Annotated in this window: 50 protein-coding genes and 1 riboswitch; of the genes, 40 read left to right on the top strand and 10 right to left on the bottom strand. The window is 35.0% G+C overall.

Going from position 1 to position 45,950, the window contains the following annotated elements:
- Positions 1 to 312 precede the first annotated feature (312 nt).
- The 9 genes from ccpN to ACH0B5_RS04975 all read left to right on the top strand — a co-directional run bounded on the left by ccpN (position 313) and on the right by ACH0B5_RS04975 (position 8,804).
- Positions 313 to 951 (top strand): transcriptional regulator CcpN, encoded by a 639-nt coding sequence (gene ccpN / locus ACH0B5_RS04935; protein ID WP_122971414.1) that lies wholly within the window; start codon positions 313 to 315, stop codon positions 949 to 951.
- Positions 952 to 962: 11 nt separating this feature from the next.
- Positions 963 to 1,775: a pyruvate, water dikinase regulatory protein gene (locus ACH0B5_RS04940; RefSeq protein ID WP_122971337.1), complete on the top strand. Its 813-nt coding sequence runs from the start codon at positions 963 to 965 to the stop codon at positions 1,773 to 1,775.
- 297 nt (positions 1,776 to 2,072) lie between these two features.
- Positions 2,073 to 3,896 carry a DNA primase gene (gene dnaG / locus ACH0B5_RS04945; RefSeq protein ID WP_122971336.1) on the top strand — a complete coding sequence of 608 codons (1,824 nt, stop codon included), beginning with the start codon at positions 2,073 to 2,075 and terminating at the stop codon, positions 3,894 to 3,896.
- Between the two features lie 31 nt (positions 3,897 to 3,927).
- Positions 3,928 to 5,055, top strand: a complete 1,128-nt coding sequence (gene rpoD / locus ACH0B5_RS04950; RefSeq protein ID WP_122971335.1) for an RNA polymerase sigma factor RpoD — start codon at positions 3,928 to 3,930, stop codon at positions 5,053 to 5,055.
- Between the two features lie 180 nt (positions 5,056 to 5,235).
- Positions 5,236 to 5,793 (top strand): hypothetical protein, encoded by a 558-nt coding sequence (locus ACH0B5_RS04955; protein ID WP_341362288.1) that lies wholly within the window; start codon positions 5,236 to 5,238, stop codon positions 5,791 to 5,793.
- Positions 5,794 to 6,198: 405 nt separating this feature from the next.
- Positions 6,199 to 6,582 carry a c-type cytochrome gene (locus ACH0B5_RS04960; protein ID WP_122972558.1) on the top strand — a complete coding sequence of 128 codons (384 nt, stop codon included), beginning with the start codon at positions 6,199 to 6,201 and terminating at the stop codon, positions 6,580 to 6,582.
- Positions 6,583 to 6,764: 182 nt separating this feature from the next.
- A complete protein-coding gene (locus ACH0B5_RS04965) occupies positions 6,765 to 7,472 on the top strand; it encodes a tRNA (adenine(22)-N(1))-methyltransferase (RefSeq protein ID WP_122972557.1) in 708 nt (235 codons plus the stop codon).
- Positions 7,459 to 8,580: a Nif3-like dinuclear metal center hexameric protein gene (locus ACH0B5_RS04970; protein ID WP_406927482.1), complete on the top strand. Its 1,122-nt coding sequence runs from the start codon at positions 7,459 to 7,461 to the stop codon at positions 8,578 to 8,580. The genes ACH0B5_RS04965 and ACH0B5_RS04970 overlap by 14 nt, the downstream gene beginning before the upstream one ends.
- A gap of 17 nt (positions 8,581 to 8,597) precedes the next feature.
- On the top strand, positions 8,598 to 8,804 hold the full coding sequence (locus tag ACH0B5_RS04975) for a hypothetical protein (RefSeq protein WP_341362286.1): 207 nt from the start codon (positions 8,598 to 8,600) through the stop codon (positions 8,802 to 8,804).
- Between the two features lie 38 nt (positions 8,805 to 8,842).
- On the opposite strand, the gene ACH0B5_RS04980 is transcribed toward ACH0B5_RS04975, so the two are convergent.
- On the bottom strand, positions 8,843 to 10,099 hold the full coding sequence (locus ACH0B5_RS04980; RefSeq protein ID WP_122972554.1) for a dicarboxylate/amino acid:cation symporter: 1,257 nt from the start codon (positions 10,097 to 10,099) through the stop codon (positions 8,843 to 8,845).
- Between the two features lie 282 nt (positions 10,100 to 10,381).
- Complete coding sequence (locus tag ACH0B5_RS04985) at positions 10,382 to 11,443, bottom strand: DctP family TRAP transporter solute-binding subunit (RefSeq protein WP_406927483.1); 1,062 nt, start codon at positions 11,441 to 11,443, stop codon at positions 10,382 to 10,384.
- A gap of 91 nt (positions 11,444 to 11,534) precedes the next feature.
- Between ACH0B5_RS04985 and ACH0B5_RS04990 the strand changes: the two genes are divergently transcribed.
- The 7 genes from ACH0B5_RS04990 to dacB all read left to right on the top strand — a co-directional run bounded on the left by ACH0B5_RS04990 (position 11,535) and on the right by dacB (position 19,592).
- Positions 11,535 to 13,133: an ATP-binding protein gene (locus ACH0B5_RS04990; protein ID WP_122972553.1), complete on the top strand. Its 1,599-nt coding sequence runs from the start codon at positions 11,535 to 11,537 to the stop codon at positions 13,131 to 13,133.
- A gap of 111 nt (positions 13,134 to 13,244) precedes the next feature.
- Positions 13,245 to 13,943 carry a response regulator gene (locus ACH0B5_RS04995; RefSeq protein ID WP_122972552.1) on the top strand — a complete coding sequence of 233 codons (699 nt, stop codon included), beginning with the start codon at positions 13,245 to 13,247 and terminating at the stop codon, positions 13,941 to 13,943.
- 145 nt (positions 13,944 to 14,088) lie between these two features.
- Positions 14,089 to 14,607 carry a VrrA/YqfQ family protein gene (vrrA, locus tag ACH0B5_RS05000; protein ID WP_158599707.1) on the top strand — a complete coding sequence of 173 codons (519 nt, stop codon included), beginning with the start codon at positions 14,089 to 14,091 and terminating at the stop codon, positions 14,605 to 14,607.
- Between the two features lie 92 nt (positions 14,608 to 14,699).
- Positions 14,700 to 15,668 carry a 4-hydroxy-3-methylbut-2-enyl diphosphate reductase gene (locus tag ACH0B5_RS05005; RefSeq protein WP_122972550.1) on the top strand — a complete coding sequence of 323 codons (969 nt, stop codon included), beginning with the start codon at positions 14,700 to 14,702 and terminating at the stop codon, positions 15,666 to 15,668.
- Positions 15,669 to 15,836: 168 nt separating this feature from the next.
- Positions 15,837 to 17,135, top strand: coding sequence for a DEAD/DEAH box helicase (locus tag ACH0B5_RS05010; RefSeq protein ID WP_122972549.1), 1,299 nt, complete (start codon positions 15,837 to 15,839; stop codon positions 17,133 to 17,135).
- A 16-nt stretch (positions 17,136 to 17,151) separates the two neighbouring features.
- Entirely contained in the window at positions 17,152 to 18,039 is an 888-nt protein-coding gene (locus ACH0B5_RS05015) for a deoxyribonuclease IV (protein ID WP_122972548.1), read from the top strand.
- A 125-nt stretch (positions 18,040 to 18,164) separates the two neighbouring features.
- Positions 18,165 to 19,592: a D-alanyl-D-alanine carboxypeptidase/D-alanyl-D-alanine endopeptidase gene (gene dacB, locus ACH0B5_RS05020; RefSeq protein WP_406927484.1), complete on the top strand. Its 1,428-nt coding sequence runs from the start codon at positions 18,165 to 18,167 to the stop codon at positions 19,590 to 19,592.
- A 30-nt stretch (positions 19,593 to 19,622) separates the two neighbouring features.
- On the opposite strand, the gene ACH0B5_RS05025 is transcribed toward dacB, so the two are convergent.
- Positions 19,623 to 19,865, bottom strand: a complete 243-nt coding sequence (locus ACH0B5_RS05025) for an endonuclease IV (protein ID WP_122972546.1) — start codon at positions 19,863 to 19,865, stop codon at positions 19,623 to 19,625.
- Between the two features lie 148 nt (positions 19,866 to 20,013).
- Between ACH0B5_RS05025 and ACH0B5_RS05030 the strand changes: the two genes are divergently transcribed.
- The 11 genes from ACH0B5_RS05030 (at position 20,014) to ACH0B5_RS05080 (ending at position 27,540) form a co-directional block, all read left to right on the top strand.
- The gene (locus ACH0B5_RS05030) at positions 20,014 to 20,760 is read left to right on the top strand and encodes a metal ABC transporter ATP-binding protein (RefSeq protein WP_122972545.1); all 747 of its coding nucleotides are present in this window, start codon (positions 20,014 to 20,016) and stop codon (positions 20,758 to 20,760) included.
- A 14-nt stretch (positions 20,761 to 20,774) separates the two neighbouring features.
- Positions 20,775 to 21,635, top strand: coding sequence for a metal ABC transporter permease (locus ACH0B5_RS05035; RefSeq protein ID WP_122972544.1), 861 nt, complete (start codon positions 20,775 to 20,777; stop codon positions 21,633 to 21,635).
- Positions 21,632 to 22,054: a Fur family transcriptional regulator gene (locus tag ACH0B5_RS05040; RefSeq protein WP_406927485.1), complete on the top strand. Its 423-nt coding sequence runs from the start codon at positions 21,632 to 21,634 to the stop codon at positions 22,052 to 22,054. Before ACH0B5_RS05035 ends, ACH0B5_RS05040 begins: the two co-directional genes overlap by 4 nt.
- Before the next feature lie 60 nt (positions 22,055 to 22,114).
- A riboswitch (cobalamin riboswitch) is annotated at positions 22,115 to 22,291 on the top strand.
- 149 nt (positions 22,292 to 22,440) lie between these two features.
- Complete coding sequence (locus ACH0B5_RS05045) at positions 22,441 to 22,989, top strand: hypothetical protein (RefSeq protein WP_406927495.1); 549 nt, start codon at positions 22,441 to 22,443, stop codon at positions 22,987 to 22,989.
- Positions 22,990 to 22,991: 2 nt separating this feature from the next.
- Positions 22,992 to 23,945: an ABC transporter substrate-binding protein gene (locus tag ACH0B5_RS05050; RefSeq protein WP_406927486.1), complete on the top strand. Its 954-nt coding sequence runs from the start codon at positions 22,992 to 22,994 to the stop codon at positions 23,943 to 23,945.
- A gap of 132 nt (positions 23,946 to 24,077) precedes the next feature.
- A complete protein-coding gene (locus ACH0B5_RS05055) occupies positions 24,078 to 24,647 on the top strand; it encodes a bifunctional adenosylcobinamide kinase/adenosylcobinamide-phosphate guanylyltransferase (protein ID WP_122972540.1) in 570 nt (189 codons plus the stop codon).
- An 11-nt stretch (positions 24,648 to 24,658) separates the two neighbouring features.
- Positions 24,659 to 25,432 (top strand): adenosylcobinamide-GDP ribazoletransferase, encoded by a 774-nt coding sequence (gene cobS, locus ACH0B5_RS05060; RefSeq protein ID WP_406927487.1) that lies wholly within the window; start codon positions 24,659 to 24,661, stop codon positions 25,430 to 25,432.
- A complete protein-coding gene (locus tag ACH0B5_RS05065) occupies positions 25,405 to 26,016 on the top strand; it encodes a histidine phosphatase family protein (RefSeq protein WP_122972538.1) in 612 nt (203 codons plus the stop codon). Before cobS ends, ACH0B5_RS05065 begins: the two co-directional genes overlap by 28 nt.
- A complete protein-coding gene (locus ACH0B5_RS05070; protein ID WP_122972537.1) occupies positions 25,956 to 26,396 on the top strand; it encodes a bifunctional adenosylcobinamide kinase/adenosylcobinamide-phosphate guanylyltransferase in 441 nt (146 codons plus the stop codon). Before ACH0B5_RS05065 ends, ACH0B5_RS05070 begins: the two co-directional genes overlap by 61 nt.
- The gene (locus ACH0B5_RS05075; RefSeq protein WP_122972536.1) at positions 26,375 to 26,869 is read left to right on the top strand and encodes an ECF transporter S component family protein; all 495 of its coding nucleotides are present in this window, start codon (positions 26,375 to 26,377) and stop codon (positions 26,867 to 26,869) included. The genes ACH0B5_RS05070 and ACH0B5_RS05075 overlap by 22 nt, the downstream gene beginning before the upstream one ends.
- Positions 26,866 to 27,540: a hypothetical protein gene (locus ACH0B5_RS05080; RefSeq protein WP_122972535.1), complete on the top strand. Its 675-nt coding sequence runs from the start codon at positions 26,866 to 26,868 to the stop codon at positions 27,538 to 27,540. The genes ACH0B5_RS05075 and ACH0B5_RS05080 overlap by 4 nt, the downstream gene beginning before the upstream one ends.
- A gap of 46 nt (positions 27,541 to 27,586) precedes the next feature.
- Here the strand turns inward: ACH0B5_RS05080 and ACH0B5_RS05085 are convergent, their stop codons facing one another.
- Positions 27,587 to 28,969: an L-cystine transporter gene (locus ACH0B5_RS05085; protein ID WP_341362281.1), complete on the bottom strand. Its 1,383-nt coding sequence runs from the start codon at positions 28,967 to 28,969 to the stop codon at positions 27,587 to 27,589.
- Between the two features lie 166 nt (positions 28,970 to 29,135).
- Here ACH0B5_RS05085 and ACH0B5_RS05090 point away from each other — a divergent pair, with 166 nt between their 5' ends.
- Complete coding sequence (locus ACH0B5_RS05090) at positions 29,136 to 29,789, top strand: alpha/beta hydrolase (RefSeq protein WP_406927488.1); 654 nt, start codon at positions 29,136 to 29,138, stop codon at positions 29,787 to 29,789.
- A gap of 90 nt (positions 29,790 to 29,879) precedes the next feature.
- On the opposite strand, the gene ACH0B5_RS05095 is transcribed toward ACH0B5_RS05090, so the two are convergent.
- Positions 29,880 to 32,033, bottom strand: coding sequence for a sensor domain-containing phosphodiesterase (locus ACH0B5_RS05095; RefSeq protein WP_406927489.1), 2,154 nt, complete (start codon positions 32,031 to 32,033; stop codon positions 29,880 to 29,882).
- Positions 32,034 to 32,530: 497 nt separating this feature from the next.
- On the opposite strand from ACH0B5_RS05095, the gene ACH0B5_RS05100 reads away from it, so the two are divergent.
- Positions 32,531 to 32,659 carry a hypothetical protein gene (locus ACH0B5_RS05100; RefSeq protein WP_263604292.1) on the top strand — a complete coding sequence of 43 codons (129 nt, stop codon included), beginning with the start codon at positions 32,531 to 32,533 and terminating at the stop codon, positions 32,657 to 32,659.
- Positions 32,660 to 32,745: 86 nt separating this feature from the next.
- Here the strand turns inward: ACH0B5_RS05100 and ACH0B5_RS05105 are convergent, their stop codons facing one another.
- The 4 genes from ACH0B5_RS05105 to ACH0B5_RS05120 form a co-directional block, all read right to left on the bottom strand.
- Positions 32,746 to 33,324 carry a hypothetical protein gene (locus ACH0B5_RS05105; RefSeq protein WP_122972532.1) on the bottom strand — a complete coding sequence of 193 codons (579 nt, stop codon included), beginning with the start codon at positions 33,322 to 33,324 and terminating at the stop codon, positions 32,746 to 32,748.
- Positions 33,325 to 33,333: 9 nt separating this feature from the next.
- Positions 33,334 to 34,446, bottom strand: coding sequence for a flavodoxin-dependent (E)-4-hydroxy-3-methylbut-2-enyl-diphosphate synthase (gene ispG, locus ACH0B5_RS05110; RefSeq protein ID WP_122972531.1), 1,113 nt, complete (start codon positions 34,444 to 34,446; stop codon positions 33,334 to 33,336).
- 104 nt (positions 34,447 to 34,550) lie between these two features.
- Complete coding sequence (locus ACH0B5_RS05115; protein ID WP_122972530.1) at positions 34,551 to 34,889, bottom strand: hypothetical protein; 339 nt, start codon at positions 34,887 to 34,889, stop codon at positions 34,551 to 34,553.
- Between the two features lie 51 nt (positions 34,890 to 34,940).
- Entirely contained in the window at positions 34,941 to 35,450 is a 510-nt protein-coding gene (locus tag ACH0B5_RS05120) for a DUF1189 family protein (RefSeq protein WP_122972529.1), read from the bottom strand.
- A gap of 154 nt (positions 35,451 to 35,604) precedes the next feature.
- Between ACH0B5_RS05120 and ACH0B5_RS05125 the strand changes: the two genes are divergently transcribed.
- The 6 genes from ACH0B5_RS05125 (at position 35,605) to ACH0B5_RS05150 (ending at position 39,335) form a co-directional block, all read left to right on the top strand.
- Positions 35,605 to 36,087, top strand: a complete 483-nt coding sequence (locus ACH0B5_RS05125) for a DUF456 domain-containing protein (protein ID WP_122972528.1) — start codon at positions 35,605 to 35,607, stop codon at positions 36,085 to 36,087.
- 146 nt (positions 36,088 to 36,233) lie between these two features.
- The gene (locus ACH0B5_RS05130; RefSeq protein ID WP_122972527.1) at positions 36,234 to 36,839 is read left to right on the top strand and encodes a superoxide dismutase; all 606 of its coding nucleotides are present in this window, start codon (positions 36,234 to 36,236) and stop codon (positions 36,837 to 36,839) included.
- Positions 36,840 to 36,997: 158 nt separating this feature from the next.
- Positions 36,998 to 37,549, top strand: coding sequence for a hypothetical protein (locus ACH0B5_RS05135; protein ID WP_122972526.1), 552 nt, complete (start codon positions 36,998 to 37,000; stop codon positions 37,547 to 37,549).
- A gap of 88 nt (positions 37,550 to 37,637) precedes the next feature.
- Positions 37,638 to 37,820: a hypothetical protein gene (locus ACH0B5_RS05140; protein ID WP_241559332.1), complete on the top strand. Its 183-nt coding sequence runs from the start codon at positions 37,638 to 37,640 to the stop codon at positions 37,818 to 37,820.
- A gap of 141 nt (positions 37,821 to 37,961) precedes the next feature.
- A complete protein-coding gene (locus ACH0B5_RS05145; RefSeq protein ID WP_406927490.1) occupies positions 37,962 to 38,873 on the top strand; it encodes a patatin-like phospholipase family protein in 912 nt (303 codons plus the stop codon).
- Between the two features lie 42 nt (positions 38,874 to 38,915).
- Positions 38,916 to 39,335: a pyridoxamine 5'-phosphate oxidase family protein gene (locus ACH0B5_RS05150; RefSeq protein WP_406927491.1), complete on the top strand. Its 420-nt coding sequence runs from the start codon at positions 38,916 to 38,918 to the stop codon at positions 39,333 to 39,335.
- An 80-nt stretch (positions 39,336 to 39,415) separates the two neighbouring features.
- Here the strand turns inward: ACH0B5_RS05150 and ACH0B5_RS05155 are convergent, their stop codons facing one another.
- Entirely contained in the window at positions 39,416 to 40,468 is a 1,053-nt protein-coding gene (locus tag ACH0B5_RS05155; RefSeq protein ID WP_122972523.1) for an NAD(P)/FAD-dependent oxidoreductase, read from the bottom strand.
- 128 nt (positions 40,469 to 40,596) lie between these two features.
- On the opposite strand from ACH0B5_RS05155, the gene ACH0B5_RS05160 reads away from it, so the two are divergent.
- The 5 genes from ACH0B5_RS05160 (at position 40,597) to ACH0B5_RS05180 (ending at position 45,790) form a co-directional block, all read left to right on the top strand.
- The gene (locus ACH0B5_RS05160) at positions 40,597 to 41,385 is read left to right on the top strand and encodes an ABC transporter ATP-binding protein (protein WP_122972522.1); all 789 of its coding nucleotides are present in this window, start codon (positions 40,597 to 40,599) and stop codon (positions 41,383 to 41,385) included.
- A gap of 3 nt (positions 41,386 to 41,388) precedes the next feature.
- Positions 41,389 to 42,333, top strand: a complete 945-nt coding sequence (locus ACH0B5_RS05165; RefSeq protein ID WP_406927492.1) for an iron-hydroxamate ABC transporter substrate-binding protein — start codon at positions 41,389 to 41,391, stop codon at positions 42,331 to 42,333.
- Between the two features lie 20 nt (positions 42,334 to 42,353).
- A complete protein-coding gene (locus tag ACH0B5_RS05170) occupies positions 42,354 to 43,355 on the top strand; it encodes a FecCD family ABC transporter permease (protein ID WP_406927493.1) in 1,002 nt (333 codons plus the stop codon).
- Positions 43,348 to 44,355, top strand: coding sequence for a FecCD family ABC transporter permease (locus tag ACH0B5_RS05175; protein WP_341362272.1), 1,008 nt, complete (start codon positions 43,348 to 43,350; stop codon positions 44,353 to 44,355). Before ACH0B5_RS05170 ends, ACH0B5_RS05175 begins: the two co-directional genes overlap by 8 nt.
- A gap of 166 nt (positions 44,356 to 44,521) precedes the next feature.
- Entirely contained in the window at positions 44,522 to 45,790 is a 1,269-nt protein-coding gene (locus ACH0B5_RS05180; protein WP_122972519.1) for a M48 family metallopeptidase, read from the top strand.
- Positions 45,791 to 45,950: the final 160 nt, after the last annotated feature.

Raw genomic sequence — 45,950 nt, forward strand, 5'->3', positions numbered from 1 at the left:
TCAACCTCAATGGTTGGAGTAAAGCGCCCGTAAACGTCGTCATTCGCTTTTACAAAATTGAACAATCCTCTTTTAACTAGTTTGGCTCAAGGGTGCCGTTTCTCTTTTCGCGCAGGCTTTCACCAAACTCCTACTCGCTTTTTTTGAAAAGATACTTATTGTCCTGTCATTGCCTAATATAAAGTTCTATATGATATTCTATGCTACGAACTAGAACTGTGTCAATATTGTAGCATCTTGTATTTTTCTTAACAAATATTCGTCATTATAGTATATAATATTTAAGTAAAAGTATAACACTATTTGAAGCGGGTGAGTCCAATCGAACTCAATAAACGTCAAGACACGATTCTGCAAATCGTTAAAGAGAATGGCCCAATCACTGGTGAGCAAATTGCAGAACGTTTAAATTTGACCCGGGCTACTCTACGACCAGATTTAGCGATTTTAACTATGGCTGGATTTTTAGATGCTAGACCACGTGTTGGTTATTTTTATTCAGGTAAGAAGACGATTACAACAGCATCAGAATCGATGATGAATTTAAAGGTAAAAGACTTTCAATCTTTACCCGTTGTTGTATCGGAAAACATGACTGTATATGATGCGATTGTTCAATTGTTTTTAGAGGATGTTGGTACACTTTTTGTTGTAGATGAACATTCATTTTTACAAGGTGTATTATCAAGAAAAGATTTGTTAAGAACTAGTCTTGGTACTCAAGAGTTAACAAAAATTCCAGTTCATATTATTATGACTAGGATGCCGAATATTGCTTATTGTAAAAAATCAGATTCATTAATCGTGGCTGCAAAAAAGTTAATTGAAAGACAAGTTGACTCACTTCCTGTTGTGAACGAAACGGATAAAGGTTTAGAAATTGTCGGAAGACTAACGAAGACAAATATTACAAAAGCCTTCATCTCTTTAGCAGAAACCCATGATTTATAAGGAGTGCTATTTTGAAACTATTAAAAGTATTCGTTGTTTCTGATTCCGTTGGTGAAACTGGGGAACAAGTTGTAAAGGCGGCCATTACTCAATTCCGTCCAAACTTTGACAATACTCTCATTCGAAAGTTTCCCCATATAGAAGATAACGATCATATTGAAAAAATTGTTGAAATTGCCAAAGAACAAAATGCAATTATTGTATTTACACTTGTAGAAGAAAAGATGAGACAGTTTATGATAAATCTTTGTCATCATGAACAAGTGGAATGTATTGATTTAATTGGTCCTATGATTCATTTATTTGAACAACAAATCGGGGAACAGCCCCTTGAGGAACCTGGATTAGTTCATAAATTAGATGATGATTACTTCAAAAAAATTGAAGCGGTTGAGTTTGCAGTTAAATACGATGATGGCCGCGATCCCCGAGGATTGTTGCTTGCAGATGTTGTTTTAGTCGGTGTTTCTAGAACATCAAAAACACCACTTTCTCAATATTTAGCCCATAAACGATATAAAGTGGCGAATGTTCCCCTTGTACCGGAAGTGAATCCACCTGAAGAATTATTTTTAGTGGATCCGAAAAAATGTTTCGGGTTAGTTATCTCTCCGGAAAAGTTAAATGTCATACGAAAAGAGCGTTTAATTGCTTTAGGACTGAATGATGATGCCATTTATGCAAAACAATCACGCATCGAGCAAGAAATTGAACATTTTTATAATGTTGTAGAACGTATTGGATGTTCAGTAATTGATGTAACGAATAAAGCTGTTGAAGAAACAGCAAATGATATTATCGACAGAATCGAACAAAATAAATAATTATACAAATTTTTAGCCACCTCTTCTATTTTGGAGGAGGTTTTTTTGCGCGATTGTAGTATACATATTAGTTAAAGTATTATCTTTCTGATTTGTCTGCAATCGAAGGATGAATATTTTCGTTTTTTTATAAAAAAAGTGGAAATTTTCATCTATTTGTTTTATAATGAAAAAATTGTGGTAAAAATATTTTTAAACCGAGATTTATTTTGAAAATAAACTATTTTTGTCGTAAAATAGAGGATTTTTTAAATTTATCTCGAATTGTGTTACTTAGCATCTGAAGTTGGTGATAAAATGACCGGGAAAATTCCTGAAGAGATGATTGAACAAATTCGTTCCCAGTCCGATATAGTTGACGTTATAAGTGAGTACATGCAGTTAACGAAAAGAGGACGTAACTGGTTCGGATTATGCCCATTTCATGGTGAAAATACACCTTCGTTTTCAGTGTCTCAAGATAAACAAATATTTCATTGTTTTGGATGTGGTGCTGGCGGTAATGCAATTACTTTTGTTATGGATATTGAAAATATTTCCTTCCCAGATGCCCTCGTTAAGTTAGGAAATCGACTTGGTATTCAATTAGATATCCAAAGCAATAGTATGTCAAAAGAAAGCCAATCTTATTCAAAAAAAGAAGAAAAAATGATTGAGGCCCATGAATTTGCTGCCGATTTTTATCATCATTTGTTGATGAATACTGAAGAAGGGGAGCAAGCGTTAAATTATCTTTTGAAAAGAGGATTTACAAAGGAGCTTATCGAAACGAATGGTATAGGTTGGTCTTTACCAACATGGGATACTCTTTCAGTTTTGTTAAAAAGAAAAGGCTTTTCTTTAGAAGAAATGGCCGAGTGTGGACTCATCATCCAGAAGGAAAGTGACCATACTTACTTTGACCGCTTTAGAGGACGAATCATGTTTCCAATACGTGATGAAAATGGAAAGGTAATCGCATTTTCAGGTCGTATTATCGATTCAGTGGATGAGGCGAAATATTTAAACAGTCCTGAATCACCAATTTTCCATAAAAGTCAAGTGCTTTTTAATTTGGACAAGGCAAGAACAACTATCCGAAAAAAACGTCAAGTTATTTTAATGGAAGGTTTTATGGATGTCCTTGCTGCCAATCAAGCTGGAGTATACAATGCAGTCGCTACAATGGGAACTTCCTTAACCACACAGCACATCACAAAGTTGAAACGCTTAAGTGAGCAAATAATAATTTGTTATGACGGTGATAATGCAGGTTGGGAAGCAGCCAAACGTGCTTCTGAAATGTTACATTCCGAACGATTGAAAGTAGAAATTGCAGTACTACCAGATAAATTAGATCCAGACGAATATATTCGAAAATATGGACCTGAAAATTTTGTACAGCAAATTTTAGATAAACCTCATGCATACATTGCTTTTATGATGATGCATGCGAGAAGAAATAAAAACTTTCAATTTGAAAATGATGTGTTGCAATACATCCAGGAAGTGCTTGAGCAACTCGTCGGGCGCTCTTCTCCTATTGAAAGAGACCTTTATATAAAACAGATTGCAAGTGAAACAAATATTTCTGAGGAAGCTATTTATGCTCAATTTAGAAAATTAGAAGCGAATAATGCAAAAACTTTTAAACGGGCAGAACAAGGAAATATTCAAACGAAACAAATCGAACTTCAACAAAAAAAATCTTTATCTGCAACAGAACGGGCAGAACGATTATTATTGTCGCATATGCTTATGAATATTGATGTGATAGATAAAGTTTTAAAAAGTGATGATCCTCAACCTTTTGCCCGGGATGAATACGCAGCGGTGTTCGTCCGTTTAATTGGTTTTTATGAGGAACATGGAACAGCTGATTATCAAAGATTTTTAGAAATTCTCGATGACTCTGAGTTGAGAAAAATTGTGATGGAAGCTGCACTTGTAGAACATGATCCAGAACAGTCGGAAGCAGAAATTAATGACTGTTTGAAGCAGTTAAAAAAACATCGAATTGAAGTTGAAATAAAAAAATTAATTCATGATTCTCTGGAAGCGGAAAAGATGCACGAACATAAACGTGCACTTGAACTAGCCCAGACAATCATACAATTGAAGAAATCATTATCGGCGATTTAACCCGATTCGGTTGTTAGAAGGAGGAAGGTTTATGGCGGACAAGTCAGAACAATCAAAAGAGGTAATTAATGAGCAATCTGTTGAAGAGGTAAAAGCATTACTTCAGCAAATAGCGAAAAAAGATAACGAAATTTCCATGAAAGAAATTTCGAATAAGCTTGCCCCATTTGATTTGGAAAACGAAGAAATTTTCCATTTTGCAGAAGATATCGAGAAAAGTCATGGTATTCAAGTTGAAGGTAAAGAAGAATTTGAAGATGAAGTTTTAGCGAAACAAGAAGAGAGCGAAGAAGCATTTGATTTAAATGACTTAAGTGTTCCTCCTGGTGTGAAAATTAACGATCCAGTTCGTATGTATTTGAAAGAAATCGGTCGCGTTGATCTACTGACAGCTGAAGAAGAAATAGAACTTGCAGAGCGTATTGAACAAGGAGATGAGGATGCTCGTAAACGTCTTGCTGAAGCAAACCTTCGTCTAGTTGTTTCCATTGCTAAACGTTATGTTGGTCGAGGAATGTTATTCCTTGATTTAATCCAAGAAGGAAATATGGGGCTAATCAAGGCAGTCGAAAAATTCGACTACCGTAAAGGGTTCAAATTTTCTACGTATGCAACTTGGTGGATTCGACAAGCAATTACTCGTGCAATTGCGGACCAAGCGCGAACAATTCGTATTCCAGTTCATATGGTTGAAACGATTAATAAATTAATCCGAGTTCAAAGACAATTATTACAAGACTTAGGTCGTGAACCATCACCGGAAGAAATTGGTGAAGAAATGGATTTAACCCCTGAGAAAGTTCGTGAAATTTTAAAAATTGCTCAAGAACCGGTTTCTTTAGAAACACCAATCGGGGAAGAAGACGATTCCCATTTAGGTGATTTCATCGAGGACCATGAAGCGCAATCACCATCTGATCACGCAGCTTACGAGTTGTTAAAAGAGCAACTAGAAGATGTTTTAGATACATTAACTGATCGTGAAGAAAATGTTTTACGTCTTCGTTTCGGTTTAGATGATGGACGTACACGTACCCTTGAAGAAGTAGGGAAAGTATTTGGCGTAACACGAGAAAGAATTCGTCAAATCGAAGCAAAGGCGTTAAGAAAATTACGCCATCCATCTAGAAGTAAACGATTAAAAGATTTCCTAGAATAGTTTTAATTAGGCATCCTTTCGAAATTGCCACGAATAGTTACATTTCGTATCTATTCGTTGGCATTTAAGAAAAGGGTGTCTTTTTTGTTTATAGGACAAGATATTTTTATTAATGCTAACGACTTGAAAATGAGATAAACTATAGTCATACATAAAAAGAAAAAAATGGAGAAAAAGCATATGCCAAATCCAAAAAAGAAAATTGTTTTAAATGAAATACTATATTGGAAACAAAATCGATTACTACCGGACCACTACTGTGATTTTTTAATGACCCTTTATTCGGAAGGGAATGGAGACGAACTTATTGAAGAAATCAGTCATAAAAAGTCTATCATAGCGACTGAAAACAAACGTAAATGGATTTTTTCTATAAGTATCATCCTAATTAGTTTAGCCTTATTTGTAGCGTTATTTACTGTTACTAAGTGGGTTGGGCTCGTTTCAATATTCGTTGCAATCATTGCGATTATCCTTTTAATAAGTGCTTTCCTATTCTCTAAAAAGGAAGTAACGTTCGCACCATTATTACCGATTGGGGCAGCTTTACTAATATTTGGCTTATCTGTCAAAGTATCAATTGAATATTTCCCCGATCGTTCATTTGTTTTATATGGTTTACTTATCGCCAATTGTCTTATTTGGTTATTTACTGGATTGAAATTAAAATTACTTTATTTTACTTTGTCTGGCGGAATTGGACTTGTGATTGTTTTAGGATATCAATTCTTTATTTAAAAAGATTTTGTGGCGGTATAACCGTAGAAGGGTTTAAATAGCTTAAAAAGATGGGTAATATGATGATGATATTAAGAATATCGGAAATATGATGTTCATTTCAAAAATAGTTTCAAACAACTCAATCTAAATTCATGTTTGGATATGGGTATATGAAAGACAATGAAGTGGAAAGATATTTAAAGGATACTTTTAGAAAGTAGGATTGCCCTTTTAAAATGCAAAATAAGTTATTACAAATTAATTTTTCCAACATTAACTTATTATTGTCGATTTTGTGTCAATCCTTGTAAAAGTTGGTGTTTAGGTCTTTTCGTTTTTCAAATAATGAAGTACAATAATTAATGTTGACTAAATTCTATATTAATAGATGTAGAAAAATGAATAAAAAAAGGAGGGTAACCTATGAAAAACAATCCAATTATTCCTTATATTCTTATTATGGCATTCGGTATCGGACTTATCTTCTTCATGTCATTAGAAGGTGCTGGAAATAAAGAAGAGATTGCTGAAGGTCACGAAGAAGAAGCTACTACTGAAGAAGGTGGAGCTGCTGAAGAGGGCGGAGCAACTGCAGAAGGAGCAAACGGTGAAGAACTAGTTTCTACATGTATCGGTTGTCACGGTGGTGACTTAACTGGTGGTATGGGACCTAAAATTGCTGGTTTAGATGCTGAACATATTAAAGATGTATTAGCTAACGGTATTGAAGGTACACCAATGACTCCAGGTTTAAAAACTGGTGCTGAAGCGGAAGCAATCGCTGAGTACATTTCTTCATTAGAATAATAATTAAACGACGAGAGGCTGTCTTATTAAGTATTTACTTATAAGACAGTCCTTTTAACTTCATAGGTTATTGATTTTCCTCGCATTACATAACTGAATTTCTATTCCAGCATCATTTTAGGACAAATATTTTATTTTTTTTATATAATATGACATAGAAATTAGAAAAAGGCGGTTACTATATGAACGCACAAAAATTATCAAAACGATTAGAGGCAGTTGCTTCCTTTGTACCAACGGGAGCGATTGTTGCAGACATAGGCAGTGATCATGCTTATTTACCATGTTATTTAATCCATAAAGGTATTGTGAATAAAGCCATTGCAGGAGAAGTGGTGAAAGGACCCTTTGAATCTGCCGTAAAACAGGTGAAATTGGAAGGACTTGAAGAGTCTATTACGGTTCGCCTTGCTGATGGGCTAGAAGCGATAAAAGAAACTGATGGGGTAAATACGGTTACAATCGCTGGTATGGGAGGGCCTCTTATCGTTTCCATTCTAGAAAAAAAACCAGAACTTTTACAAACTGTAACAAGACTTATTTTACAACCGAACATTCATGCAAAAGTAATTAGAGAGTGGGCTTTAGCAAATGGTTGGGCGATTTTAGATGAAGTTATATTAAAAGAAGACGAAAAAATTTATGAAATTCTTGTTCTTCAACGGGGCGATATGGAGTTATCAGAACAGGAAATATTGTTAGGAAAACATCTAATGGCCAATAAATCGGACGTGTTTGTAGAAAAATGGACGAAGGAAATTCAAAATTGGAGACGTGTTTTATCTTCTATTGAACAAGCAGAAGAGACGTCAGATATTGTTGCAAAACGTAAAGAACTTTTACATTTAATCGAACTAGTGAAGGGGGCTTTACCAAATGAAAATCGCTAATGGTCATGAAATTATCCAACTTTTTGAAAGCTGGTCGCCAAAAAAATTAGCCTGTATGGAAAACGACCCAATTGGACTTGCTATCGGAACTTTGAATAAAGAAGTGACAAAAGTATTAGTAACGTTAGATGTGAATGATGAAGTTGCAGATGAAGCGATTCAAAAAGGATGCCAATTAATCATTGCCCATCATCCTCCCATCTTCCGTAAGTTAGCCAATTTAAGAACAGATACTCCAGCTGGTAAACTGTACGAAAAACTGATTAAAAATGATATTGCTGTTTATGCAGCCCATACGAATTTAGATGTGGCAACGGGTGGAGTAAATGATTTATTAGCAGATGCATTACAACTAGAGAATAAACAAATTTTAGAAAAGACTTATCATGAGAATTTAATGAAGCTAGCTGTATTTGTTCCAGATGAGTACGCTGAAAAAGTACGTTTCGCTTTAGCTAAAGCTGGTGCAGGCCATATTGGGAACTATGACTCTTGTAGTTTCTCAACGAACGGTCAAGGCCGTTTTAGAGCGTTAGAAGGGGCAGATCCATTTATCGGAGAAATTGGTGAGATGGAAACGACTGATGAAGAAAAAATTGAAGTAGTTTTCCCCCAATCTATAAAAAACAAAGTTTTAAAAGCGTTACTTAACGCCCATCCCTATGAGGAACCTGCTTATGACGTATATACATTGGCGGTGGAAACGAAGGAAATGGGGATTGGCCGGGTTGGAACTTTAAAAGAACCGATGACTTTGAAACAGTTCGCTCAATTTGTTAAAACCCAATTAGATGTTCCAATGGTAAGACTAGTTGGTCAAACGGAGACATTGGTTTCAAAGGTAGCGGTTCTAGGTGGTGACGGTAATACGTATATTCATGCAGCTAAATGGTCCGGTGCCGATGTATTTGTAACTGGTGATGTGAAATTCCATATTGCCCAAGACGCTCAAAATCTAGGGTTAAACATTATTGACCCAGGACATCACGTTGAAAAGGTTATGATGAAAGGAGTGGCCGATAAAATGGTTCAATTATGTTCGAGCTCCAAATTATCGGTGGAATTTATCCAATCTGAAATCGATACCGAACCTTTTATTTTTATTTAAACAAGGAAGTGTAATGAGTGGTGGGGAATAACGGAAAAGTTTGGTTAATGATCGGAGGACTAATGGTTGTTATCGGAGTTGCTTTTTCCATCTTTTTTTCCTTCGTTTCAGAGAAACAAATAAATCAACTTGTGAAAAGCTGTGAAAACGATGGTGGAGAAGCGATTGTTACAAAACATGGGTTTCTCGTAACAACTTCCTATGAATTCGAATGTAAAAAATAAAGAACGTAACTTCTCAGTTGAGAAGTTACGTTCTTTTATTAAGCATGTACTTTTGATTGAGTGATTTGAGCATTTACTTTTTCATCAAACTCTTTTTCCGATTTTGACACAACAACTGTTGCGACACCGTTACCAATTAAGTTTGTTACGGCACGAGCTTCTGACATAAAGCGGTCTACACCGATTAATAGGGCAATCCCTTCGACCGGAATCATTGGGAATGCTGCTAATGTTGCTGCTAATGTAATGAATCCAGATCCAGTTACTCCTGCAGCTCCCTTAGATGTAATCATCAAAATACCAAGAAGAGTTAATACTTGAATCCATGTTAATTCAACATTATAAGCTTGGGCGATGAATAGGGCAGCCATTGATAAGTAGATCGCTGTACCATCTAGATTAAATGAATAACCAGTAGGAACTACTAAACCAACAACTTGTTTTGAACAACCAAAGTTTTCTAATTTACGCATCATAGAAGGTAAAGCGGATTCTGATGATGACGTACCAACAACTAAGAAAATTTCATCTTTAATATAAGCAATGAATTTAAAAATATTAAACCCATAAAATTTTGCAATGGAACCTAGAATGACGATTAGGAACAGCGCCATTGTAATATAAACAGCAGCCATCAATAAACCTAAGTTACCTAAAGATTCTAAACCGAAGTTCCCAATTGTGTATGCCATCGCACCGAAAGCACCAATAGGAGAGAACTTCATTACCATACCAACAATTTTAAAGAAGATTTCAGACACTTGCTCGAAAATTTGAATAACCGGTCTTGATTTTTCACCTAATGCCGCAGCAGCCATACCGAATAATACAGCGGCAAACAGTGTTGGTAATAATTCACCGTTCGCAAGGGCTCCTACAAAGTTTTCTGGAATAATACTAGAAATGAAGGCACCAATTCCATGTTCTGTTTCTTCAGCAGCAGTCGTATATTTTGAAATATCTGCACTATTTGCTTCAGACGTATCTAGTCCATCCCCAGCGTTTACTAATAATGCAACCCCAATACCAATTGCTAGGGCGATTGTTGAAACGATTTCGAAGTAAATTAATGCTTTACCTCCGATTTTACCAACCTTTTTCATATCTCCCATGCCACCGATACCGATGACAACTGTTAAGAAAATAATTGGAGCTATTAACATTTTAATTAATTTTATAAATAAATCCGCTAATATTTTTAAACCAGCACCAAACTCTGGCCAAATTGCTCCAACAATAATACCTAAAATAATCGCAACGATTACTTGAAACGTTAAGTTTTTAAGTAATTTCATTTCTTTTCTTTCCTCCTTGTAAACTTACTGTAAATAAAATGTTATCGCTTTCATTGAAACTATCATAACTGATAGTTTTCTGAAAAAGCGGTTTAGTTTTTAATGGTTATATCGTTCATTTCGTTCAATTTATTGTGAATTCTATCACAAAACCTCTATAAATCAACGAATTTACTGTTATAATACTGATTGAAGAGGCTTCTTTTTTGTTATAGTACAAAGGTGGAGTATATAAAAAAAACTACCTTTTTGTAAAAGGTAGTGACATTTTGTTCATTTTGTTCAATGGAATGATGGTATGGAACGATTCATTTCATCTAATAAATCATCTAAGTAGTGATCATTAATTGTATTTTCATAATGTTTATATATCGGTTGGAGTTGTTCTTTCCATTGATTTTTGTTTGTTTCATCCAATTCGTATATGATAACGTTTGGATCAGATTGAAGATCTTGTAAATTTTGCTCATTAAATTTTTGTGCTTGTTCAAACTGCCAATCTTGCATTTCCTCGAGGGAGTCTAAAATAATTTGTTGATATTCCTCATCTAATCCATTCCAAAATTGTTCATTCATTAGGACGGCATAAGCTAAAATACCATGATTGGAAAGGGTAATATGATTCTCCATTGTATGAAATTGTTTTGAGTAAATATTGGAAATCGTATTTTCTTGAGCATCAACTACATGATTTTGCAAGTCACGATAAACATTGCCAAAAGAAGTAGCAACCGGTTCTGCTTCAAGAAGAGTAAATTGCTTTCTTAAAATGTTACTAGGCATCATACGAATCTTTTTTCCTTCAAACTGTCCTACTTCTACTATCGGTGTTGTCGAAGCGATTTGTTTAAAACCATTGCTCCAAAATGTTAACCCTTTAATATGAACTGTATCAAGCTCTTTTAGAAGGGATTGACTGACGTTACCGTTTAAAACCTCCTTTAATTGCTCATTATTCTCAATAAGGAAGGGTAAATCAAGAACTTGCCAGTTTGGTAACATATCCGTCATTTTCGAAATAGTTGGAGCAATCATTTGAACTTCATTATCCAGCAGTGCCTTTAGTTCATTATCATCACTGTACAATATGCTGTTCGGATAGACTTGTACAACGAGACGACCATCACTTTTTTCCTCAACAAGTTGGGCAAATTTTTCTGCTGCTATTCCCTTTGGCGTATTTTCCGCCACAACATGGCTAAAATGAATCGTTATTTGATCCTTTAAACCTTCTTGTTCATCATCATAAGGTAATGCTGTTGGAGAAAAAATATTTTGACGATACCCAAATAGTACGATTAATATAATGATGGTAATTAAAGATCCAGTTAGAAAGTATTTCATTATCTTCACCACGATTATTGTAGAATAAATATAAATCATTATAAACATAAAGAATGCCAATAGGACAGTGAAAATTAAAGGGGGGTATTTGATGAGAAAACGTAAATTATCAATGAATAAAAAAATTATGTTTTTAACGTTTTTCATTATAGCCTTTTCCTTTTTAATAGCAGGGACTTTCGTTATCGGAAGCTTATTTCAAGAAAAAGAAGAAGACATTGGTCAAGAAGCTATGCTTGTTAGTAGAACGGTAGCGAATTTACCAGAGATTAAAACATTATTACAAAGGGAAAATTTTCAAGATTCATCAAAAAAAATCAATGAAATTATCGGTGAAATACGTTATATCAACAAAGCAGATTACATCGTCGTTATGGATATGAATCGAGTAAAGTATTCCCATCCATCAAAAAATGAAATAGGACAAGTTAGTGAATCGACCGATATGGATGCAGCCTTTGCTGAGCATTACTATTTATCAAAGGCGAAGGGGGAGGAAGGTACGATGATTCGTGCCTTTGTCCCAATTATGAATGAACTAAATATTCAAATTGGAGTCGTATTAGTCGGTTACTTACTACCATCCTATCTTCAAATAGTTGCTGATTATCAGTCAGAATTTATTGTAACGTTATCATTATCAATCTTGTTTAGTGTATGGGGGGCCCATACTCTTGGTCGCCATATTAAGAAGCAAATGTTCGGATTAGAGCCCCATGAAATTTCTAAAATGTATGTGGAAAGAACGGAAACATTCAATGCCATGCACGAAGGAATTATCGCTGTGGATAAAGAGTTAAATATTACGATCTTTAATAAGAAGGCTTGTGAAATATTAGGGGTTGGTGGAGATCCATTCCAATATTTAGGACGCAATATATATGACGTTTTACCTGACACGAGATTGCCTGAAATCGTTTTTACAGGAAAACCGGTTTATGACCAGGAAATCTATGTGAATGAACATAGTATTATTAGTAATCGAATCCCTATTCTCGTTAATGAAGAAACGGTTGGAGCTGTCGCAGTGTTTAAAGATTTAACAGCTTTTAAACAGCTTGCGGAAGAACTAACAGGTGTTAAAGCCTTTGTACAAGCATTACGTGTCCAAACCCATGAGTATAAAAACAAATTACATACAATTGCTGGACTTCTACATCTAGGGCACTCTCAACAAGCGTTAGCTTATTTGTCCCAAGTGAAGGATGAACACGACAATGTTACGAAATTTTTAAACGAACGAATCTACAATGAAAATATTTCTGGTTTATTATTAAGTAAAATAAGTCGTGGTAGAGAACTTGGTATCACGGTTAATATTGATAAGGAAAGTAAGTTTACCCAATTTCCAGAGAAACTAGATCATCATGATTTTGTCGTATTATTTGGGAATTTAATTGAAAATGCCTTTGATTCATTAGTAGCTATTGATAAAAAAGAGAAAGAGATTCATATTTCTATTGATGACAATGATGGCATACTTGCGATCTTAGTAAGCGATAATGGTATTGGTATGACAGAAGAAGTAAAGGCTCGCATATTTGAAAGTGGATTTTCAACAAAGGATAGGGAAAATAGAGGAATTGGTTTATTTTTAGTGAAGGAAATTGTCGATAAAGGAAATGGTACAATTGATGTTACGAGTGAACCAAAAAAAGGAACAACTTTCGTTATTACATTTGAAATATAAATGTGAAGACGTAGCAGCTTAATCCTTAAGTTTCAATTCAAACTTGAAATGGGGAGCACCTAGTAGACGTAAAAAAAATGAAAATGGGCACTAATTTAGGAGGGACCATGTTTGAACTTGATAAAAGTTTTGCTCGTAGAAGATGACCCAATGGTAAGAGAAGTAAATCGACAATTTATTGAGCGAGTAGATGGTTTTAAAGTGGTTGCAATGGGCAACAATGGAATTGAAGGATATAAAAAAATAGAAGAATTAAGACCCGATTTAGTAATTATGGATATTTTTATGCCTGAACAAGATGGGCTTATCACTTTGCGCAAAATTCGGAGCGCTAACATACCTGTTGATGTAATAACAGTAACAGCAGCCAATGATATGCAAACGATTCAACAAATTTTACATTTAGGCGTCTATGATTATATTATGAAGCCTTTTACATTTGAACGAATGCAACAAACGCTACTAAATTACTTTAAATTTAAGGTGAAAGCGGAAGAAGTACACGATTTAACCCAAAAAGAACTGGATGAAATGATTCATCCTTATCGTGAAATCGAGGAGTCCGTTGAAAATGAAATTTCTATTTTAACTGAGCTTCCGAAGGGGTTTAACCGTTCTACCCTTGATAAAGTATTAAAATATGTGAAGGATTCCAAAGAAGGGGTATCAGCGGATGAGGTAGCTTCGGGCATTGGGGTAGCCCGTGTAACTGCTAGAAGATATTTAGATTTTCTGGAAAAACAAAACTTTATTAAAGTGGATGTTCATTACGGTGGAGTAGGAAGACCGATTAATCATTATTTTATTTAATATTATGTTTTGAAGTGTATTTTGCATTTATTGCGAATACACTTTTCTTTTTGATAAATCTATTGAAATTGTACATTTAAAAGCCTATTTGCATATGATACCTTTAGAACAACTTTCGTTAAAAGATGCCGGAAAGGAGATTACTATGCGTCCTCAAAGTTTCTATCAACAAGTGCCACAAGGTCGTCCCTTTAATCATTTCCCTGGACCTATGCCTGGTCCTGGACGTGGGCCAATGCCAAACTTTGGTCAGCAAATGCCCCGTGGATTCCAACCGGGAATGATGCCACCACCTGGACCTATGCCTGGCCCCGGACTTGGCTCTGGAACTATTCCAGGTTTTGCACCAAAAACGTCAACACCGAAATTAGAGTCGTTTATGGATACAGCAAATAAATTCTTAGCTACTGCCCAATCTTTCCAACCATTAATCCAACAAGCTACACCGATGATTAGAAATTTACCTGCCCTATGGAAATTATATAAAGGTTTCCAAAGTATGCCTAGTTCAAATGAGACAGAGCCAAAGCAAGAAAGAAAAGGTAGTAAAAGAGATTCCTTTGATTCTATTTCAACGTCAAGCCGATCCAAAAAAGTAAGTCCAGAAAAACTTGCAACCCGTCCATCGAAACCTCTTATTTATCAACCGCCATATGATTTTTAATACTTAAAAATAGAAAAGATTAGTTGGAAGTTTTGTATTAAACGTGTTGCTCCGGTATAATAAAACTATGTACCAACAAAAGGAGTGACATAATGCAAGTCATTAAAATAAATCCAAGAGGTTACTGTTACGGGGTTGTAGATGCGATGGTTATTGCCCGTAATGCCTCATTAGATAAAACATTACCTAGACCAATTTATATATTAGGAATGATCGTACACAATAAACATGTGACAGATGCATTTAAAGAAGAAGGTATTATTACATTAGATGGGGAAAATCGAAAAGAAATTATCGAAAAAGTTGAAACGGGTACCGTCATCTTTACGGCCCATGGTGTTTCTCCAGAAATTCGTGAGATTGCTAGAAGAAAAGGATTAGTTTCCATTGATGCGACTTGTCCGGACGTAACAGTGACCCACGATTTAATTCGTGAAAAATCAGCAGAAGGTTATGATATTATTTACATTGGTAAAAAAGGGCATCCCGAACCAGAAGGGGCAATTGGAGTTGCTCCAGACCATGTACATTTAGTGCAAACGATGGAAGATATAGATAATTTACAATTAGATAACGATAAATTGCTTGTAACGAACCAAACGACAATGAGTCAATGGGACGTGAAAGCGGCTATGGATTATTTAAAACAAAAATATCCCCACATACAAGTACATGAAGAAATTTGTCTTGCTACACAAGTTCGTCAAGAAGCGGTAGCAGAGCAAGCAGGTGCTGCAGATTTATTAATCGTAGTAGGGGATCCGAAATCCAATAACTCGAACCGTTTAACGCAAGTTTCTGAAGAAATTGCCAATACACCTTCCTATCGAATTGCTGATTTATCAGAATTGAAGTTAGAGTGGTTAGAGGGGATTGAAACAGTGGCAGTTACTGCTGGTGCATCAACACCAACACCGATTGTAAAAGAAGTGATCACCTTCTTGGAGAAATATAATCCAGAAGATCCTTCAACCCATGAAATTAAAAGAACCGTTACGTTAAATAAAATTTTACCAAAAATCAAAGAACCAAAACCAGTTGATAAAATAATGCCTTATTAATAATGAACTTTAAAAAATCAGGATGAATATCCTGATTTTTTTATTTTCCTGCCCTATGAATATATTAAATATTCAAAAAGCCTTGATATTATTGGGATGAACAGTTGTTTTGTTGTGCTTTGCATTTCCAAAATGGTACAATATGAAACATGTTAGGAGGTACGAAAAATGTCGAAGTACTCAGATTATGATTTTAAGCCATTTTTAAGAGAAGCAATTGCAAAACTTGGCTTTGAAGAACCAACTCCTATTCAAAAAGAGATGATACCTCTTATTTTGAAAGGGAAAAGTGCAATTGGACAAGCCCATACGGGAACAGGTAAAACCCACAGTTTTCTATTACCGATTGTCCAACGCATTAATGAAGAAAAACAAGAGGTGCAAGCGGTTATCACTTCTCCAACGAGGGAGCTTGCCCAACAAATTTTTGATGCATTGAATCAGTTAATTGAAGAAACGGATATTCAAGCAAAACTAATTATTGGTGGTACAGATAAACAACGGACAATTGATAAGTTAAAAACACAGCCTCATATTGTTGTCGGTACACCAGGTCGAATTCGTGATTTAGTGAAGGAAGGTGCACTACTAGTTCATACTGCTCCAATATTAGTAGTGGATGAAGCTGACCTTGCCTTTGATATGGGATTCATTGAAGATATTGATGGATTTGCAACCCATATGCCGGAAGATCTAGAAATGTTTGTATTTTCTGCGACAATTCCCGCAAAATTACAACCTTTCTTGAAGAAATATATGGAGTCGCCAGTCCATATCCAAATGAATGATAAAAAACCGGCAGCAGAAGGAATTGATTTTATCCTCGTTCCCGTTCGCTCGAAATCGAAAAATCGCCGATTGATGGAAGTAATTGAAGCAATTAATCCGTTTTTAGCTGTGATTTTTTGTAATACGAGAAAAAATGCAGAATCTGTTGCTAGCTATTTAGCAGAACAAGGGATCCGTGCTGGTCAAATTCATGGAGATTTAAGTCCACGGGACCGTAAAAAAATGATGAAACAAATTCGTGATTTAGAATTTCAATATATAGTTGCGACTGATTTAGCAGCGCGGGGTATTGATATCCAAGGAATCTCCCATGTCATCAACTACGAAATTCCTGAAGATCTTGAATTCTTTATTCATCGAGTTGGTCGAACAGCGCGTGCAGGAAATAAAGGAACTGCTATTACGTTATTTGAACCAGAAGATGAAGATGCATTAGTACGAGTTGAAAAAATGGGTATCCCATTCGTTCAAAAAGATGTGAAAAATGGGGAATGGATCGAACTAAAAGAACGCCATGCTCGAAAAAATCGTGTGAAGCATGAAAATGAAATAGACGTTATAGCAAAAGCTCGTGTTCGTAAACCGAAAAAAGTAAAACCAGGATATAAACGAAATATGCGTTGGGAAATGGAAAAAATTAAAAAGAAAGAGCGTAAAAAGCGCAATCGTATGAAGTAATAGGAGGAATTTGAGAATGTTGATAGGTTCACACGTTTCAATGAGTGGAAAAGAGATGCTTCTTGCATCAAGTAAAGAAGCTGCCTCTTATGGTGCATCAACCTTTATGATTTATACTGGTGCACCTCAAAACACTCGCCGTAAACCGATTGAAGAATTAAATATAGAAGCAGGACTAGCACATATGAAGGAACATGGTCTTTCCAATATTGTTGTTCATGCACCATATATTATCAATATTGCGAATACGACAAAACCTGAAACTTTTGCATTAGGCGTAGAGTTTTTGCAAAAGGAAATTGAACGTACTGCTGCGATCGGTGCAACACAAATTGTGTTACATCCAGGTGCCCATGTCGGTGCAGGAGCGGAAGCTGGTATTGCGAAAATTATTGAAGGATTAAATGAAGTATTGGCAACGGATCATCCTGTACAAATCGCACTGGAAACGATGGCTGGAAAAGGTTCTGAAATTGGTAGAACCTTTGAAGAATTAGCTCAAATATTTGACGGAGTAAAAAATAATGATCGTCTATCCGTTTGTTTTGATACTTGTCATACCCATGATGCAGGCTATGATATTATTAATGACTTTGACGGTGTACTAGAGCAATTTGATCGATTAATTGGTATTGATCGAATTAAAGTTGTTCATATAAACGATAGTAAAAATGTATGTGGAGCGGCAAAAGATCGCCATGAAAATATCGGTTTTGGCCATATTGGATTTGAGGCCCTCCATCGCATTGTTCACCATGAAAAATTTAAAGATGTTCCAAAAATTTTAGAAACACCTTGGGTAGGAACGGATTCAAAAAATAAAAAAGCCCCTTATTTATTTGAAATTGAAATGTTAAGATCAGGTAATTATAAACCTGAAGAAATTGAAGCATTAAAAGGTTAGTTATAAAGTAGATGACTTTTCATATAAAGTTATCTACTTTTTTTATTCTTTAGCTTAGAAGTAGGTCCAATTGAATAAACTAGTAAAAGTAAAAATTCTATTGCAATTACCCATGGGAGGAATGGATGAAAAAGAAATTACTAATTTCAATTGTTGCGTTGTTCTTATTTTTAAATCATGTTCCTTTAGTAAAAGCCTCTAGTTTAGACAATACAGTTTTGAACCAATTAGGTAATGAAAATATAAGTGTTTCATTGAGGGCTTTAAACAATGGAGAATTGCTATATGACAACAATGGTGATGTAGCTATGAAACCTGCCTCCACATTAAAATTGTTAACAGCAGCTGCAGCCCTCGATATGCTCGGTTCTGATTATCGGTTTCGTACAGAGTTTTCGATTCATGGGAAGCAAAAAGGAAATGTGTTCAATGGAGATGTTTATATTAAAGGGGAAGGGGATCCTACACTTCAAAAGAAAGATTTTATAACCTTTGCTAGTATATTAAAGCATCACGGAATTGAACAAATTAATGGAAATCTTTATGGAGATGATTCGTTATTTGTTGGCGAACAGTTAACGCCGGGTATTTCGAAGGAAGATGAAAGCTACTATTTTGCTGCAAGAACTACAGCCCTTACACTATCACCGGATAATGATTACGATGCAGGAACGATGATTATTCATGTCACTCCAACTAAAGTCGGTGGGCCCCCTAACATTGTGGCTGATCCAAAGGTTAGTGGAATGGACATTCAAAATGAGGCTGTAACGGTTCAACAAAATCAAAGGAATACGATTGAAATTGAACGGCAATATGGAACAAATAAAATTATCATTACTGGCAATATTCCGGTTAATACTACTTTTAAAGATTGGGTAACCTTTTATGATCCGACCATCAATACATTACAAGTTTTAAAAACAACATTAGAGGAATTTGGTATCACCCTTTCAAACAATACAGAAATTAAGCGTAATAAAGTTCCAAAGGATGCTCAAACGATATTTGTTAAACATTCGTTATCATTAAAATCTTTAATGATTCCCTTTTTAAAATTAAGTAATAATAGTATTGCTGATATTTTAGTGAAAACAATAGGTAGGGAAGTGAATGGGAAGGGGCATCTTAAAGAGGGAATAAAAGCACTACAAGAATACGGTGCGCTACTAGGACTCGATATGGAACAATGGACGTTAGAAGACGGTTCGGGCATGTCCCATAATAATCGCGTATCAGCGAACGAATTAACCCATTTGTTAACGAACATTCAAATGGAACCCCAGTTTAACATTTTATATAAAAGTTTACCAATTGGGGGACAATCCGATCGATTAATTGGGGGATCTTTAAAAAATCGATTTAACGAAGGGATATACGAAAATCGTGTCATTGCCAAAACGGGACACATTACAGGTGTCTATACGTTAGCTGGATATGTCAAAGCAAATAGTGGGAAAACATATGCCTTTGCAATTATGACCCAACATCAAACAGCCGTTATGCTTTCTGCTATTGATGAAGTCGTGAAACAAATCATTAAGGATTATTAAGAGAGGTTCCGATTTGGAAACCTCTCCTTTTCAATAGTTCTCTAAATATTTTAGAAGTTTTTTTAATTTTTTCTTTCCAATAATACTTTCGACTTCCTTTAAAAAAGAGTTGGGGATACCTGTAATAAGCCATGTAATAGAAGCTTTTTGGGAAAGCGGTCTTAAACGTTGCACTTCCTCCAAGGTTAAATCAATATCGTATTGTCTTGCGAATTTCACAATCTCTTTATCCGATTTTGTTAAAAACTGTTCAATAAATTCAACTTGTTTCAAAGATGACATTCCTTTCTAATAATGGATGTATTCGTTAAAGGGATCTTTGTATTTCTTTTTAAGATTGGTCCCTTTACATTTAGCAATGAATAGACTATACTAACAAATTGTAAATCGTAATGATTATGAATTAGAAAGAAGAGAAAAAATGAGTCAAACATTGATTGAAATGAAAAACGTGTCTTTTCAATATGAATATACACAAGTATTAAAAAACATATCGTTTAAAGTGGATGAAGGGGCATTTCTGGCGATACTTGGTCCGAATGGTTCAGGTAAATCCACTCTATTAAAATTATTGCTAGGATTATTGAAACCGATGACAGGAGAAATTCAATTGTTCGGGCAACCCATTGATGCCTTTCGTCAAAGGGAATGGATTGGCTATGTTTCTCAAAAATCCAATGCATTTAATTCAGGCTTCCCAGCAACAGTAGAAGAAGTCGTAAAAAGTGGATTAACAAAAAAAGTTGGGTTATTTAAACGAATGCCAAAAGATGTTGACTTAAAAGTAGAGGAAGCATTGAAATCCGTTGGAATGGAAGCGTTCCGCTCCCGTAATATCGGCCAACTTTCAGGTGGTCAACAACAACGGGTGTTTATTGCTAGAGCATTGATTTCTAACCCGAAAATTTTAATTTTAGATGAACCGACTGTCGGAATCGATCATGAAAATGTCCAATCATTTTATGATATGTTAGCAACTTTAAACGAGGAACAAAATAAAACAATTATTTTAGTTACCCATGATGTCGATACCGTTTCCAACCGTATTAGCCATGTAGCTTGTTTAAACCAAACGATCCATTTCCATGGATATAAAGAGGATTTTGATACGATTTCACAAAATCAATTGGATAATTGGTATGGCCATGCGGTTCGAAAGATTCATTAAAGAGGAGAAGGCAAATGATTGAAGCAATTTTAAACTATGAATTTTTACAAAATGCCTTTTTCTCAGGGCTAATTATTGGAGTGATTGCACCGGTATTAGGTGTATTTATTGTTGTAAGAAGAATGTCCCTTATTGCGGATGCATTGTCCCATGTGACATTAGCGGGAATTGCAGGAAGTTTATATTTAAGTCAAACTTTCACTGCCTTTGCATTATTAAATCCAATTTATTTAGGAATTATTGCATCGGTTAGTGGATCCATTTTAATTGAACGATTACGTAGACTTTATAAACATTATGAAGAGCTTGCCATACCGATTATTATGTCGGGGGGAATTGGTCTTAGCGCCATTTTTATTTCATTAGCTAGTGGCTTTAATACAGATTTAATGAGCTATTTATTTGGCTCTGTTTCGGCTGTTTCTAGACAAGATTTATGGGTTGTCATCGGTATTGCGATCGTTGTCTTTTTATTTTTATTTGCTTTTTTCAAAGAAATGTTCGTTTTATCCTTTGATGAGGAATATGCCAATGCGAGTGGCCTACCCGCAAAATGGATTCACTTTTTATTTATGATTGTTGTGGCGTTAGTCATCGCAGCAAGTATGCGAATTGTCGGTATACTATTAGTTTCTTCTTTAATTACTCTTCCAGTTGCGGCAAGTATGCGAATAGCACGGGGCTTTAAACAAACAATCATTTATTCCATTTTGTTTGGGGAAGCTGCTGTGATTATCGGATTGGTCAGTGCCTTTTATTTAAACCTAGCACCCGGTGGAACGATTGTTGTTACTTCTATACTTATCCTATTAATTGTTATAATAACAAAAAAGATCATTCTACATTTAAAGCAAGGAAGGGGAGCAGTTAAATGAATATTACGAGAGCATGGGAAATTTTAAAAGATAACGGTTATAAAAAAACAGATAAACGTGAGCTAATTTTGAATATGTTTGAAGATACGGATAAGTATTTAACTGCTCGAGATCTCCTTTCTGTATTGAAAAAGGATTTCCCGGGAATGAGTTTTGATACAATTTACCGAAATTTAGCTACTTTTGTTGATCTTGGCATATTAGAAGAAACCGAGCTAAATGGCGAAAGAAATTTCCGAATGCATTGTGAATCAGAACACCATCATCATCATTTTATATGTATGGAGTGTGGAAAAGTGAAGGAAATTTCTGTTTGTCCAATGGAAATGATACAAGAGAAATTGCCAGATTGTGCGATCGAATCCCATAAATTTGAGATTTACGGGAAATGCCAAAATTGTGTACATGAAACCGTTTAACTTCCTTTAAAAATTACTGTTCATTTATTTGAGAAAATATGATACATTGCAATTAAGTGAATACGTTTGCAGGAAAAAGATGCGATGATACGCTTAATAGGGAATTCGGTGAGATGCCGAAGCTGTGTCCGCAACTGTATGTGTTTGTTTCAAGAAAATGCCACTGTCTAAAGGGATGGGAAGGCTCTTGAAACGATAAACACGAGCCAGGAGACCTATCTTTTTCTGATCGTAACAAACCTCTTCGGAACTAAAGAGAATGTGCGGCATTATTTTATAATTTTTTTGTTCTATATTGTAATTTATGCCATCCGTTCTCGGTTGGCTTTTTTATTGCCATGCTTTCCTATCCGAAGGGATGTTATCACTAAGAAAGGGGTGTTCCTATTCGAAAAGATAGCCGTTACAGCTGCTATCCATTTATGAGGGAGAAAAGTTGTCTAGTTGACTTCGAGATTCGAACTGATTCTCTTACAACAAAAATAGGGGTAGTATTGCCTTTGTTGCAAGAAGAGGAGAATTGCCGAGTTGTTTTAGATGATTTGCACAAAATCCATCCGATGGCCTATCACGTAAATGGATCAGTTCGTGGGAAGTTATCGGTAACAGAAGAAGATTTAAGTTGGTTAAGCAGTCGATATGATTTTTATGTTGAACAAGTGGGGGAAGAGATAAAGCAATTTTTACTGCCTCAAGGGTGTCTAGCTGCAACATTTTTACATATTTGTCGTAGCGAAGCGAAAAAATCTTACCGGGCTCTTCATAAAGTAAGTGAGGAGAGGGAAGTACCGGAAATACTATTTAATTATTTAGGGCTACTAGCCAATGTATTTTTTGTTATGGCTGTTTATACAAATAAAATGCATGGTATTGAAGAAGTCCCATTTATAAGTAAATCCTATCCTAATAAAAAAAGAAAAAAAGAGGAAGTGTGACGATGAAATTTTTCAACAAGAAGTGGATGGCACCACTTGCCATCTCATTGCTATTAGTTGGTTGTTCTGATGGGGAACAAAAAGCTACGAATGATACAGCTTCAAAAACAAACAGTACGGAAGAAAGTGGTCCCTATACAGTAGTAGATGACCGTGGACAAGAAGTAACTTTTGAAGAAGTCCCTGAAAAAATCGTTTCTCTACAACCAAGTAATACAGAAATTTTATTCGAGCTAGGTGTAGGGGATCAAATTATTGGAGCATCGGAATATGATACATATCCGGAGGAAGCTTTAAAAATCGAACGTGTAACAGATTCCATGACGGTAAATACGGAACGTATTATTGAATTAAATCCAGATGTCGTATTTGCTTATACAACTGGAGAAGAAGCTCAAATTGACCAATTGGAAAGCGCAGGACTTAAAGTATTCGTTATTCAATCAGCAACTTCTATTAACGATGTTTATGGTGATATCGAACAAATGGCTGAAGTAATGGGAGTGGAAGAAGAAGGAAAACAAGTTGTAGAAGATATTCAATCTCAAATTGCAGCTGTTCAAGAAAAAACAAAGTCGATTGAACAAAAGAAAAAAGTTTATTTTGAAATTTCACCAGCTCCAGACATTTGGTCTATCGGTTCTGGTACATTCCAACAAGAAATGATTGAGGCAGCAGGTGTGGAAAATATTTATGCTGATCAACAAGGATGGTTTGCAGTAACAGAAGAAGATCTAATTACAAGAAATCCTGAAGCGATTGTTTCGACGGTAAATTATATAGAAGATCCAAAGGGTGAAATATTAGCTAGAGAAGGATGGTCTACAATTTCAGCAGTTCAAAATAAAGAAGTGTATCTATTAAATGCGGATATTATGGATCGTCCAGGACCACGTATCGGTGAAGCAGTTGAAATGATTGCCAAAACGATTTACCCAGAATTATTTAATGAATAATTAAGTAAATAAATCTGCTTGATGACTACGATGCTTAGCCGTAGAAAGATAGCAGATTTTTTTTATTTTATTTGATATGGTTAATAGGGGAAAGAACGTATTTATTTTGTGAATTTTTTCGAGGAGCTATTTATGGGGAAAATCATTTTTATTACTGGCGGTGTTCGTAGTGGGAAAAGTGCCTTCGCAGAACGTTATGCGAAGCAACTTTTTCAAATCTATGACCGAAAGCGTCTACTTTATATTGCATCTGGGGTAGCAATTGATGAGGAGATGGCAGAACGAATTAAACGTCATCAACAAGATCGATTCAACTCTTCCGTTCAATGGGAAACAATTGAAATTGTAGATGACTTAGTATTTAATGACGAGTTGTTTGCAGAACATCCTATCGTTGTGTGGGATTGTCTTACTACTTGGTTAAATAATGTGCTCTATAAAACGGAGTTATTAAATGGAGAGGCAAGGACACATGAAATAAACCGATATATACAAGCGTTAAAGGAACAAGTACTAAAATGGAAAGAAGTAAATGATTGTATTTTATTGCTTGTATCAAATGAATTATTGGATGAAGCTCAATCTAAGTTTTCAGAAGTGAATCGATATTGCTCCCTATTAGGGAAAATGCATCAATGGATTGTTGAAAAGTGTGACGAAGCATACGAAATGGACTATAGTTTAAGGAAACGTTGGAAGTAGGGAGGAGAACTATGAAACATCATTTGATTGGACTTCTATTATCATTTCAATTTTTTTCTTCTTTCCCTATTCGTAAACAGTTGACTATGAATGAAAAAACTATATCTGCCATGTTTTACTTTTTGCCGTTATTAGGTGTTTTAATGGGAACTTCCCTTAGCATTATAATAATACTGAACGATGCATTTTTTCAGTTTTCCCCCTTGTTATTGGCTATTATTCTAGTAGTAGCAGGTATTATTATGACTGGCGGTCTCCATTTAGATGGTTGGATTGATATGAGCGATGCTTATTTTTCCTACCAAGATCAAAAAAGAAGACTTGCTATTTTGGACGATTCTCGTGTAGGAGCCTTTGGTGCCATCAGTTTATTTGTTTTAATCCTTTTAAAAGTCGGTTTTATATATGAAATTATTTATCAAGGAAATAGCATTTTTATGTTGTTTTTATTCGTCATTCCTTTTTTAAGTAGAATAGCTCTATTACTATTTTTCTTAACAACCCCTAATGGGAAAGAAGAAGGATTGGCCGTTTATTTTAAATCCAAAGTGAATGTGAAAAAGATTTGGATTGCCCTTATCTTCTATACAGTCCTATTTTGCACATTGACTTTCTATCTTTTTAACAATGTAGCATTTCTAATATTTATCTCTATGGTACTGTTTGTTTTCATTTACCGAAAATGGACGATGAAAAATTTCGGAGGCATGACGGGGGATTTATTAGGTGCCTTATGCGAAGGGATGGAGGTATTCCTATGGGGAATGGTGTTATTGTTCATTTAATCCGTCATGAAAAAACAGACGGAAATGTAAAAAGAAAATATGTTGGTTGGACGGATGAATCGATTATCACAAAAAGACAACATTTTGATGTTCCGATTCAAACAAGTGAAGTGTTTGGAAGTGATTTAAAACGGTGTATGGAGACGGCTCAACTTTATTTTCCTAAAGCAAAATACCGTTCCGATAAAAATTTAAGGGAAATTTATTTTGGCGACTTTGAAATGAAAACATATGAGCAATTAAAAGAAAATTCGACCTACCGAACGTGGATAGAAGAGCCAACGGTCATTACGCCTCCAAATGGTGAAAACTTTTTGGCTTTTAAAAAAAGAGTTCTTAAAAGTTTTCAACAAATTGTTTGTCAAAATGGACAATTTACTTTCATTGTTCACGGTGGGGTTATTCGGACTATCTTATCCTTATTTTCTCCAAAGGTTGAAAGCTTTCAACAGCTTGTTGTTACCCATAGAACAATTTATACATTAAGTTGGGCTCAAATAGAAGATGTGAAGGAGGGGAGAAGATGCGAATCATTATTGGTGGTGCCTATAATGGAAAAAGAAAATTTGTCATCGACAAACTAAAAAATAGTCCCCTTCAAAACTATTATTTCTTTGAAGGAAATATTCCATCGGAGCGAAGCTATACGAAAGATGAAGCTATTGTCATTGGAAGTTTTGAAAAAATTATTTTTCAGCACATGGATTTAGACGAAGAACAAATTGCTGCTCGCATTTACGATGAACTATTGAAGTTAGATAAAGAAACAAATGTTATTTGTATTTGTACAGATATAGGAAGGGGCATTGTTCCACTTCAAAGAGAAGAGAGAAAATTGCGAGATACATGTGGAAGATTGTATCAGAAATTATTTGCAGAAGGTGAAAGTGTCATTCGAATTTGGTATGGCATCCCACAGTTGTTGAAAGGTGAAGATTGGACATGGAGAAAAAGCATCATTTAACCCTTGTTGTTCTAACGGCATTAATTGCTGCATTATGTGGGATTGGCAGTTTAATAAAAGTACCTGGTATCATTACGTCCGCTGCTTTAGATTCTGCACCAGCCTTTATTAGCGTTGTGTTTCTACCACCATTATATTCGGGTTTTGCTGGTGCAATTGGTCATCTCGCGACAGCAATCACTTCAGGATTCCCTTCTGGCCCTTTTCATGGGCTAATAGCAGTAGAAATGTTTGTGATTGTCTATTTATTTAATCTTTTACATAAAAATGGATTTAAAGTTTTGAAGTGGATGTTTTTAATTATTGCCAATGGCATTCTCTCTGCTTTTCCTTTCTATTTCCTTATCTCACCATCTTTCTTTATCGGTATTTTACCTAGCTTAATCATTGCAACTATAGTAAATGTAATCATTGCGATAGTTACAATGCCTATTTTAACTAAAGTTATAAAAGGAAGAAGGATACATAAATGAGAAATGCAAGTAAAGTAGACGAAAATACAGTAGTGACGATGGACAATTCAGGCTGTATTGGGGAAAAACAATTGGATGTAGTCTATGCGACAAATGAGGTGACGGCTTATTACACAACTCGTGTTGCATTAATAGAGCAATGGTGTGCAGGGGCTCATCCTTCCAATATATTCATGGCCAATTTCACAAGTGATGCAGCTTGGGATGATTACATAAAAGGGATTAAAAGGGCATTTGATGAAATAGAGGATACGATGCCGCCTATAAAAGGCTCTACAGAATCGAATTTTCAATCGTTGCAATCTGGGTTAAGTTTAATGATGATTGGAAAGATTCAATTTGATCTGGACACTAAAAATTGTGACTGGTATGTAATAGGAAAGCCTTTAGTTGGACCAGAAGTCATTGATGAAGAGAAACATGTTGCTAAACTAAAGGAATTGTATCAATTATTAAAAAGGGGAATTATAAAGCAAGTATGGCCAGTTGGATCGAAGGGAATCCAGGCAGAACTAGAGAGAATTTTTCCGGGAAAAGAGGTAACATGCTCCCTTCCATTACATAAAACAAGTGGTCCATCAACGTCCGTTATTGTTGCCGTGAAGAAAAATGAAGAGAACCATTTAAATGAACGATTAACGACACCATATGAAAAACTAATCATTACGTAATAACAATAAAAAAACTTCCCCTCAAGCAATGTTGAAGGGAAGTCTTCTACGATTCACCTAATTCTTTCATTTTCGGATTATTATAAACGTCCTTATTGATTTCACCTGTTATTCTTGAAGTTGTTATCCCAGCAACCATTGAACCACTGACATTTAAAGCAGTACGCCCCATATCAATTAATGGTTCAACGGAAATTAAAACACCGGCTAGAGCAACGGGTAAATCAAGGGCAGAAAGGACGATAATCGCGGCAAAGGTTGCTCCTCCACCGACACCGGCGACTCCGAAGGAACTTATCGCTACTACAACGATAACTGTAATAATAAATCGTATATCTAATGGGTCAATTCCGACAGTAGGGGCAATCATAATGGCAAGCATTGCAGGGTATACACCTGCACAACCGTTTTGTCCAATTGATAATCCAAAGGAGCTGGCGAAGTTTGCAATTCCTTCAGGTACCCCAAAACGTTCCACTTGGGTTTTCAAGTTCAATGGTAACGTACCTGCACTAGAGCGAGAAGTAAAGGCGAACAATAATGTTTCCATCGCTTTTTTAATGTAAATAATAGGACTTAAACCGGAAAGTAAAATAATGATTAAATGAATAATAAATACAGTGATTAAGGCAATGTAAGAGGCGATAACAAATTTACCTAAATTATAAATGGCACCGAAGTCGCTTGTTGCAACGGTTCTAGCCATGATAGCCATTATTCCGTATGGCGTTAATCGTAAAACAATTGTAACAACGCCCATTATTAATGAATAAATCCCATCAATTGCTTTTTTAATCGTTTTGGATGTTTCCCGTTCTTTGCGTACAATTCTTAAATAAGAAAATCCTAAAAATGCAGCAAAAATTACGACAGCGATAGTGGAAGTGGAGCGGGCGCCCGTTAAGTCTAGAAATGGATTTGCAGGTATTAACTCTACGATTTGTTCAGGTAAAGTTGAAACTTCTGTTACTTTTTCTTCTAAAGTCGCGCCTCGTTCCCTTTCTTCTTCACCGTGCACTAATTGGGATGCGTCTAAATCAAATAAAGTAGCTGAAATGATTCCAACTGTTGCAGCAATTGCAGTCGTTCCAATTAATAATAATAAAATCAGACCTGCGATTTTTCCGAGATTACTTCCTAATTTTAATTTAGAAAAGGCAGATAAAATGGAAATGAAAACAAGTGGCATTGCAACCATTTGAAGTAGCTTTACATAACCGGTACCAACAATATTAAACCACGCAACTGATCCAGCAATTATGTCCGATGTCGCACCAAATATAACTTGTAAAACAAGCCCAAAAAGAATGCCTAAACCTAATCCGGCAAATACCCGATTGGAAAATTTAACATGCTTTTTATTTAAAATATATAAGAATGCTAATAGCACGATAAAAATAGCAACATTAGTAAAGATGATAAATGTCAACTGTACCTCCTCCTAAATAACCAATTACATGTATGCTTATATTGGGGAACTTCGAGATTTTTATGCACGATGAATCATTCCGAACATTTGCTTTAAAATGAAACATTTTTATTCAATATTTGATACAATGTTGAATAGACGTTTGTTTGGAGAAAGGATTGAAAATATGAATTCACCATATACTTTTAAACATATACCACCTATGATGAATAACGGTGACAGCCGTCAACCTGCCATCTTTTTATTTCACGGATTAGGAAGCAATGAGGATGATTTAATACAATTAGTTGGTGAAATAAAAGACCACTGTCATATCTTTAGTTTAAGAGGGCCAATTACCCATTCACCTGGATATGCCTTTTATACATTTGAAGAAGAGGGGAAACCAACTCGAGAAGTTTTTGATAAAATGATGGGGTACACTCAAAATTTTATATTAGAGGCAATCGAACATTATGAGCTTAATGTGGACAAAATCTATTTAATTGGATTTAACCAAGGAGCTGTTGTAGTGGAAACCCTTACCCTTTTACTAGGTAAAATGATACGAGGAACGGTCGCATTAAGCGGGTTTTTACCTGACTTTGTCATCACTGAATATAATAAAGCTCCGCTTGCTGGTACAAAAATCTTTATATCCCACGGGGAATATGATTACGTATACCCAATTCAGTGGGGAGAAAGCAGCAAAAATTATTTCCAAAGTCAAGGTGCGGAAGTTACCTATAAAACATATCCAGATGGTCACGGTGTAACAGAAGACAATCTACGTGATTTAGTGGAATTTATTGCTCAAGACTTAAACAATCCGGTAAATTAAAAAATTTATAGATGAAAAAATCTGCTCTTTTCTTCTGGTTTAGATGACGCTAATCCATAGAAATGTAGCAGATTTTTTATTACAAAAATTTTAATATAGCAGTTTTTCTGCCTCTTCAAGGGGCATTGGCTTGTGGAAATAAAAGCCTTGTCCTGTAGAACAACCCATTTTTTGTAAAATGGCATACTGTTCCGACGTTTCGATTCCTTCTGCTACAACATGCATTCTCAAATTGGAAGCAAGTTGAACGATTGTTTTTACAACTGCATGCATATCGGCATCGTTAATATCATTAATAAAACTTCGGTCGATTTTAATTTCAGAAAAAGGAAGCTGTTGTAAATAACTTAATGAAGAAAATCCTACACCAAAATCATCAATCGCGCTTTCGTAACCTAATTTTTTTAATTCTAACAGAATTTCCTTTGCCTTTTTATAATCAAATAGTTCGACACTTTCTGTTACTTCAACCTGAATTAGATCTGGGCTTATGTTATATTTATTCACTAATGAAATAAAATCATTTACAAATGTATGACTATAAAAATGAACGGGCGATATGTTTACGGCGATAGGTACAATTTTTTGTCCCTTTTGTAGTCGTTCATTTTGGAATTGTAATACTTTTTTCAAAATTATATTATCGACTTCATTAATCTTACCATTTTGCTCTGCAATCCGTATAAATTCCACGGGAGAAACTTGTCCTAATACTGGGGAATTCCATCTTGCCAAAGCTTCAAAACCTTCTAACTCAGAAGTAGCTAAATTAATTTTTGGTTGCAAATAGACTGTAAATTCTTCATTTTTTAATCCGTATCGTAGTTGATTTAAAATATCGAGTTCCCTTTGAATTTTTTCATCCGTCTCTGCTTCAAAATAGGACACGACGACATTATGATTTTTTGCATTTGTTAAGGCGATATCTGCGCGGCGAATACTTTCATCGACCGATAAAGATTTATCGAAATAAGAAACACCAATTCTTAGGGTTATAAAAATTTCTCTTCCTGCAATCGTAAAAGGAACAGATGTCACTTGTAGTAAATCTGATATTAATTCATTTAAATGTTGATTCGTTTGTTTTATGCCTAAAATGAAGGAGGAGCTAGAGAATCGTCCAAAAATAATTTCATTGTTAATACCGTCCATTGACTTTAGTCGGCTGGTTATTTGACGAATTAATTCATCCCCAAATTTTCTTCCATAGGAATCGACAATGCTAGAGTATTCATTAGGTTGAATTAACAAAATAGAGCCTACAATGGATTCCTGTTGCCAATTTACTAAATTAGTATAAAAATAATTAAAATTAGGAATGCCGGTACTAATATCAAAATAGGCAAGCCGTTTTAAATCTTGCTTTTGTTCTACATATTTCATAGAAAGGGCAATAATAGGTGTAAGTTTATTTAAAAAATCCATGTCTGTTTCTCTTAATATAGAATTGTTTTTTATGTATATTGAAAAATAGCCAAGTAACTTTTTTTCGTGATTAAAAATTGGTTTTGACCAACAAGTTGAAATATTGTATTGGCTTAATAAATTTTTTGTCTCTGCATCTTGAACAGTTAAACGATCTTTTATAATTGAATTTTGGTCAGAATGCAACCGTTCACTTATTTTTTTATGATGGATAGATTGAATAATTGATAATGGGAGAGTCCCGCTAGCAATAGCATCCAATTGATAATCTTGTTGAAGTACGTGAATCGCGCAATAGATATCTTGAATATAAAATCGTTCTACTTTTTCTGTAATGAGTTGAAGGATATCTTTAAGCTCACCATTTTCTTCTAATTCGATATAAACTTCATGTTCTAGTTTAGATAGCATTCTACTTAACATTTGTTCCGTTATATCCTTACAATGAATCATGGCATAAGTAATAGTGCCCTTCGAATCTTTAATGGGTTGATAAGAAAGGTTATTCCAGAATGCTGTGCCGTCTTTATGATAATGGATGATGTTTTGATCAAATGGAACTTTTTTTGAAAACTGATTATAAAGATTCTTTTCTAGTACAGAATTCGTTTTAATTCCATTAAGTGAGCGAATGTTTTTACCGATTAATTCTTCGTTATGATAACCAGTCAATGTTGAAAAAGCACTATTAACATAGACAAAGGGAAAATCATTCTTTTCTAAATCGATGATTGCTATACCTGTATGATACTGCTCACTAATACTGCAAAGAAAGGGTAATAATTCATCCTTTGAAAGAGGCATTATCGTATTGTACATGAGCTTTCCCCCGATGTGAAAAATGTATAAAAAAAGTATATCAAATTTATTAGAACTAGGGCAGAATTATTTTTTAATAGTTTGAAAAATTATATTTATTGAATTAAATACACTACTTTATTCGCATTTTTCCTATTATTTGTAAATATCTTTACAAAATTATGTAAATGATTGTAGTATCTTATAATAATTTCCAAATATTATAAATTTGTATATTTATAATTTTATCATATTCTTTCTGTATATCGAATAAAATGGATTCAAATCAATCGTTTTAGTATGAAATAGTCGCGCTAAATGGAATAGTAATTTGTTACTTGTAACATGAACATTGATCCAATTTTAAATTAAAATTATTCTTTACCAGTTTATATATTTTATTTTTTATATTTCAATCGTCCAAATTTCGTTCTAATTTTTATTTTAATGAAAGCTTTGTTTGTTTTGTAAGTGGTAGACAGGCTGTGTTATGAATATTTGCTAGAAGGGAAGGTAGAATGAAAATTGACGATGATATACTGGAGAGATTAGGCATTTATTTTGTTTATCATGATATTTATAATCGTTTTGGCATTTCGTTTGAAACCTTCGTTGACCGTTGGGAGAGGGGAATACTTGAAGTATAGATGACATGTAATCTTCTTCAAGAAAAGACTTATACAAAATAAATGTCCCAAAAGAGTCGTTATCGAAACTTTTGGGACAACTTATTTTAAAAGTGTTTTTGAATCCAATGATTGGCTTCTTTCCAATTAGAAATTCTAATCACATTTGTTGGAATAGGCTTTCGATTATAAGGTGTATCGAATAATAATACCGGTATATTGAGTTCCTCTGCAAGCATCACGGCATTATCATGCTTATCCTCAAAAAATACATCCACATTATGCTTTTTTGCTACCATAAGTTTGTCATGACTACCTATTAATTCAATATGATGAAAGGGTACTTTGTTGTCAATAAACCATTTATGGGTAACATCATATACGTCTGAATGGCGAGCTGAGATGTAATAAAGTTCATATTGTTTCTGCCAATTCGTTAAAATAGCTTGAGCATCCTTTGCGATAGCACTAACGGAATACATATATGCTTCATTTTCCTTAAACCATTTAGAAAATTCGTTACGGTCTACGGGGTAAGGAAATGCACTTAAAAAGTCATATTCAATCACGTCATCTAACACGATATTCGTTTTATATTGTTCATTAATATGAGGTATCAATGTGTCTGGCGTTGTAACAGTACCATCAATATCAATCCCGAAACGGGGTTTTTGCTTGAACGTCATAGAAACCTCCTAGCTTAATGATTCGGCTTCTTTTTTTGCTCGTTCTTCAGCCATTTCAGCTGCTAATTTATCAATTTCTTTTTTCAGTTCTTCTACCATTGTTTCTTCAGGTACTTTACGAACCGTTTTTCCTTTCATAAATAGCAATCCTTCTCCGCGGGCACCAGCAATTCCGATGTCAGCTTCACGGGCTTCACCAGGACCGTTTACAGCACAACCAAGTACGGCAACTTTTAAAGGGACATTTAGTTTAGAAATATATTCTTCTACTTCGTTGGCAATGGAAATAAGGTCGATTTCAATACGTCCGCAAGTTGGACAAGAAATTAACGTTGCCATATTCGAAGCAAGTCCGAATGATTTTAATAATTCGCGGGCAACTTTTACTTCCTCAACTGGATCAGCAGATAAAGAGATACGTAAAGTATTACCAATCCCTTTTGATAAAATAGCACCAAGTCCAGCGGCAGATTTAACAGTACCAGCGAATAGTGTTCCTGATTCTGTAATACCTAAATGTAATGGATAATCGAAAGCTTGAGCTGCTTTTTCGTAAGCTTCAATTGCTAAGTTTACATCGGAAGCTTTCATCGACACGATAATATCATGGAAATCTAAGTCTTCTAAAATTTTAATATGATGTAATGCAGATTCAACCATTCCATCCGCAGTAGGGTACCCATACTTTTCAAGAATATGGCGCTCTAGGGAACCAGCGTTAACACCAATTCGAATTGGAATTCCTTTTGCTTTTGCAGCATTTACTACGGCTTCTACTTTTTCACGGCGACCGATGTTACCTGGATTGATACGTACTTTATCAATCCCATTTTCAATGGCCATTAAAGCCAACTTATAATTAAAATGAATATCCGCTACTAACGGAATATGAATACGTTTTTTAATATCAGCAATCGCATTGGCAGCACGCTCATCAGGTACTGCGACACGAACGATCTGACAACCCGCTTCTTCTAAACGTAAAATTTCTGCTACAGTTGCTTCTACGTCATGTGTTTTTGTTGTACACATACTTTGGATGAATAGTTCATTACTACCACCAATCGTTAAATTACCTACACGTACTGGACGCGTTTTTGAACGGTGAATAATTTCACTCATGAAGATTCTCTCCTTTTAGAGGTACGTATCTTAATGCACTCGTACCACACATACATTATTTTAGCAGTGTAGTGAAGGTACGACAAGGAAGAAACGTTACTTTTTTATTTTCTACAGTCATTCTCTATTTTATCATAGATTGGTATTTTAATAAGTTCTCCAGGAACCATAGCTTGTTTTTGTAAATGGGGATTTAGTTCATAAAATTGTGCCATTTTCTCAGGAAGTGAGATTTCAACTTCCGAAGGGTATGATGCTAATAAACTTTGAACAGTATCTCCTTCGATTGTTACGACGGAAATACTTTTAATTTGAATTTGTTCATTACATGCCTGTTCTTCTTTTTTATCGAATGCTGCTAATGGGACAGTGCCTTCTGTTAAATCTATTTTAATAACAGTTGCAACTAGAAAAAAGACAACCGTAAAGATTAGAAATCTCAAAAAAATCCCTCCTTTCTCTCACTATATGAAGAGAAGAGGGATTCATGCCTATTATTTTTTAGGTATTTTAGGATATTTTATTGATGATAAAGCTAATATAAAAATAGTAATGATTGCTTCTATTAAAGTAGATAATGAATTGGATAATTGAATGATCGAAAATAGAATTGTCAATAGAGTCCCCCATGTGATGGCTAGTGCAGCAGTTCGCCACATATGACGATATTCTCCTCGACGACTCATAAGTTTTAGTAACACAACGCCAATAAAGGCATAAATGCTAATTTTTACAAATAATAGAATCGTTGTCATAATCGTCTGTAATATAAAGGCAAAAGGATATAGTAACCATTGAATATCTTCGACATATTCCGTTAATCCTTCTATATTATAGATACTTTCAGAAACGCCTGATAAAAATTGAGAAAACGAAAAGATTGAAATGACAGCTATTAATAGAAAAACATATTGAATAGTTTTACCAATTGTTAATAATCTATAAGCTGCTAATTTTTTTGGATGTATTAGACTATCAATGAATAATTGTGAGTGTTTAACCATAATTTCTCCTCCATATGAGAGTTTACCATGAATTGAAACATTCTTTAAAGTAACCGTTAAGAAATTTATTGAAAAGTTCTGTTCCTTATAACGTGAAACTTTTTCTTTTTTTCAACGTATATGTGGATAAGTAATTGGATAGGAGATGTTATTTTTGGATATTGTTGCATGGATATTAATTATTGCTAGTTTCATTATTGCATTTGTCGGTTTAGTTTACCCGATTATTCCATCTGTCCTATTTATACTATTAGGATTTATAGTATATGGATTATTTTACTCCTTTGCAGATTTCGGTTGGTTATTTTGGACAATAGAAATTTTATTTGTTGTTCTATTATTTGCTGCCGATTCCATTTCGAATTTAATAGGCGTCAAAAAATTCGGTGGTACAAAAGCAGGGATGTGGGGAAGTACAATTGGATTACTAGTAGGTCCTTTCATTATTCCAGTTGTCGGAATTTTAGTTGGACCTTTTTTAGGGGCAGTGATTGGTGAGTTAGTTGTAACAAAAACGGATTTAAAACAAGCAATGAGAGCTGGAGTAGGGTCCCTTGTCGGATTTTTAACATCAGTGGTGACAAAAGGTATCATTCAAATTATTATGATTGTTATTTTTATCATCGCTATTTTATAGCAATATAGAAGTTAAAAGAATCCATTATTTCCGTCTAAAGGCTGAAATGTGTAATTCTTCAGTGTTAAATGATTGAATGGTTTACACAATTTTGATAACCTAAGAAATGTAATCAACATTACTTATTTTGAGGGAGGAAATTCACAATGGCTTATGAATTACCAAAATTATCTTACGCATACGATGCATTAGAACCACATATCGATGCAAAAACGATGGAAATTCACCATACTAAACACCATAACACATACGTAACAAACTTAAACGCAGCAGTTGAAGGTACTGAATTTGCTGGTAAAGATCTTTTAGACCTTATCTCAAATATCGATGCACTACCTGCTGACAAACAAACAGCCGTACGTAATAATGGTGGTGGACATGCAAACCACTCATTATTCTGGGAAATCCTAACTCCTGGTGGATCTTCAACACCAACTGGCGAATTAGCTTCTGCAATTGACGCTAAATTCGGTAGCTTAGATGCTTTCAAAGATGAATTCGCAAAAGCTGCAGCTGGCCGTTTTGGTTCAGGTTGGGCATGGTTAGTAGTTGATGGTGGAGAATTAGCAATCACTTCAACTCCAAACCAAGACTCTCCAGTTATGGAAGGTAAAACACCAATCCTAGGCTTAGACGTTTGGGAACATGCATACTACTTAAACTACCAAAACCGTCGTCCTGACTACATTTCAGCATTCTGGAATGTTGTAAACTGGGATGTAGTAGCTGAAAAATTCGCAGCTGCAAAATAAGATTAGACATTATAATATTTTAATGGATATGTAAGATGACCGCTAATTTCGTCTCGAAATTAGCGGTTTTTATATGTATTTTTCATTTTTAATAGGAATACATTAAGTTGAATTCATTTACATGCGACAGTTTATAGGAGTATGAATGGAGTGAATAGTTGATTGCCTTTGTTAGTTTGATAAGCATCGTTTTGTTTACTTTATTATTAGGCTCGCTATTTCGAGGACAACATAAAGAAAATTATTTAACAAGTTGTTTATCGATGTTTGTTGCAATGACAAAAAGTACATTAATCGGCATTCTCGTCGCCCTTTGGATACCGGATATCGTATTTTCAACAATTATTGCGATATTACTAAGCTTTTTATTCATTAGTATCATGACGTATCAACTGGCAACAAAAATAGTTTTAGAATGCCTAAGTGCCCTTTTTATGGGATCGATGATGGGTACAATGTTAAGTATAATGACAACTGAAAATGAAATCATTAGTCTATTATTTTTTACTTCTTTATATTTGATAAGTTGCATTATATCAGCAGGGTTATGGAATAAAGATCATGTTCAAAATTTCTTTAAAGGCATACCTACTAAGGTGACAATTACTTCCTTATTGATTGTTATTCTACTTGCCTTTACAACAGTCGTTGATTTGCTATCTCTTACAACAAGTGAAGTAGAAAGAGAACATCATGAGCATCATGAATAATAAAAAAGTATGAAGTTTTATACCTCATGCTTTTTTGTCTCTAAAAGCATAATTAAGCCGTAACAAGTACAAATTATGCTTGATGGAGGTGAAGAAATTGTCCAAAAAGAAAAAGAATACGTTGGATCGTGAAGAGTACGGACATGGTTTTGATTTAAGTCCTGATGATTTTGATGTCATAGGAGAAAATGACCATGCAAAAAAACAACAACAAAAACAAAAGAATAATGAACGTGATAATAAACAAAACCCATCCAGATTAAATAAGTAACGGTGAAAAAGTATTTGGTATTTAAAAGGTAGTGCCTTTTATACCAAATGCTTTTTTTATATAGAAGGAAAAGCTATAGTAGGTTCTAAATCTCTCTTTTCATTCTTATAATGTATAAAGAATGAATAAAGGGGGAGAGTTATGCTTATTGATGGAGTATTCTCAGGTGGTGGGATTAAAGGATTTGCGTATGTCGGAGCATTACAAGTGTTAGAAGAACAAAATTATCGCTTCAAACGAGTTGCTGGAACGAGTGCTGGAGCGATTATGGCTTGTTTTATTGCTGCGGGATACCAAGCAAACGAAATTGAAGAAATATTAGACGATCTTGATTTAAAAGGTCTTCTCGATCCTCCCAAACTTGCTCGTACTCTTCCTTTTTTAAAATGGCTAAACCTTTACTTTCGAATGGGATTGTATAAAGGAAAAGCACTCGAAAAGTGGTTTTACAAAAAGTTGGTCGCAAAGGGCATTATTACTTTTAATGATCTGCCAAAGGGTTCATTAAAATTAGTAACATCTGATTTAACAAACGGTCGCATGATTGTGATACCCGATGACTTAGCTTCTTACGGCATTAACTGGAAAACGTTCCCTGTTTCAAAAGCGTTAAGAATGAGCTGTGGTATTCCTTTTTTCTTCGAACCAATCAAATTAAAGGACAACAAAGGAGAAAGTATATTTGTCGACGGGGGTGTTTTAAGCAATTTCCCCCTATGGATTTTTGATAATGGCAATAAAGAAAGACCTTTAATCGGATTGAAGCTTAGTAATCCTAGTGAAAAGATGGAACCTCATGAAATTGAAAATGGTTTTCATTTGTTTGAAGCTCTTTTTACAACGATGAAAAATGCCCATGACGAACGTTATATTTCAAGAAAAGATGAAAAAAATATTATTTTTATTCCAGTGGAAAATTATAGTGCTACACAGTTTGATATTGATCAAGAAACGAAAGAAGCATTAATTGATATAGGCCGGAAAAGAACTTCTAAATTTTTAGAAACATGGCAAGTAGAAGAATTGAAAGAATCAAGGATATTGAAAGTGTAAGAAGCCATACTAAAAACAAGTATGGAAAAAGGAGATAACAATATGGCAAAGACTCCAGAAGAAATGGCAACTAAAATATTGGATGATAATATGGTTGGTACGATGGCTACGATTGAAGGAGATAAACCCCATTCCCGATATATGACGTTTTTTAATGATTCTTTTACTTTATATACGGTGACTAGTAAAGATACCCATAAAGTAGACGAATTATCGAAAAACCCTTTTACACATATTTTAATTGGATATGATGGGAAAGGGCTAGGGGATGAATATTTAGAAATTGAAGGAAAAGTAGAGATTTCAACGGATGAATCGATGCGAGAAAAGATTTGGAACCGGGTATTAAAGTCGTGGTTTAGCGGTCCGGATGATCCGAGGATGACCATTTTAAAAATCACACCAACTCAAATTAAATTAATGAATACGAAAGGGGAAGACCCTGTAATTGTATCAATTTAATTTGAGTATGAACTCATTTCTACGAATAAAGCGGTTGCTATCCTAATATAGGGTACAACCGCTTTAATTTAGTAGTCTAATTATTTTTCAACGAGCATTTCTTGAATAATTTGTCGATTTTTTTCTTGGAATTTTTCATTATGGGAAGAAACCATTTCAAATTTATTAGCTAACGGATCAATATAAACTTTTGCACTATTTACAGCATTTACAGCATCCTGGAACGTACCGACTAATAAATTTACTTTTCCTTCGTAGGATAAAATGTCACCAGCGGCAAAAATTCCTTCCTTCGATGTTTTGCCTGTAGCAGTGCCCTCATAATAATAATCATCTTTTAACTTTAAAGAAGTTTCATCGGAGAATTGTAAAGAAGCATCCCGGTTGTATCCATGACTTACAATAATGTGATCAATCGGTTGATATAATTCTTCTACCGTATCGTGCTTTTTCAAGACCACTTCACTTACTTTTGTTTTTTCTTTATTGGCAATTAACTTTTCAATCGTTGTATTTAGTAAAATTGTAACTTTTGGATTCGATTGTAATAGGGCAACTTGTGCTTCATGGGCAGTTAATTGATCCTTTCGATAAACAACGATGATTTCATCCGCAATATCTAACATTTCTACCGCCCAATCGATTGCACCATTCCCACCACCGGAAATTAATACCCGTTTATGTTGAAATAATTTGAAGGAAGGGACGGTGTAATGGAGATTAGTCATTTCAAATTTCTCCGCACCTTCGATGTCTAACTTTTGAGGATTGTAAATTCCACCACCGTTGGCCATAATAATTGATTTGGAATAATGTTTTTGGCCATCATTGGTTGAAATGATAAAAAGATTATTGTCGTTTTTATCAATAAAGTCAACCTTAGTATTTGTTAATATAGTTGGTTGAAAGGTTTTCGCTTGTTCAATCAATTGAATGACAAATTGTGCTCCCATTATCGGAGGTTGTCCTCCAACATCCCATATCATTTTTTCTGGATATAGTAACACTTTACCACCTAATTGGGCTTGAGATTCGATTAATTTTGTTTTCATATTTCTCAATCCGCTATAAAAAGTTGAATATAATCCAGCAGGGCCACCACCGATGATCGTCACATCGAAAATTTCACTCATACTTCTCGCTCCATTCGAAGGGTATATAAAAAATAAAAATTTTGTTTGACAATTAATAGTTCTGTAAATATGATTATATCGTAGTTGAAAATGATTATCAATATCATGATTTAGAGGAGTGAAGAAAAGTGCGCTTGCAAGTGGAGGATATTCGTGTAGGTTATGATGAACAAACGATTGTCCATGATATAAGTATGGCGATTCCTGATGGGAAAATTACGACGATAATAGGTGCGAACGGTTGTGGTAAGTCAACTTTACTAAAGGCGATTACACGAATTATCAATCATGAAAGCGGCCAAGTTGTTCTGGACGGAAAAAACATTCGCAAAATGAAAACGAAGGAATTAGCAACACAACTCGCTATTTTACCTCAAAGTCCCGAAAGTGCGCAAGGCTTACTTGTGGAAGAATTAGTGTCCTATGGTAGATTCCCTTATCAAAAAGGATTTGGCAATTTATCGGCAAAGGATAAAGAAATGATCGATTGGGCACTAGAAGTGACGGGGACAAAGGATTTTCGACATAAAGCAGTAGATGCCCTATCTGGTGGACAACGCCAAAGGGTATGGATTGCGATGGCGTTAGCTCAAGAAACCGATATTATCTTTTTAGATGAACCAACAACTTATTTAGATATGGCTCATCAATTGGAAGTACTCGAACTGTTACATATGTTGAATGTTAAAGAAGGTAGAACAATTGTTATGGTGCTTCACGACTTGAATCAAGCCGCAAGATTTTCTGATTATATATTAGCCCTATCCCAAGGGCATCTTATTCGCGCAGGTGCACCGGAAGAAGTAATGACTACTGAAGTTTTAAAAGAAGTGTTTAACATTGACGCTGTCATAGGTAAAGATCCTCGTACAAACAAACCAATATGTTTAACTTACGATTTAATTAAAGGAGAATAGAAAATGAAAAAATGGTTGTTAGCTTTAGTTGCTGTTTTAGTACTCGCTCTAGCTGCTTGCAGCGGTAGTGATGGGGAAAAGAATTCCGGAAATTCATCAGAAGACAAAAAACAAACAGAAACATCTTCAGATACAATTATATATGAATCAAGTAAAGGTCCAATAGAAGTACCGGCCAATCCAGAACGGGTTGTTGTACTTTCGTCATATGCAGGGGATCTGATTCAACTAGGAGTAAATATTGTAGGTGTTGACTCTTGGTCTGCGAATAATCCTAATTTTGAAGAACAGTTAAAAGATGTACCAGTCGTTTCAAACGAAGATTTAGAAAAAATAATTGAATTAGAACCAGATTTAATTATTGGCTTAGATAATATTAATAATGCTGATAAATTAAAAGAAATTGCACCAACGGTTTTATTTACTTATGGAGAGTATGACTACTTGCAGCAACATATTGAAGTTGGTAAAGCGGTAAATAAAGAAGCAGAAGCTACAGCTTGGGTTGAAGATTTTAAAAAACGTGCAGCTGATTTAGGTGAAAAAATAAAAGCTAAAATTGGTGAAGACGCTACCGTTACCGTTGTGGAAAACTATGAAAAACAATTTTATTTATTCGGTGATAATTGGGGCCGTGGTACAGAAATACTTTATCAAGCAATGGGCTTAAAAATGCCACAAAAGGTGCAAGATGTCGCTTTAGAACCAGGATATTTTGCCATCTCCCAAGAAGTATTAGGGGATTATGCTGGGGATTTTATTGTGATGAGCTTAGTATCTGAAGGACAAGATACGAGCTTTGTAGATGCAGATTGGTATAACGAAATTGACGCAGTGAAAAATGGTCACACTTTTGTAGCAGATGGTCAAAGATTTTACTTTAATGATGCCCTTTCATTGGACTACCAGTTATCATTCTTTGAAGAATCTTTTTTAGGAAATAATTAATTAGAGAGAGAAGTAATGTGATGAAATCATCTCATAAAATTTCTTTTTTCGTAAAACTATTTTTAGCGGTTTGTATCTTGTTTGTCATTGCATTTTTAGCTATAACGAACGGTGCTGCTCATACAACTTTAAGTGATGTATGGGATGCGATGGTTGCGAAAGAAGAAGGACAATATTATTCAGAACTTAGAGAAATAAGATTTCCTCGAACAATTGCTGCCTTTTTTGTAGGTAGCGCCCTTGCCGTTGCGGGTGCTATTATGCAAGGAATGACGCGAAACCCGATTGCCGATCCTGGACTGTTCGGTTTAACTTCAGGTGCAAATATGATGCTGGCAATTACCCTTGCCTTTATACCATCTGCTTCCAATTTGATGATCATGTTTGCCTGTTTCATGGGAGCGGCCATTGGGATGAGCATCGTATACGGTATTGGTATGACAACAAAAGGCGGATTATCTCCTATGAAGCTTGTTTTAGCAGGAGCAGCTGTTACCGCCTTTTTACAAGCCATTGCTGATGGAGTAGGAATACTATTTGAAATTTCCAAAGATGTATCGATGTGGACTGCTGGGGGATTAGTTGGAACAACATGGACGTCATTACTCATTGTTCCATTTATTGCTTTAGGTCTTATCGTAGGCATTTTCATTAGTAGACAATTAACGATTTTAAGTTTAAATGAAGAGGTTGCTGTTGGATTAGGACAAAACACAGTCTTTATCAAAACGGTGATGATGGTTGTCGTCGTTATTTTAGCAGGAGGGGCCGTTTCATTAATAGGTAACTTAGCCTTTGTCGGTTTAATTATTCCTCATATTGTTCGAGCAATTGTAGGTCATGATTACCGATTGATTATCCCGATGAGTATTATCGTTGGTGGTGCTTTTATGACATTAACTGATTTCATTAGTCGAGTTATAAACGCCCCATTTGAAACACCAGCCGTATCCTTAATCGCTTTAATCGGTTTACCGTTCTTCTTAGTTTTAGTGCGAAAAGGGGGACGTGAAATTGGCTAATATTCATAGAAAGAAATTTCGGATTTGGTTTATTTTCTTCTGCCTTTTATTTGTTGCGGCTATCCTTTGTGGTATTTCTATGGGAGCTTCTTCCGTATCTATTACGAGAATTATTCCTACTTTTTTAGGACAGGGAACTTTTAAAGAAGAATTCGTTTTATTTTCAGTTAGATTACCCCGTGTCATTATATTAGCATTAGGAGGCCTCGCATTAGCAGCCGCTGGTACGATATTCCAAAGTGTTACCCGGAATGATCTAGCTGACCCTGGCGTAATAGGTGTAAACGCTGGGGCTGGAGTCGGCGTGACCGTATTTTATTTATTCGCGAGTACAAACCTTCAACAATATGTATTTATGTTGCCGATAGCTGCTTTTTTTGGAGCGCTTTTGACAGTAGGATGCATCTATTTATTTAGCTTTGAAAAGGGGCAAGGAATTCAACCTTTCAAACTTGTTCTAGTTGGTGTTGGATTTGCTACTGCCCTTTCAGGTTTAATGGTGTTACTCATGTCCACAGCCGAAAGAGCGGATGTTCAATTTATTTCAAAATGGCTCGTAGGAAACATTTGGGGTATTGATTGGCCTTACCTTTGGGCATTGTTACCATGGTTCATTCTTTGTTTACCGATTCTATTTTATAAAGTGAATGTTTTAAATGTTTTATCGATGAAGGAATCGACAGCTATTGGCTTAGGTGTGAATTTAAACAAGGAACGAGTGCTATTATTATTCCTAGCTGTTGCCCTTGCTGGTTCAGCTGTTGCAGTTACAGGTGCGATCAGCTTTATCGGATTAATGGCTCCCCATATTGCCAAAAAATTGATTGGGCCAAAACATCAATATTTTTTACCAGTTGCTCTTTTAATTGGTGCTACATTATTAGTTATAGCAGATACGATAGGGAGAATACTTTTATCATCCGCTACGATCCCTGCTGGACTAGTTGTGGCGTTTATTGGGGCCCCGTATTTTATTTTTTTACTAATTCGAAATAAATAATTGATGAGAAGTTGTTCTAAAATGGACAACTTCTTTTTTATACTATAGTGAACTTCTATTTTAGGAGGAAAAATCGTTGTATAAATGGAAAAGTTTTAAATAATTAGTTCTATCTTGTCCAATTTTTCTTACACTAAAGTAAGAAGATGAATTGAGGTGAAAAAGATTGGCAAAAAAATGGGGAATTGCAGCAATTATTTTGTATGCAGTTTACGCTTTGGCTATGTATTTTTACATATTTCATATTAGTTCAGGCGGTATACCTGATGCGATTAAAGGAACCGTTGCGGATCCGCAAACATTTATGACCGAACGTGAACTATACTTAAGTGATGAATATTCGAAAATCCGAAACTTCCTCTTTTTTGTAGTGACTCCCTTTGAATGGCTAATGTATATTTTGATTTTATTTATGGGACTTTCAAAGGTGTTTGAAAAATGGGCAGATGTTGGTAAGTGGAAAGTTATTCAAAATGGTGCTTATTTGTTTCTATTATATTTATTTACGACGGTAGTCTTTTACCCAATCGATCTATATCGATATTGGTTAAGTAAAGATTACGGCATCGGTACCCAAACATTCGCATCTTGGATGAGGGATTACGTGTTGGATTTTTGGATTAATTTTGGGACAACTTTAATCGTTGTTTTAGTTTTATATTGGTTAATACGAAGAAGTGCTAAGAGATGGTGGTTATATGCATGGCTTTTAACCATTCCGTTTGCGATTTTTATGATGTATATTCAACCGGTTGTGATTGATCCACTTTATAATGATTTCTACCCGCTCCAAGATAAAGAGTTGGAAGAAAAAATATTAGCCCTTGCTGATAAAGCAGATATTCCGTCAGAACATGTCTTTGAAGTGAACATGTCCGAAAAAACGAATTCATTGAACGCTTATGTGACGGGGATAGGGGATAATTCAAGAATTGTTTTATGGGATACAACGTTAAAAAGTTTAACAGATGAAGAAATATTATTTATTATGGCGCATGAAATGGGTCATTACGTTGAAAAGCATATTTATGTCGGTATGGCTTCCTATATCTTTTCGATTTTAATTGGCTTATGGTTAATCTCTAAAATTATGCCATGGTTAATACGAAAATTTGGAACGATATTAAAAATAGACAATATGAAAGACATCCATTCATTGCCGCTCATGCTATTGTTAATATCCTTTTTACTATTTTTATCTAATCCGATTTCCAATTATATTTCCCGTTATCAAGAAACGAGGGCAGATGAATATGCGATGGAGTTAACAGATGATCCTGAGGCTGCCGTTAGTACATTCCAAAACCTAGCAAAGGCAGGATTGAGTGAAGTGAATCCTCCATTATTAGTGAAATTGTTCCGTTATACGCATCCACCAATGTTGGAGCGAATTAATACCGTTGCTAAATTTGCGTCAAAGGAATCGACGGAATAAGGAATATAAAAAAGAGGCTGGGACAAAACCCACCTCTGAAATGAAAAGCCGGTGAAATTTTACGATAAGTAAAATTTCACCGACTTTGATTATTTTAAATAAAAAATAAGGACCACTTCTGATAAAATTAAGTCACCACAACAAAATTATACAGAAAGAA

Source organism: Ureibacillus sp. 179-F W5.1 NHS (assembly GCF_045369345.1).
Taxonomy (GTDB): domain Bacteria; phylum Bacillota; class Bacilli; order Bacillales_A; family Planococcaceae; genus Ureibacillus; species Ureibacillus halotolerans.

Bases quoted from the DNA above. Each gene is read 5' to 3' on its own strand.
- dnaG (WP_122971336.1), top strand. From the start codon at position 2,073: ATGACCGGGAAAATTCCTGAAGAGATGATTGAACAAATTCGTTCCCAG.
- rpoD (WP_122971335.1), top strand. From the start codon at position 3,928: ATGGCGGACAAGTCAGAACAATCAAAAGAGGTAATTAATGAGCAATCT.
- ACH0B5_RS04955 (WP_341362288.1), top strand. From the start codon at position 5,236: ATGCCAAATCCAAAAAAGAAAATTGTTTTAAATGAAATACTATATTGG.
- ACH0B5_RS04960 (WP_122972558.1), top strand. From the start codon at position 6,199: ATGAAAAACAATCCAATTATTCCTTATATTCTTATTATGGCATTCGGT.
- ACH0B5_RS04965 (WP_122972557.1), top strand. From the start codon at position 6,765: ATGAACGCACAAAAATTATCAAAACGATTAGAGGCAGTTGCTTCCTTT.
- ACH0B5_RS04970 (WP_406927482.1), top strand. From the start codon at position 7,459: ATGAAAATCGCTAATGGTCATGAAATTATCCAACTTTTTGAAAGCTGG.
- ACH0B5_RS04980 (WP_122972554.1), bottom strand. From the start codon at position 10,099: ATGAAATTACTTAAAAACTTAACGTTTCAAGTAATCGTTGCGATTATT.
- ACH0B5_RS04985 (WP_406927483.1), bottom strand. From the start codon at position 11,443: ATGAAATACTTTCTAACTGGATCTTTAATTACCATCATTATATTAATC.
- ACH0B5_RS04990 (WP_122972553.1), top strand. From the start codon at position 11,535: ATGAGAAAACGTAAATTATCAATGAATAAAAAAATTATGTTTTTAACG.
- vrrA (WP_158599707.1), top strand. From the start codon at position 14,089: ATGCGTCCTCAAAGTTTCTATCAACAAGTGCCACAAGGTCGTCCCTTT.
- ACH0B5_RS05005 (WP_122972550.1), top strand. From the start codon at position 14,700: ATGCAAGTCATTAAAATAAATCCAAGAGGTTACTGTTACGGGGTTGTA.
- ACH0B5_RS05010 (WP_122972549.1), top strand. From the start codon at position 15,837: ATGTCGAAGTACTCAGATTATGATTTTAAGCCATTTTTAAGAGAAGCA.
- ACH0B5_RS05015 (WP_122972548.1), top strand. From the start codon at position 17,152: ATGTTGATAGGTTCACACGTTTCAATGAGTGGAAAAGAGATGCTTCTT.
- dacB (WP_406927484.1), top strand. From the start codon at position 18,165: ATGAAAAAGAAATTACTAATTTCAATTGTTGCGTTGTTCTTATTTTTA.
- ACH0B5_RS05030 (WP_122972545.1), top strand. From the start codon at position 20,014: ATGAGTCAAACATTGATTGAAATGAAAAACGTGTCTTTTCAATATGAA.
- ACH0B5_RS05035 (WP_122972544.1), top strand. From the start codon at position 20,775: ATGATTGAAGCAATTTTAAACTATGAATTTTTACAAAATGCCTTTTTC.
- ACH0B5_RS05040 (WP_406927485.1), top strand. From the start codon at position 21,632: ATGAATATTACGAGAGCATGGGAAATTTTAAAAGATAACGGTTATAAA.
- ACH0B5_RS05050 (WP_406927486.1), top strand. From the start codon at position 22,992: ATGAAATTTTTCAACAAGAAGTGGATGGCACCACTTGCCATCTCATTG.
- ACH0B5_RS05055 (WP_122972540.1), top strand. From the start codon at position 24,078: ATGGGGAAAATCATTTTTATTACTGGCGGTGTTCGTAGTGGGAAAAGT.
- cobS (WP_406927487.1), top strand. From the start codon at position 24,659: ATGAAACATCATTTGATTGGACTTCTATTATCATTTCAATTTTTTTCT.
- ACH0B5_RS05065 (WP_122972538.1), top strand. From the start codon at position 25,405: ATGGGGAATGGTGTTATTGTTCATTTAATCCGTCATGAAAAAACAGAC.
- ACH0B5_RS05070 (WP_122972537.1), top strand. From the start codon at position 25,956: ATGCGAATCATTATTGGTGGTGCCTATAATGGAAAAAGAAAATTTGTC.
- ACH0B5_RS05075 (WP_122972536.1), top strand. From the start codon at position 26,375: ATGGAGAAAAAGCATCATTTAACCCTTGTTGTTCTAACGGCATTAATT.
- ACH0B5_RS05080 (WP_122972535.1), top strand. From the start codon at position 26,866: ATGAGAAATGCAAGTAAAGTAGACGAAAATACAGTAGTGACGATGGAC.
- ACH0B5_RS05090 (WP_406927488.1), top strand. From the start codon at position 29,136: ATGAATTCACCATATACTTTTAAACATATACCACCTATGATGAATAAC.
- ACH0B5_RS05095 (WP_406927489.1), bottom strand. From the start codon at position 32,033: ATGTACAATACGATAATGCCTCTTTCAAAGGATGAATTATTACCCTTT.
- ACH0B5_RS05100 (WP_263604292.1), top strand. From the start codon at position 32,531: ATGAAAATTGACGATGATATACTGGAGAGATTAGGCATTTATTTTGTT.
- ACH0B5_RS05105 (WP_122972532.1), bottom strand. From the start codon at position 33,324: ATGACGTTCAAGCAAAAACCCCGTTTCGGGATTGATATTGATGGTACT.
- ispG (WP_122972531.1), bottom strand. From the start codon at position 34,446: ATGAGTGAAATTATTCACCGTTCAAAAACGCGTCCAGTACGTGTAGGT.
- ACH0B5_RS05120 (WP_122972529.1), bottom strand. From the start codon at position 35,450: ATGGTTAAACACTCACAATTATTCATTGATAGTCTAATACATCCAAAA.
- ACH0B5_RS05130 (WP_122972527.1), top strand. From the start codon at position 36,234: ATGGCTTATGAATTACCAAAATTATCTTACGCATACGATGCATTAGAA.
- ACH0B5_RS05145 (WP_406927490.1), top strand. From the start codon at position 37,962: ATGCTTATTGATGGAGTATTCTCAGGTGGTGGGATTAAAGGATTTGCG.
- ACH0B5_RS05150 (WP_406927491.1), top strand. From the start codon at position 38,916: ATGGCAAAGACTCCAGAAGAAATGGCAACTAAAATATTGGATGATAAT.
- ACH0B5_RS05155 (WP_122972523.1), bottom strand. From the start codon at position 40,468: ATGAGTGAAATTTTCGATGTGACGATCATCGGTGGTGGCCCTGCTGGA.
- ACH0B5_RS05165 (WP_406927492.1), top strand. From the start codon at position 41,389: ATGAAAAAATGGTTGTTAGCTTTAGTTGCTGTTTTAGTACTCGCTCTA.
- ACH0B5_RS05170 (WP_406927493.1), top strand. From the start codon at position 42,354: ATGAAATCATCTCATAAAATTTCTTTTTTCGTAAAACTATTTTTAGCG.